We start from the raw sequence: 57,233 nt of genomic DNA, 5'->3' as shown, positions 1-57,233 counted from the left end.
CGGGCGAGGCGTGCAGCACCACGGTGCCGTAGGCGGTGCCGCTCATGCGCGCGTCGGAGATCCGCACCATGTCGGTGACGCCCCTGCGCAGCAGCTTCGGCGGCAGCGGCATGTTGCCGACCTCGGCCATGCCCGGATAGCCGCGCGGACCGCAGTTCTTCAGCACCATCACGCTGTGCTCGTCGATCTCCAGGTGTTCGTCGTCGATGCGCGCGTGCAGGTCCTCGATGTTCTCGAACACCACCGCCGGGCCGCGATGGTGCAGCAGGTGCGGCGAGGCCGCGGACGGCTTGATCACCGCGCCGTCCGGCGCCAGGTTGCCGCGCAGTACGGCGATGCCGGCTTCCGGTCGCACCGGTTCGGCCAGCGGGCGGATCACCTCGCGGTTCCAGCACGGCGCGTCGGCGATGTTGTCGCCGAGCGTGCGCCCGTTGGCGGTGAGCGCGTCGAGATCCAGGTGTGGGGCAATCTCGCGCATCAGCGCCGGCAGGCCGCCGGCATAGAAGAAGTCTTCCATCAGGTACTTCCCCGACGGCTTGAGGTCGAGCAGGCAGGGCAGCCGCGAGCCGATCGCGTCCCAATCCTCGAGCTTGAGGTCGATACCGACGCGCCCGGCCAGCGCCAGCAGATGCACCACGGCGTTGGTCGAACCGCCGATCGCGGCGTTGACGCGGATCGCGTTGTCGAACGCGGGGCGGCCGAGGATCCGCGACATGCGCAGATCCTCGTGCACCATCTGCACGATGCGGCGCCCGCTCAGCCGTGCCAGCCGGTAGCGGCGCGAGTCGACCGCGGGGATCGCCGCGTTCTCCGGCAGCGACAGGCCGAGCGCCTCGACCATGCTGGCCATGGTGGAGGCGGTCCCCATGGTCATGCAGCTGCCTTTCGAACGCTGCATGCAGGCTTCGGCCTCGATGAATTCCTCCTGCGTCAGTTCGCCGGCACGCACCTGCTCCGACATCTGGATCACGCCGGTGCCGGAGCCGACCGGACGGCCGCGCAGGTTGCCCGACAGCGACGGCCCGCCGGAGACGCCGATGGTCGGCAGGTCGACGCTGGCCGCGCCCATCAGCAGCGACGGCGTGGTCTTGTCGCAGCCCATCAGCAGCACCACCCCGTCGATCGGGTTGGCGCGGATCGATTCCTCGACGTCCATGCTGGCGAGATTGCGAAACAGCATCGCGGTCGGCCGGGTCTGGGTCTCGCCCAGCGACATCACCGGGAATTCCAGCGGGAAGCCGCCGGCCTCGTACACGCCGCGCTTGACGTGTTCCGCCAGTTCGCGGAAGTGGCCGTTGCACGGCGTCAGTTCCGACCAGGTGTTGCAGATGCCGATGACCGGGCGGCCGTCGAACATGTCGTGCGGATGGCCGGCGCTCTTCAGCCAGCTGCGGTAGTAGAACCCCTGCTTGCCTTCGCGCCCGAACCACGCGTGACTGCGCCGGACCGGTTTCTTGGGAGCACCCATGCGGGACCCTGTTTGAGTGGTGGATTGCCCCGGCATTCCGTGCGGCGGCAGACCGGGTACCGCTTTACGGCGGCGATCGTACAGGGCATATTGATATTGCAAAAATAACAACTTCAAGGATATCGATATTGTTTTTGCTATCGATATCGCATCTGAGAGAGGAAGACACATGAGCAACCCGCTCCCAGCCCCGCAGGGCGATGCCCCGACGGCGAGCGACGCGGTCTATCCGAGCCTGCGCGGGCGCCGGGTCTTCGTGACCGGGGGCGGCAGCGGCATCGGCGCCGCCGTGGTCGAGGCCTTCGCCCGGCAGCGGGCGCAGGTGGCTTTCGTCGACGTCGCCGAAGCGGACAGCGCGTCGCTGGCCGCACGGCTCGAGGCCGAAGGCCTGCCGCGGCCCTGGTGGCGGGGCTGCGACGTGGTCGACGTGGCTGCGCTGCAGGCGGCGATCGGCGATGCCGCGGCGGAGCTGGGCGACTTCCATGCGCTGGTCAACAATGTCGGCAGCGACGATCGCCATGCGCTCGACGCGGTCACCCCCGAGTACTGGGACCGGCGGGTCGCGATCAACCAGCGCTCCGCCTTCTTCGCGATCCAGGCCGCGGTGCCGGGCATGCGCCGGCTGGGCGGCGGCGCGATCGTCAATCTCGGCTCGACCGGCTGGCAGACCAAGACCGCCGGCTACCCGGTCTACGCGACCGCCAAGTCGTCGGTCAACGGCCTGACCCGCGGCCTGGCGCACGAGCTCGGCGCCGATCGCATCCGTATCAACATCGTCACGCCCGGCTGGGTGATGACGCAGCGCCAGGTCGACCTGTGGCTGGACGAGGCCGGCGAGCGCGAGCTGGCGCGCAACCAGTGCCTGCCGGACAAGGTGATGCCGGCGGACATCGCGCGCATGGTGCTGTTCCTGGCCTCCGACGACGCGCGCGCCTGCACGGCGCAGGAGTTCGTGGTCGACGCTGGCTGGAGTTGAGCAGGCGCAGACGAGCTCGAATCGCGGCCGAAGTTCTCAGGATGGAGCAGTTTACGAGTGTCGACGATTCCTTCTCCCGCTTGCGGGAGAAGGTGCCCGAAGGGCGGATGAGGGCGCTTTTGATGTCTCGCCAAGAGCGCCCTCACCCCAACCCTCTCCCGCAAGCGGGAGAGGGAGTGTCCTGCGAGCGGTGTTGTCGCGGCAGGGATCGGATTCGCGGCGTCGCGACTTCCGTCGCTCCCACAGTCAGTGAGGCCGCCCGCCTGGGTTTACACCGCTGGCACCGCAGCGTGCGGTTCGGCGTCGGGAGGCGGGCCCCCGGCCGTTGACAGGCGCACGCCGTAGACGCTCGCGGCGGTGTCCTTGAGCGCCTGCAGCACGATCCGCGCGCCCGGCGACAGCAGCCAGTCGGTGCGGGTGATCAGGCCGAACGCGTCCATCTTGCACGACAGCTGCACCGGCACGATCGCGACCATGTCGTGGTCGGCGTAGTAGCGCGCCACGTCGACCGGCACCACCGCCATGTAGTCGCTCTGCTGCAGCACCTTCGGCAGCACCACCAGCGCAGAGGTCTCGATGATCCGCCGCGGCGCCTGCAGCCCGGCGCTCTGGAACATCAGCTCGAAGCGGTGCCGCAGCACGCTGCCGGCCGGCGGCAGGATCCAGCCGGCGTCGGCCAGTTCGGCCAGGCTCGGCGTGCGCAGCGCGAGCAGTGGATGGCCGGGGCGGGCGATCGCGCAGATCTGCTCCTCGGCCAGGGCCTCGTAGTGCAGGTTGCGCTTGTCGTGGCGGGCGAACAGCCGCGCGACCAGGATGTCGAGCCGGTTGTGCGCCAGCCGCTCCAGCAGCACGTCGCTGCCGTCGACCAGCAGCGAAACGTGCAGCAGCGGATGGGTCTCGGCCAGGCGCGCCAGCGCCGCCGGCAGCAGGGTCATCGCCGGCCCGGCGATCGCGCCGACGCCGACGCTGCCGGAGTAGCCCTCCCGCAAGGCCTCGATCTCGGCGCCGGCCTGGCCCAGGCTGGACAGGGCGATGCGCGCGTGGCGGATCATGGTCTCGCCGTACCAGGTCGGGCGCATGCCGCGCGGCAGCCGCTCGAACAACTGCACGCCGATCATGTCCTCGAGGTCCTTGAGCAGCTTGGAGGCGGCCGGCTGCGACATGTTCAGGGTCTCGGCGGCGCGATGGATGTTGCCCTCCTCGTCGATCGCGATCAGCAGCATCAGTTGCCGGGTCTTGAGCCGGGCGCGGACGAACCAGGGCGTGCCGTGCAGCATCGGAACCTCGCGATATGCCAATACCGATATAGATTACGCCCATATTCTTATTTGTTGTGTATCTGTCGCTGCAAGCAGAATAGGCCACATGCGCCGACCCGACGCCCGTTGCGGCGGCAGGGCCGGCGGACCCACGGCCAGGCAGGCAGCACGCATGCGACTGATCCAGCTTGCAGACGAGACCGGTGCGCCGCGGGTGGGCGCGATCGACGATGCGGGGCGCACGGCGCGCCTGCTCGACGGCTACGCGAGCACCTATGCGCTCGCCGCCGCGGCGATCGCCGCCGGCAGGCCGCTCGACACGCTGGCCGCCGATGCACTCGGCGACGGCGCGTGCGACTACGACGCGCTGCTGCGGGAAGGCCGCGTGCTGCCGCCGCTCATGCATCCCGATCCGGCCCATTGCCTGGTTACCGGCACCGGCCTGACCCACCTCGGCAGCGCCGCGGCCCGCGACGCGATGCACCAGACCCTGCAGCGGCAGGCCGCCGACGGCGGCCTCACCGACTCGATGAAGATGTTCCAGTGGGGCGTCGAGGGCGGCATGCCGCGCGACGGCGCGCCCGGCGTGCAGCCGGAATGGTTCTACAAGGGCGACGGCGCCGTTGTGGTCGCGCCCGGCGCGCCGCTGCCGTCGCCGGACTTCGCGCTCGACGGCGGCGAGGAGCCGGAACTGGTCGGCCTGTACCTGATCGGTCCCGACGGCACCCCGCACCGGCTCGGCTACGCGCTCGGCAACGAGTTCTCCGACCATGTGACCGAGCGGCAGAACTATCTCTACCTCGCCCATTCCAAGCTGCGCGCCTGCGCGGTGGGCCCGGAGCTGCGCACCGGGCCGCTGCCTGACGACCTGCGCGGTAGCAGCCGGCTGCGCCGCGGCGACGCGGTGATCTGGGAAAAGCCCTTCCTGACCGGCGAGGCCAACATGTGCCACTCGCTGGCCAATCTCGAATACCACCATTTCAAGTACGCGGCGCACCGGCGGCCGGGCGACGTGCACCTGCACTTCTTCGGCACCGCGACCTTGAGCTTCGCCGACGGCGTCCGCGCCGAACCCGGCGACCGCTTCGAGATCGAGCTGCCCGAACTCGGCGCGCCGCTGGTCAACCCGCTGCGCCGGGTCGCCGGCGGTTTCGTGCCGGGCGGCGTACGCCCGCTGTAAGCAAGGAAACCACACGATGACGCAACGCTTCCGCAGCTACATCGACGGCCAGTGGGTCGAAGGCGCCGACAGCGCGCACGACGAGAACCCCTCCGACCTCGCCAGCCCGGTCGGCGAATATGCGGCGGTCGATGCGGCGCAGGCGCAGACCGCGATCGAGGCCGCGGCGCGCGCGCAACCGGCGTGGGGGCTGACCTCGCCGCAGCAGCGCGCCGACGCGCTCGACTTCGTCGGCAGCGAGATCCTCGCGCGCAAGGAGGAACTCGGCCGCCTGCTCGCGCGGGAAGAGGGCAAGACCCTGGCCGAGAGCATCGGCGAGGCCGCGCGCGCCGGGCAGATCTTCAAGTTCTTCGCCGGCGAGGCGCTGCGCATCCCCGGCGAGAAGCTGGCCTCCACGCGCCCCGGGGTCGACGTCGAGATCACTCGCGAGCCGGTCGGCGTGGTCGGCATCATCGCGCCGTGGAACTTCCCGCTGGCGATCCCGGCCTGGAAGATCGCGCCGGCGCTGGCCTACGGCAATGCCGCGGTGTTCAAGCCGGCCGAGATCGTGCCCGGCTGCGCCTGGGCGCTGGCCGAGATCCTCAGCCGCGCGGGCCTGCCCGCCGGCGTCTTCAACCTGGTGATCGGCAGCGGCCGCGTGGTCGGCCAGGCGCTGGTCGACGACCGCCGCGTCGACGCGCTGACCTTCACCGGTTCGGTACCCACCGGCAACGGCCTGTTGCGCCAGGCGGCGGCGCGCGGGCTGAAGATCCAGCTGGAGATGGGCGGCAAGAATCCGCTGGTGGTGCTCGCCGACGCCGACCTGGACAAGGCAGTGGAGATCGCCGTCAACGGCGCCTATTTCTCCACCGGCCAGCGCTGCACCGCCTCGAGCCGGCTGATCGTCGAGGCAGCGGTCCACGACGAGTTCGTGGCGCGGGTCGGCAGGCGGCTGGCCGCATTGAAGGTCGGCGACGCGCTGGAGTCCGGCATCGACATCGGCCCGGTCGCCAGCGCCGAGCAGATGAAGACCAACCTGTCCTACATCGGCGTCGGCCGCGACGAGGGCGCCGAGCTGCTGTACGGCGGCGAGGAGCTCGAGTTGCGCACGCGCGGGCACTACCTGGCGCCGACGCTGTTCGCGGCGCAGCCGCAGCACCGCATCGCGCGCGAGGAGATCTTCGGCCCGGTGGCGGCGGTGATCCGCGCCGACGACTACGAGCACGCGCTGCAGTTGGCCAACGACACCGAGTTCGGGCTGTGCGCCGGCGTCTGCACCACCTCGCTCAAGCACGCCACGCACTTCAAGCGCCACGCCCAGGCCGGCATGGTGATGGTCAACCTGCCGACCGCCGGCGTCGATCCGCACGTGCCGTTCGGCGGCCGCAAGGCCTCCAGCTACGGGCCGCGCGAGCAGGGGCGCTACGCGGTCGAGTTCTACACCACGGTCAAGACCGCCTACACGCTGGCGTAGGCGCCTGTTCCCGGCACCGAATGCGAAGATTTTGAGATCAGAAGACGATGAAGATCCATACGCCACCGAACCGTCGTCCCCGCGCAGGCGGGGACCCAGCGCCTTGGCGCGCTGGATGAAAGGCACTGGATCCCCCGCCTGCGCGGGGGATGACGATGTAAGGCGGGGATGACGATGTAGACGGTGAAGCGGCCGGAGAGCCGTCAACCCTGCAGGCGATGCAAAACAAGGGAGGGAGGGCATGATGAAGCGAGTGTTCGTTCTGGGCGTCGCGGTCGCGTTGCTGGCGCTCGCGGCGGGCTGCGCGCGCGATGCCGGCGGCGATGCGCCCGTCGTCGGCTTCAGCCAGGTCGGCGCCGAAAGCGAATGGCGCACCGCCAACACGCGCTCGGTGCGCTCGGCGATCGAGGAGGCCGGATTCCGGCTGCGCTTCTCCGACGCGCAGCAGAAGCAGGAGAACCAGATCAAGGCGCTGCGCTCGTTCATCGCCCAGCGGGTCGACGTGATCGCGTTCTCGCCGGTGGTCGAGTCCGGCTGGGAGACGGTGCTGCGCGAGGCCAAGGCCGCCGGCATTCCGGTGATCCTCACCGACCGTTCGGTCGACGTCTCTGACGAGTCGCTGTACGTGACCCTGATCGGCTCCGATTTCGTCGAGGAGGGCCGCAAGGCCGCGCGCTGGCTGCTGGAGGATTCGCCGCTCAGGCGCGGCGCGGACCGCGAAGGGCCGGTGCGCATCGTCGAGCTGCAGGGCACCGTCGGCTCGGCGCCGGCGATCGACCGCGGCAAGGGCTTTCGCGAGGTGCTCGGCGACGACCAGGACTACCGGATCGTGCGCACCCAGAGCGGCGACTTCACCCGCGCGCGCGGCAAGGAGGTCATGGAGGCCTTCCTGAAGTCGGAGGGCGGCGACAACATCGACGTGCTGTTCGCGCACAACGACGACATGGCGATCGGCGCGATCCAGGCGATCGAGGAATCCGGCCTGCGGCCGGGCGAAGACATCCTGGTGATCTCGATCGACGCCGTGCGCGGCGCCTTCGAGGCGATGATCGCCGGCAAGCTCAACGTCACCGTGGAATGCAATCCGCTGCTCGGCCCGCAGCTGGTCGATGCGATCCGCGCCGTGCAGGAAGGACGCGAGCTGCCGAAGCGCATCGTGGTGGAGGAGTCGGTCTTCACCCGCGAGCAGGCGGCCGAGGTCTTCCCGAGCCGGCAGTACTGACCGCCCGCGCCGGCATGCCTGCAGCCTCCCGTCCCGTCCTCGAGGCCCGCGGCATCGGCAAGCGCTTCGCCGGGGTCGCAGCGCTCGACGGCGTCGACCTGCGCCTGCGCGCCGGCGAGGTACACGCGCTGATGGGCCAGAACGGCGCCGGCAAGTCCACCCTGATCCGGGTGCTGACCGGGGTGATCCCGGCCGACGCCGGCCATGTCGTGCTCGACGGCGAGGCGATCGCGCCGGCCAGCCCGCTGGCCGCGCAGCGGCTCGGGATCAGCACGGTGTACCAGGAGGTCAACCTCTGTCCCAACCTGACCGTGGCCGAGAACATCTTCGCCGGCCGCTACCCGCGCACGCGCCGGCTGCGCGCGATCGACTGGCGCGCGGTCGATCGCGGCGCGCGCGAACTGCTGCGGCGCTTGAACCTGGACATCGATCCGGGGCGGCCGCTGTCGGCCTATCCGGTCGCCGTGCAGCAGATGGTGGCGATCGCGCGCGCGCTGGGCGTGTCGGCGCGCGTGCTGATCCTGGACGAGCCCACCTCCAGCCTCGACGAGGACGAGGTGCGCGAGCTGTTCGCGCTGCTGCGGCGGCTGCGCGACCAGGGCTTGGCGATCCTGTTCGTCAGCCACTTCCTCGACCAGGTCTACGAGATCGGCGACCGCATCACCGTGCTGCGCAACGGCTGCCTGGTCGGCGAATACGCTGCCGCGGCGCTGTCGCATGCGCAACTGGTGGCGGCGATGGTCGGACGCGAGGTCGCGCTCGGCGGCGATGCGGGGCCCAGTGCGGACGATTCGGGCGAGGCGGTCACCGTGCTCGAGGCCCGCGGGCTCGGGCGGCGCGGCCAGGTCGCCCCGACCGATCTCGACCTGCGCCGCGGCGAGGTGCTCGGCCTCGGCGGGCTGCTCGGCTCCGGCCGCACCGAGCTGGCGCGGCTGCTGTTCGGGCTCGATCGCGCCGACAGCGGCGGCATCCGCATCGACGGGCGCGAGGTGGCGTTGCGCGCGCCCGCCGACGCGGTCGCGCACGGTGTCGCACTGTGCCCGGAGGAACGCAAGACCGAGGGCATCGTCGCCGACCTCTCGGTGCGCGAGAACATCGTGCTCGCGCTGCAGGCGCGGCGCGGCCTGCGGCGTTTCCTGTCGCGGGCCCGGCAGGCGGAGCTGGCGCGGCGCTACGTCGACGCGCTCGGGATCAAAGTTCCGGACATCGAGACGCCGGTCGGACTGCTGTCCGGCGGCAACCAGCAGAAGGTGGTGCTCGCCTGCTGGCTGGCGACCGAGCCGCGCGTGCTGATTCTTGATGAACCGACGCGTGGTATCGACATCGCCGCCAAGCAGGAAATCATGGCCGAGATCCTGCGCCTGGCGCGCGCCGGCATGGCGGTGCTGTTCATCTCGGCGGAGATGGAGGAGCTGGTGCGGGTCTCGGACCGCATCGCGGTCATGCGCGACCGCCGCAAGGTCGGCGAACTGCCCGCCGGCAGCGGCCAGGACGCGGTGTTCGACATGATCGCGGGGCAGTCGTGATGGCCCCGTCCGTGCATCCTCCCGCAGCCGTCGCCTGGCACCGGCGCACGTTCGCGCACCCGCTGTTCTGGCCGCTGGCGGCGCTGGCGCTGCTGCTGCTGGGCAATGCGCTGTTCAATCCCGGCTTCCTCGGCCTGCAGTGGCGCGACGGCCATCTCTACGGGAGCCTGATCGACATCCTCAACCGCGCCGCGCCGCTCGCGCTGGTGTCGCTCGGCATGACCCTGGTGATCGCCGTGCGCGGGCTCGACATCTCGGTCGGCGCGGTGCTCGCCATCTCCGCCACGGTGGCGGCCTGGATGATCGGCGGCGAGCAGGCCGGCAGCCGCTATCCGCTGCCGCTGGTGCTGACCGCGGCGCTGGGCGCGGCGGCCCTGTGCGGCCTGTGGAACGGCATGCTGGTGGTGAAGGCTGGCATGCAGCCGATCGTCGCCACGCTGATCCTGATGGTCGCCGGGCGCGGCATCGCGCAGCTGATCGGCGACGGCCAGATCCTGACCATCTACTACCCGCCGTACTTCTTCTTCGGCAGCGGTTTCTTCCTGGGCCTGCCGGTGTCGCTGTGGATCGTCGCCGGCGTCGGCCTGCTGCTGTACCTGGCGCTCGACCGCACCGCGCTCGGCCTGTTCGTGCGCGCGATCGGCGGCAATCCGCTCGCCGCGCGGGTCGCGGGCGTGCCGGCGCGGCTGATCACGGTCTGCCTGTACGTGTTCTGCGCGCTGAGCGCGGGACTGGCCGGCATCCTGGTCAGTTCCAACGTCAAGAGCGCCGACGCCAACAATGCCGGGCAACTGCTGGAGCTCGACGCGATCCTGGCCGTGACCCTCGGCGGCACCCTGCTCAGCGGCGGCCGCTTCAGCCTCGCCGGCAGCGTGGTCGGCGCGCTGATCATCCAGACGCTGGCCGCGACCATCTACTCGATCGGCGTGCCGCCGCAGGTCAACCTGCTGGTCAAGGCGCTGCTGGTGTTCGTCGTGCTGCTGCTGCAGTCGGCGCAGTTCCGGGCCGGCGTGCGGCGCGTGGTGCTGCGGCGCGCGGCCGCGGAGGGCGGGGCATGAGCCGCGCGCGAGACGCCGCCGCCGGCAGCGGGTTCGGCGCATGGCCGCTGCACGGCATCGATCCCAAGTTCCTGCCGCTGCTGGTGACGGTGGCGTTGTTCGTGGCGATGGCGGGGGCGGGCGGCGTGCTGTATCCGGGGTTCCTGTCGCCGCAGGTATTCCTCAACCTGCTGATCGACAACGCCTTCCTGTGCATCGCCGCGGTCGGCCTGACCTTCGTGATCCTGACCGGCGGCATCGACCTGTCGGTCGGCGCGGTGATCGCCTTCACCACGGTGCTGCTGGCATCGCTGGTGGAACACGGCGGCTGGCATCCGCTGGCGGCGATCGCGCTGGCACTGGCGCTCGGCACCGCGTTCGGCGCCGGCATGGGTGCGTTGATCGAACGCTTTCGGCTGCAGCCATTCGTGGTCACGCTCGCCGGCATGTTCCTGGCACGCGGCGCCAGCACGCTGATCAGCGTGGACTCGATCGGCATCACCCATCCGCTGTACACGCAGATCGCTTATCTGCGCATCCCGCTCGGCGGCGGCAACGCGCTGTCGGCCAGCGCGGTGATCGCGCTGCTGACGGTCGCGGCCGGCATCGCGCTGGCGCATTGCTCGCGTTTCGGCCGTACCGTGTACGCGATCGGCGGCAATGCGCAGTCGGCCGCGCTGATGGGATTGCCGGTCGCCTCCACGCTGGTGCGCGTCTATGCGCTGAGCGGCTTCTGTGCCGCGCTGGCCGGCGTGGTCTGCACCTTCTACATGCTGTCGGGCTACAGCCTGCACGCGCTGGGGCTGGAACTGGACGCGATCGCCGCGGTGGTGATCGGCGGAACGCTGCTGGCGGGCGGCACCGGCTACGTCGCCGGCACCCTGGTCGGCGTGTTGATCCTCGGCCTGATCCAGACCCTGATCGCGTTCGAGGGCACGCTGAGTTCGTGGTGGACGCGCATCGCCATCGGCGTGCTGCTGTTCGTGTTCTGCCTGCTACAGCGGCTGTTCGAGCGCAGCCGCATGAAACGGGGGACCTTCCGATGACACATTCGAACGACGACCACCGGCCCGGCGCCGGCCCAGCCGTATCCCGTCGCACGTTCCTCCAGGGCAGCGCTGCGGCGGCGGCCGGCATCGCCTTGGGCGCGAACGCGACGGCGGCGGAGACCGGGCCGGCCGCGCCGCGCCCGAAACCGCGCTGGCGGGCGCAGCCGTTCGTCGCAGACCGCGTGCGGCTGCTGGACGGTCCGTTCCTGCAGGCGCGCGAGCGCGACCGCCGCTACCTGATGTCGATTCCCAACGCGCGCTTGCTGCACAGCTTCCGCCTCACCGCCGGCCTGCCGTCGTCGGCGCAACCCCTTGGTGGCTGGGAATCGCCGCACTGCGAACTGCGCGGGCATTTTTCCGGCGGGCACTACCTCAGCGCCTGCGCGCTGCTGTACGCGGCCACCGCCGATGGCGCGGTGCTCGACAAGGCCAACGCGCTGGTCGACGCGCTCGCCGAGTGCCAGCGGGACGACGGCTATCTCGGCGCGTATCCGGCGAGCTTCTACGACCGTCTCGGCCGCGGCGAGAACGTATGGGTGCCGATCTACACCTGCGACAAGATCATCGCCGGGCACCTGGCGATGGCCGTGCACTGCGGCAACCGCACGGCCCTGCGCACGGCGACGCGGATGGCCGACTGGCTCGGCGCATGGATGGACGGATTCGACGACGCGGCCTGGGAACGCATCCTCGGGGTCGAGTTCGGCGGCATCGGCGAGACCCTGCTGAACTTGCACGAGGTGACCGGCGCCGACCGCCACAGGCGCTGGGCGCTGCGCTTCGACCATGCGCGGTTGCTTGAACCGCTCGCCGAAGGCCGCGACGCGCTGGCCGGCCTGCACGCCAATACCCAGATTCCCAAGGTGATCGCCGCGGCACGGGCCTGGGAGGCCGGCGCCGGCGAGCGCTACCGGCAGGTGGCCGGCAACTTCTGGCGCATCGTCACCGATGACCATGCCTACTGCACCGGCGGCACCAGCGACTACGAGCACTGGGCCGAACCGGGGCGGTTCGCCGGCCGCCTCAGCGGCCACTCGCACGAGAGCTGCTGCAGCCACAACATGCTGCGGCTGACCCGTCACCTGTACGGCTGGGAGCCCGACGCCGCGCTGATGGACTACTACGAGCGCGTGCTGTTCAACGCACGCCTCGGCACCCAGGACGACGCCGGCATGATGATGTATTTCGTGCCGATGGATGCCGGCTACTGGAAGACCTACAACACGCCGTTCGATTCGTTCTGGTGCTGCACCGGGACCGGCGTGGAGGAGTTCGCCCGGAGCAACGACACGATCTACTTCCACGACGGCGACAGCCTCTTCGTCAATCTCTTCATCGCCTCCGAGCTGTCCTGGCCCGAACAAGGCCTGCGGTTGCGGCAGACCACGCGTTTCCCCGACGAGGAAGGCACCACGCTGGCGTTCGATCTCGAGCGTCCGCGGCAGCTCGAGATGCGCATCCGCATCCCGGACTGGGCGGCGGGCGCGACGCTGAAGATCAACGGCCAGGCGCAGGCGCTGCAGGCGGCGCCGGGCAGCTACCTGGTCCTCGACCGCCGCTTCGAGGACGGCGACCGCATCGAGCTCGGCCTGCCGATGGCGCTGCACGCCGCGCCGCTGCCGGACGAGCCGAGCCTGCAGGCGATGATGTACGGCCCGCTGGTGCTGGCGGCGCGGCTGGGCCGCGAGGGGATCGATCCCGACCGCGTGCGCGTGTCCGATCCGCGGCCATCGTTCAACCGCCTGACCGGCACGCAGCTGCCGTCGGTGTTCTTCGAACCCGACGAGTCCTGGGTTCGCCGGAGCGGGGAGGGCGGCCAGGTGTTCGAGGCGACCGGGATCGACGGCCCGCTGCAGCTGATCCCGCTGCACCGCATCCGCGACGAGCGCTACGCGGTCTACTGCCGCGCGCGCCCGGCGTGGGAACGCAAGCCGCAGTTCTGATCATGGATCACGCCGCTTCCCGGAAGATCTGCGCCATGCCGAAGCCGCGACTGCCGCTGGCTGCATCGCTCAAATCAGGGGGAGATCCCGGCTTGACCAGCCATGCGGCTGTTGAAGGCTGCCGGGATGACGGTGCGGGGGGACGAATGACGGCAACGGACAGCCAACAACGGCACAGGACCGCGCATGTCGGTTTGGTCCGCCACGCGCACTAGAGAAAGCCAATGCGAACACGAAAACTCGGGGTCCTGGAAAAAGTCGGCTTCGGCGCCGGCGACATGGCGGTCAACGTCGTCATGTCGTCGATGATGCTGATCATCACCTTTTTCTACACCGACATCTTTGGCCTGCGCCCTGCCGACCTGGCGATCATGTTCCTCGCGGTGCGCATGCTCGATGCCGTCACCGACCCGCTGATGGGCCTGGTGACCGACCGCTACACCACCCGCTGGGGCCGCTACCGTCCGTACTTCCTGGTACTGGCGGTGCCGTTCGGCGTCGCGGTGTTCCTGGCCTTCAGCACCCCGGACCTGGACTACAACCTCAAGCTGGCCTGGGCCTACGCCACCTACAGCCTGGTGATCGTGATCTTCACCGCGGTCACCATTCCCTACATCTCGCTGATCGGCGTGCTGACCGGTGATCCCAAGGAGCGCCTGTCGGCCAACGGCTACCGGCTGTTCTTCGCCAAGATCGCCGCGTTCCTGGTGACCATCGTGGTGCCGCAGCTGGCGGTCGCCTGGGGCGGCGGCAGCCTGTCGCGCGGCTACCAGCTGGCGATGGGCCTGATGGGGCTGATGGCGACGCTGCTGTTCCTGTTCTGTTTCTTCACCACCACCGAGCGCCTGCGCCACGAGGTCGAACGCAAGCCGCTGCGCGAGCAGGTGCGCCTGCTTTTGCGCAACGACCAGTGGCTGGTGCTGTGTGCGGTCTGCGTGATCGGCACCATCGGCTACGTGGTGCGCGGCTCGGTGGCCGCGTATTACGCCAAGTACTATCTCGGCGGCGACGCCGGCATGCTGTCGGCGTTCTTGTCGACCGGCGTGGGCGCCGCGATCCTGGCGATGGTCGCCTCCACCTGGATCACCAAGAAGTACTGCAAGGTCAAGCTGTTCCGGCTCAGCCAGCTGGCGGTCGGCATGCTCAGCGTGCTGATGTTCGTGCTGGTCAGGCCCGGCGACGTGGTGCTGGCATTCGTGCTGTATTTCCTGATCAGCTTCGTGGTCGACCTGCACGCGCCGGTGTTCTGGTCGGCGATCGCCGAGGCGGTCGACTACGGCCAGGCGCGCACCGGCAAGCGCGTGTCGGGGCTGGCGTTCGGCGGCATCTCGTTCTTCCAGAAGACCGGCATGGGCGTGGCCGGCGCCGTGGTCGGCAGCCTGCTGGCGTACTTCCAGTACGTGCCCGACCAGCCGCAGAGCGACTTCACCCTCACCGGCATCGCGCTGATGCTCACGGTGATCCCCGGCGCCTTCCACACGCTGATGGGCCTGCTGATGTACCGCTACCGCATCACCGACGCCTACTACCGCGAGATCCGGGCCGGGATCCTGCCGGCCGGCGGCGACGATTCCGCGCCGGAAAAACCGATGCGCCTCGAACCCGGGAACCCATGATGACCCTGCGCAATCCGCTGATCCGCAACCGTGCCGACCCGTGCATCCTCCGCCACCAGGACGGCCACTACTACTTCACCGCTTCGGTGCCCGAGTACGACCGCATCGAACTGCGCCGCGCGAAGTCGCTGTCGGGCCTGGCCGATGCGGCGCCAGTGACGATCTGGGGCGCACCGCCGGAAGGGCCGGCCAGCGCGCTGATCTGGGCGCCGGAGGTCCACCACATCGACGGTGTCTGGTACGTGTACTTCGCCGCAGCGCCCTCGCGCGAGATCCGCGACGGCCTGTTCCAGCACCGCATGTACGCGTTGCGCAACGCCAACGCCGATCCGCTGCAGGGTGGATGGGAGGAACTGGGCCGCGTCGAGACCGGTATCGACAGCTTCAGCCTCGACGCCACCAGCTTCGCCCACCGTGGCCGCCGCTACTACGTCTGGGCGCAGAAGCACCCGGACGTCCCCGGCAATTCCAACCTCTATATCGCGCCAATGGCCACGCCCTGGCAACTGGCCGGCCCGCCGGTGCTGCTGAGCCGGCCGGAGCTGGACTGGGAAGTGCAGGGCTTCCTGGTCAACGAAGGGCCGGCGGCGCTGGTGCGCCACGGCCGGGTGTTCCTCAGCTATTCGGGCAGCGCCACCGACGCGCGCTACTGCATGGGCCTGCTGCACGCCGATGCAGGCGCCGACCTGCTCGATCCCGCCAACTGGCAGAAATCGCCGCAGCCGATGTTCGCCACCGACGTGGAGCGCGAGGTGTTCGGCCCCGGCCACAACGGCTTCACCGTTAGCGAGGACGGCCGGCAGGACCTGCTGGTCTACCACGCGCGCAACTACCGCGACATCGAGGGCGACCCGCTGTGGAACCCGGACCGCCACACCTGCGTGCAGCCGCTGCACTGGGATGCGGACGGCATGCCGGTGTTCGGGCGGCCGCTGCGCGAGATCGATTTGTGAGCAGGAGATCCGTCATGGCAACGATCCACTCGACGACCCGCCGCCGTCGCTTGCACGCCATGCTGCTGTCGTGCATGGCGCTCGCACCTTGGGCCGCGGCCGCGCAGGCGCCTGAGCATCCCTCGTCGATGCTGCACGACCCGCCGGTCGCGCAGCAGCGCGAAGGCTACTGGGCCGACGTGCTCGCGCACGATCCGGTGATGATCCGCGAGGGCGACACCTGGTATCTGTTCGTCACCGGACCGGGCATCTCGGTCTACAGCTCGCCCGACATGAAGAAGTGGAAGGCCGAGCCGCCGGTGTTCCCACAGATCCCCGCCTGGGCCTACGACGTCGTGCCGGACTTCAACGGCCACGTCTGGGCGCCGGACATCTCCTATCACGACGGCGTCTACTCGCTGTACTACTCGATCTCCTCCGGCGGCAAGAACACCTCGGCGATCGGCGTGGCCACCAGCACCACGCTCGACCCTGGAGATCCCGCATTCGGGTGGGTGGACCACGGCATCCTGATCCGCTCGGTGCCGGGCCGCGACCTGTGGAACGCGATCGACGCCAATCTGGTCGAGGACGACGACGGCACGCCCTGGCTCAGCTTCGGCTCGTTCTGGAGCGGACTGAAGCTGGTGCGCCTGGGCGCCGACCGCCGCAGCATCGCCCAGCCGCAGGAATGGCACACCATTGCCCGGCGCGAGCGCCCGTTCGATGCCGACGACCGCACCGCCGCGCCCGCGGCGCTGGAAGCGCCTTTCATCTTCCGCAAGGACGGCTGGTACTACCTGTTCCTGTCCTGGGACAGCTGCTGCCGCGGCGTGGACAGCACCTACCGGATCATGGTCGGCCGCTCGCGCGATGTGCGCGGCCCGTACCTGGACAGGGAAGGCAGGCGCCTCGACCAGGGCGGCGGCACCCAGGTCCTCGCCGGCACGCCGCGCTGGCCAGGGCCCGGCCACAACAGCGCCTACACCTTCGACGGCAAGGACTACCTGGTCTTCCACGCCTATGACACCGAGGACGGCGGCCGGCCCAAGCTCAAGATCGCCGAGTTGGGCTGGGACGCGGACGGCTGGCCGATAGCGGATGCTGCGGTGCTGGAGCCTTGATTTCTCCGAAGCAAACCCCGGCTTTGCCGGGTGACTGTCAGACCCTTGCAGTGGGCCTTGGCCCACCATGCTCGTCCGCGATGACGCTTCAATCGTCGTCCTCGTCGCCCTCCAGCACCTTGCGCTGCATCGCGTCCAGGTACGCATCGGCTTCCGCCGTCGACGAGAAGATCTCGTTCATGGGCACTGCCTTCACCAGGTCGAACACCTTCTGGATCTGCGGCTGCGGATCGACCACCAGCACCTTGCCGCCGTGCGCGGCCAGGGCCTTGCGGGCCTTGAAGATGGAACGGATGCCGGCGCTGCTGATGTACTCCAGACCGGTCAGCTCCAGCACCAGCACCGACCCGCGCGGCGGAGCGGCCAGCAGCGGGGCGAGGCTGGCGTCCAGTTGGGCGTGGCTGTGAGTGTCCAGGCGGCCGGCCAGCGCGACGCGCTGGTTGCCGTTGGCCGGCGGATGGATCTGGATGTCGAGGCTCATGCTTGCTTCTCCGGCGTGGGGATGCGCAGGGTGACGCGCAACAGGTTGTGGTCGTCGCTGCGGCGGTAGTCGATTTCCTCGGCCAGTTGCTTGATCAGGTACAGGCCCAGTCCGCCGATCGGACGATCGTCCATGTCCGCGTCCAGGTCGGGCGGCGGTGCGCTCATCGGGTCGAAGGGCGCGCCGTCGTCACGGAACCGCAGGGTCAGCAGGTCGTCGCGGATGGCGATGTCCACCGACAGTTCGTGCTGCCCGACCGGCATGCCGTCGGGGCCGCCGTGCTCGATGGCGTTGCTGGCCAGTTCCTCCACGATCAGGCGCACGTCGTCGCGCACGCCGTGGACTACGCCGTGTCGGGTGAGCACCGTTTCCAGCGAGGCGTTGAGGTCTTCCACGCGGGCGTGCTCGCCCGGCACGATCAGTTTCATCAGCATGGCGTCGCTTCCGGTTCGGCAAGAAGGGTAGGGATGGGTTCGTGGCTCAGACGGATCGCCAGCACGGTGATGTCGTCGGACTGCGGCGCGCTGCCGGCGAAACCGTGCACTTCGGCGATCAGCCGCTGGCAGTTGTCCAGCGCGCTGTGGCTGGGTCGGATTACCGCCAGCAGGCGCTCGCTGCCATAGGCTTCGTTATTGAGGTTGAAGGCCTCGGTCACGCCGTCGGTATAGGCCAGCAGGCTGGCGCCGGGGTGCAGGCGGCCCCGCCACAGCGGGAAGTCCTCGCAGACCTCGAAGCCCAGCGGCGGGCCGTTGTCCAGCGCCAGCATTTCCGCGCGGCCATCGGCGTGCAGCAGCACCGGCGGGTCGTGACCGGCGCTGGCCAGCACGCAGTCGCCGCTGCGCACGTCGATGCGGCCGCACAACACGGTAGCGAACATGCAGGTGTCGTTGCCCTGGACCAGCCGCCGCGAGGCCTCGGCCAAGGCCTGCGCGGGCGAATCGGCGGCCTGACTGGCGACTTCCAGCACGGTGACGGCACGGGCCATGAACAGCGCCGCGGGTACGCCCTTGTCGGACACGTCACCGATCACGAACCACAGCTCGCCGTCGCCGCGCTCGATGAAGTTGTAGAAATCCCCGCCCACCGCCTTGGCCGGTTCCAGCACCGCCTGCGCATCGAGCTGGCTGTGGCCGCGGCCGATCACCCGGCCCAGCGGCAGCATCGCCAGCTGGATGTCGCGGGCGATCGACAGCTCGCTTTCCAGCTTCTGCCGGGCCGCGCCCATCTCCTCGATCTCTGCCAGTTGACGCCGGATCGAGTCGCGCGCGTGTTCCAACGTGCGTGCCATCAGCCCCACCTCGTCGCGGCGGCCGGTGTGGGCGATGGGCGTGCGGTAATGGCCACGGCCCATCTGCGCGGCCGAAGCCGCTAGCTGCTCCACCGGCCGGCTGACCTGCCTGGCCAGGCGTCGCACCAGCAGCGTGCTGACCAGCGCCAGCAGCACCCCGGCCGCCAGCAGCAGGTACAGCGCCCGGTTCAGTCGTGCGACGACCAGTGCGTAGGATTGCGCCACCAGCAGCGACCAGCCGCTGTCGGCGACCGGCTCGACCACGGTGTAGCGCTTCTCGCCGCTGGAATCGTCGATGTGGACGTAGTGCATGGGGCGTTGCAGACGCACCGCCTCGGCCGCCTGCCCCAGGTCGGTGCGCCCGGCATTGCGAATGTAACCGTCGAGTGTCTGGCGCAGGGCCACGTCCGGAATGGTGCTCATGGCCAGGGTGCCGGCGGGCGCGACCAAGGTCACCCGCCATCCCGGCAGGTAGGCCAGGGTCTCGATCGATTCGGTCAGCGTATCCAGCGGCAGGTCCAGACTGACCATGCCGCGGGCGCCGCCGCCGTCGCGTGCGCGCAGCGGCAGGTTGTAGGTGACCGTCCACACGCGGCCGGCGGTTTCGTTGAGATAGGGCTCGGACCACCAGCCGTCGGCGGTGGCCAGGGTGCGCCGGTACCAGGCCTGGGCGCGATAGTCGTAGCCGTCGGCGACGAAGTCGCGGTCGTTGCCGGTGGCGGCGATGTAGCGCACGAAGGCGGCCTCGTCGGGGCGTTCGGGTTCCAGCGCCAGCAGCCCGCCGCTGACGCCCGGAGTGGCCTGGACGAGGGCGCGCAAGCTGGCGCTCAGCTGCTCCGGCTGCGGCCGGGCATCAATCACCAGGTTCGCCACGCCGTGCGCGGTGATCGTCACCGTACGCAGCGTCCGTCCCAGACGCTCGGCCGCCTCGCGTGCGCTGGCGCGGGTGTCAAGTTGGGCGCCGTCGATGATCATCTGGCGCATGAACCACGCCGTGGCGACGGTGACCAGCAGCAACAGCAACAGGGTGATCAGCCCCGACCACAGCGCGATCCGCGTGCGCAGGCTGCCGCGCCAATGGACCGCGTCGGCCTGCACCTGCGGGTCGTGCTCCTCGTCGTTGCCGGGCATGCCGGTATCCCCAATGTCCCCAAGGCGATCATAGTCCCGCCCGCCCGCGCCGCTCCGGCACAGTTCTCATTTCGAGATGCCGATAGTGAAACGGACGAATACCGGTTGCCCGGGAAGCGCGGCGCGGCGTTGTGCCGCGCCGCGTCGTGTCGATCATTGCAGCTGCAGCATCACCACGGACTTGGCCGGCAGGTCGACCGTGAGCTGTCCGCCATCCACCCGGGCGCCGTCGAAGTCGGCGGGCTCGACCGTCTCGGGCTGGTCGAAGGTGTTGTGCGAATCGATCGCCGGTGCGGTCAGGATGCGGCCGGAGACGCGGGTGGCGTCGTGGCCCTGCAGCCCGACCGAAACGGCCGCGCCACGGTTCGCGTCGAGGTTGGTCAGGGCAACGTAGACGTGGCCGTCCTTGCCGCGGACGGCCGAGCCGTGCACTGCGGGCACGGAGTAGTCGGCGTGCTCGTAATTGGGCGCCTGGATCTCCAGGGGCAGGTGGGTGGCGTCCTGGAAGGGGCGGTACAGCTCGAAGGCGTGGTAGGTGGGGGTGAGCAGCATGTTGTCCTCGTCGGTGAGGATCATGGCCTGCAGCACGTTGACCATCTGCGCGATGTTGGCCATCTTCACCCGGTCGGCGTGCCGGCTGAAGATGTCGATCGTCAGCGAGGCGACCAGCGCGTCGCGCAGCGTGTTCTGCTGGTGCAGGAAGCCGGGATTCACGCCGGGCAGGCCGGCGTACCAGGTACCCCATTCGTCGACGTACATGGGGACCTTCTTCTCCGGGTCGTACTTGTCCATGATCGCGCTGTGGCGGGTGATCAATTCGTCCATGTACAGGGCGCGTGACAGGGTCTCGATCCACGCGTCCTCCTCGAACTCGAACGAGAAGCCGCGCGGCGGCCAGTCGCCGACGACGGTGTAGTAGTGCACCGACAGCGCGTCCATGTGGTCACCGGCTTCGCGCATCATCACCTCGGTCCAGTTGTACTCGTCGGAGTTGGCGCCGGCGGCGACCTTCACCAGTTCCTGGTCGTGGGGCGCCTTGACGAAGGTCTGGTAGCGGCGGTGCAGGTCGGCGGCGTACTCGGGGCGCATGTTGCCGCCGCAGCCCCACAGCTCGTTGCCGACGCCGAAGAACGGCAGCTTCCATGGCTGCTCGCGGCCGTTGGCGCGGCGTTCCTCGGCCAGCGTGGATTTGGTGTCGGAGGTGATGTACTCGACCCAGGCGGCCATCTCTTCCGGGGTGCCGTTGCCGACGTTGCCGGAGACGTAGGCGTCGGTGCCGATCAGTTCGGCGAAGTCCATGAACTCGTGGGTGCCGAAGGTGTTCGGTTCCTCGACGCCGCCCCAGTGGGTGTTGACGCGCACCGGGCGCTGGTCGCGCGGGCCGATGCCCTCGCGCCAGTGGTACTCGTCGGCGAAGCAGCCGCCGGGCCAGCGCACCACCGGCACCTCGAGCCTGCGCAGCGCCTCGACCACGTCGTTGCGGTAGCCGCGGGTGTTGGGGATGGGCGAGTCCTCGCCGACCCAGATGCCGCCGTAGATGCCGGAGCCGAGATGCTCGGCGAACTGGCCGAAGATGTGGCGGCTGACGGTGTCGCCGGGCGCGTCGGCGCGGAGGGTGGCGCGCACCTCGGCGGCATCGGCAGGCTGGGCGGCCGCGGGGAACGCGGCCAGTACGGCGGCCAGGGAGAAGGCGTGGAGCAGGCGCTTCAACGACATCGGGGGATCTCCTTGTTGCGGGTGCGGCGATGCGGTGCTGGGCAACTTCTGTAACGTTCGTCTGGTGCAGGCTGAGGTGATTTTCGACGGCGAAGCTGATCAAGCGGTTTTATAGCAGCCGGAGGTTGGTCCATCTTGGGCCTGGCGCCGGGATGACGAGCAAATGCGCATCCGGGTGCCGGATCGGGTCCCGGTGCCTGCGGTTACAGGCGAAAGCGTAGCCCGAACGAAATCGTGCGTTCCGCGGATCCGACGTCGCGCGGGTACAGGTACTCGTCGCCGAAATAGTTCCGGGTCGCCTTGCCCAGCAGGTTGGTGGCTTCCAGTGACAGCGTCATGTGCGGGTTGACGTCGTAGTTGAGTTGGAAGTCCAGGCTCTCCACCGGCGCGACGTAGATCGCCGACGGCTGCGCGCCGGTCTCGCTGAAGCTGATCGCGTAGTCGTCGCGCCAGTTGTAGGCCAGCCGCGCCGAGATCGGGTCGCGCTGGTAGATCAGGATCGCGTTCCAGGCGCGGTCGGAGACGTTGACCAGGTCCTGCATCTCGCCGGTCGGGGATTCGGTCTCGGCGGAAATGAAGGTGGTGTTCAACTGCGTGCCGAAGCCGGACAGCCAGCCCGGCAGGAAGTCGAAGAACTGGGTATAGGCCAGTTCGATGCCCTTCAGCGAACCGCTGCCGGTGTTGCGGGGGCGGGTGATCGAGTACGAAACGCCGTCGATGACCTCGTCGCTGGCATAGGTCTGGATGTAGCCCTCGATGTCGCGATGGAAGGCGGTGGCCGAGAGCAGCGATCCGGGCTTGAAGTACCACTCCAGCGACAGGTCGGTATTGGTCGATTCGACCGAGTCCAGGTCCGGGTTGCCGCCGCTGCCGCGGGCCGGCAGGGTCTCGGTCTCCTGGAACAGCGACAGCTGCGGGTTGAGCGCTTCGAAGTCGGGGCGGGTGACCGACTTGCCGAGCCCCAGGCGTAGCAGCAGGTCGTCGCGCAGCGCCAGGTTGGCGCTGAAGTTGGGCAGTACTTCGGTGTCGCTCTTGTCGATGTCGACTGGGCTCTGCACGCCGTCGACGATCTCGGTGCCCTTGAGCTCGGAGTCGAGCCGCACCACGCGCACGCCGAGCCTGCCGGTCAGCGGCATGTCGCCGATGTCCAGCGCGTAGTTCGCCTGCAGGTACGCGGCGTAGGTGTCCTCGGCGTCATCGAAGAACAGCGCCGGATTCACCTGCGGCGCGGCCGGGTCGTGGCCCATCGCGGTGCGGATGACGGACGACTGGTCGAGCAGGAAGCGGCGGTTGGGGATCATCCAGCGGCTGGTCGAGATCTCGCGCTCGCCGTCGAGCAGGCCGCCCGGAGTGACATCGGCCAGCCCCGGAATGTCGTCGACGAACACCTGGCTGCCGCTGACGTTGAAACGGCCGCCGGTGTCCGCGGCGATGTTGATCGCCTTGCGCAGGCTGGCGCGCACGCCGGCGTCGATCGCATTCACCGGTCCGGCGTCGACGAAGAAGGTCGCGTCGGTCTTCCACGACCAGTCCTTGCCCTCCTGCCGGCTCCAGGCGTCGTAGTACTGCTCGAGCCAATAGTGCGACGGGTCGGTGACGTCGAACGCGCTGCCGTCGGCGTTGCTGGCCAGGGCGTCGGAGGCGCCGCCATTGGAGAAGTCTACGCGCAGGCGCGGCGCGATGAAGGCGGTGTCGAGAATGAAGCTGCGGTTGTCGGCGGTGCTGTAGGTATAGGCCAGCTCGGTGTTCACCACCGCGTTGTCGCCGGTCCACTTCCAGCCGACGGCGCCCTGCCAGGTATCCGAGGCATCATCGAACGCCTGGTTGCTGGTCAGAGTGAACATGTCGCGCGCCACCACGCTGTCGACCACGTTGCTGTCCGGGCGCAGCGTCACCGACTCCGTGTTGTCGGGATTGGCCAGGCCGGGCAGCGGGATCCAGAAGTTGAGCTGCGAGTCGTTCTGGTAACCGACGTAGAAGCCGTCGAAATAGATTTCGCTGCGCTCGCTCGGTTGCCACTGGAACGACACGTTGGCGGCCTTGCGATCGCGGTCGCCGCGCGAGTAGATCGAGCCGACCACGAACGGCATGAACACCTGTTCCGCGGGATCGGCCGGGTTGGCGATCAGGTCGTAGGTGCCGTTGAAGGTGTTGCTCTCCAGGTAGCGCTGCGACTGGTACGAGGCGCTGGCCATGAGGCCCATCTTGCCGACGCCGCTGTCCCAGAGCCGGTTGACGGTCAGGCTGCCGATCGGATCGGTCTTGCCGGACTGCTCGCTCCGTACCGCGCGCAGACCCCCGGCGAGGGTCCAGCCGTCCTCGAAATCGAACGGCCGGCGCAGGCGCACGTCGATCAGGCCGGCGATGCCGCCCTCGATGTGCTCGGCGGCGCTGGTCTTGTAGACGTCCACGCGTTGCAGCAGGTCGGCTGGGATGTCGGCCAGGGCGATTCCGCGCCCGGTGGTGGTGAACACGTTGCGGCCGTTGAGCGTGGTGACGACGTTGGGTAGGCCGCGCACCAGCACCGTGCCGACCTCGCCGGCGCCGCGCGTGACCTGCACGCCGGTGACGCGCTGCAGGGCGGCGGCGACGCTGTTGTCGGGCAGCTTGCCGATGTCCTCGGCGACGATGGAATCGGTGATCTCGGTCGCCTGCTGCTTGAGCGCGATCGCGCTGGCGATGCTGCCGCGCACGCCGCGCACCTCAACCGTCTGCAGGTCCTGCACGCCCGCCGCGGGTAGCGGGCAGGGGGCGTCGGGATCGGCGCCCTCCGGGCAACTGGTCGGGGAATCGTCCGGCGGGTCCGGCGGCGGGTCGGCCTGCTGCGCGAACGCGGTGGTCGCGATGGTCTGGGACAACGCTAACGCCAGGGCGGCGGGCAGCGCGGATCTGATCAGGCGACGTGAGCGCCCGCCGTCGTGCACGATTTTCATCGTGGTTCACCCCTCCCGGTTTTGTTCTCAGGCGTTGAAGCCGGAAGGGACATGCCCGATGCGATCATCGACCGCGGATCCCTTCGCCTTCTTGTTCTTGTGGCGCCACACCCGCCTTGATGGTGTGGCCGCGGCCCGAGAATAGTGGAGGTGCCTGATAACCTACTAATGAATTAAACGAGCATATCGATATTTGAATTCGTATCGATTAGCCGGACGCCGGTCACGTTGCGGCGTTCCGCAGCGAATCCGCTTGCGAACGATCCGATCATCGCGGCCAGGCATGCCGGTTTTGATATCGCCGGGGATCGTGAAGTGCCTGATACCTTATCCATGAAACAGGCGAGCATGGCGTCTTCCTGCTCCCTGCGACCTGCCGCGGCCGACGGGACCGGCGTCCGTTGCCGGTGACTCGTTACGTCCGCAACCGGAGGAAAAGGTGCATGGCCGCACGACAACGCGTATTCGGCCGCCTCGACGACGACACTCCGGTCCATGCGGTCACGCTCGGCGACGACCAGGGGCTGCGTGCGGAGGTGCTGGCGTTCGGCGGAATCCTGCGCAGTCTGAGCCTGCCGACCGCCCGGGGCAGGACCGAACTGGTGCTCGGGCTTCCCGATCTGCAGGACTACCGGCGGGACAGCGCCTACCTGGGCGTGATCGCCGGCCGCTTCGCCAACCGCATCGCCGGTGCGCGCTTCGCGCATGACGGCCGTGCGTATCGGCTCGACGCGAACGCAGGCGATCATCACCTGCATGGCGGCAACTGCGGCTTCGGTCGACGCCTGTGGCGGATTCTCGACCACGACGGCAGGCGGCTGCGCCTCGGCTACCGTTCGCCGGCCGGCGAGGCGGGCTATCCCGGCACCCTCGCGGTCGAGGCCACCTACAGCATCGGCGACAGCACGCTGGAGTTGCTGCTCGAGGCGTGCGCCGATGCCCCGACGCCGGTCAACCTGACCGGCCACGCCTACTTCAACCTGGCCGGCGACCCCGCCGTGCCGGCGGACGCGCAGGTCCTGAGCGTGGCGGCCGACCGCTACCTGCCGGTCGCCGACGGCGCGTTGATCCCGACCGGCGAGATCGCGCCGGTCGCCGGTACGCCGTTCGACTTCCGCCGTGCGCGCCGGATCGCCGGCGCCGCCGTGCATCCGCAGCTCGTCCATGCCGGCGGCTACGACCATTGCCTGGTGATGGCCGAAGGGCAGCGCTGCCGAGCGCGGCTGGCCTCGCCGCACAGTGGTGTGGTGCTCGACCTCGACAGTCCGATGCCGGCGCTGCAGCTGTACGAAGGGCAGGGCCTGGACCGCCAGCATCCCGGACTCGGCCGCGGCATCTGCCTGGAGCCGCAAGGCTATCCGAACGCGCCGAACGAGCCGCGTTTTCCCGGCGCCATCCTCGAGCCTGGGCAGGTGTACTCGCACCTGATCCGTTATCGGCTATCGGCGGACGGCTGACGAGAGAGCGTGTCCGGCCGCATGGGTCCGACACGGTTCCGGGGTCACGCCCTGCCGAGCACCAGTTCCAGCACGAACTTGCTGCCGAAGAACGCCAGTACCAGCAGCGCCATCGCCGCCAGCGTCCAGCCGATCGCGCGCGCGCCGCGCCAACCGTAGCGCCAGCGGCCGACCAGCAGCGCGCCGAAGGCGAGCCATGACAGCACGCTGAGCACGGTCTTGTGGAGCAGGTGCTGGGCGAAGAAGTCGTGCACGAACAGCACGCCGGTGAGCAGGGTGGCGGTCAGGAGCACGAAGCCAACGGCGATACTGCGGAACAGCAGCGATTCGAGTTCGGTCAGCGGCGGCAGCGCGCGCAGCCAGCGATGGAACTCGCGTCGGCGCAGGGCACGCTCCTGCGCCCACAGCAGCAGCGCCAGCAGCGCCGCGATAGCGAGCGTCGCGTAAGCCAGCAGTGCCAGCCAGGCGTGCAGTTGCAGGCGCCAGTCGAGGCCTTCGGCACTGCGGTGGCCGGTGCCGGCGTAGGCCGCCAGCGAGACCGCGGCGAGCGGGAAGACGATCACGCCCAGCGCCGCCATGCGGCCGCGGGTGCCGTAGAGCAGGGTCAGGATCGCCATGCCCAGGCCGACCAGCGACAGCGCGGCGAAGAAGTGCAGGTCGGCGCCGCCGACATCACGCCAGGCCAGCAAGTGGAAGCCGGCGTGCGCCAGGACGGCCAAGGCTGCGGGAATCGCCCAGACCGTGGTGCCGGACCGTTCGTCGCGCGCGACCTCCCGCACCAGCAGGGCGGCGGCTGCGACGTAGAGCAGGGCGGCGATGAGAACGATTGTCATCGCGGGAGTGTCGCACATGCGCTGGCCGTACACACGGGTTCGGGACCTCGGATCACGCGCGGCTGATCCCGTAGGAGCGCGCCATGCGCGCGATGCCGCGGGTGTCGGAATCGCGAGACGAAGTCGATCCCCGCCCCGTTGCGGGCCATGTGTCTTGGCGAATGCCTGCAACCGGATACCCGCGGCATCGCGCGCATGGCGCGCTCCTACGGGGGCGTCGGTCGGGCGGTATAATTCGCGGCCGTCCACCCCCGCGTCTCCCCTATGTTCGAGTCCCTGACCCAGCGCCTGTCCGGCACCATGGAACGCCTGCGCGGCCGCGGCCGCCTGAGCGAGGAGAACATCCGCGAGGCGACCCGCGAGGTGCGCATCGCGCTGCTCGAGGCCGACGTGGCGCTGCCGGTGGTGCAGGCCCTGATCGAGCGGATCAAGGTGCGTGCGGTCGGCCAGGAAGTGCTCAAATCGCTCACCCCCGGCCAGGCGCTGATCAGGATCGTCCGCGACGAGCTGACCACGGTGATGGGCGCGCAGGCCAGCGAACTCGACCTCAACGTGCCGGCGCCGGCGGTGATCCTGATGGCCGGCCTGCAGGGCGCTGGCAAGACCACCACCGTCGGCAAGCTGGCCAAGCACCTGAAGGAGCGCCGCAAGAAGAAAGTGATGGTGGTCAGCGCCGACGTCTACCGCCCGGCCGCGATCGAGCAGCTGAAGACCTTGGCCGCGCAGGCCGGCGTGCAGTTCCATTCGTCCGACGCCGGGCAGAAGCCGGAAGCGATCGTGCGTGCGGCGATCGACGACGCCCGCAAGTCCTACGCCGACGTGCTGATCGTCGATACCGCCGGCCGCCTCGCCATCGACGAGGCGATGATGGCCGAGATCAAGGCGCTGCACGCCGCGGTCGATCCGGTCGAGACCCTGTTCGTGGTCGACGCCATGACCGGTCAGGACGCGGCGAACACCGCCAAGGCGTTCGCCGAGGCGCTGCCGCTGACCGGCGTGGTGCTGACCAAGACCGACGGCGACGCCCGCGGCGGCGCGGCGCTGTCGGTGCGCTACATCACCGGCCGCCCGATCAAGTTCATCGGCACCGGCGAGAAGATCGACGGCCTCGACGTGTTCCATCCCGATCGCGTCGCCAGCCGCATTCTCGACATGGGCGACGTGCTCAGCCTGGTCGAGCAGGTCGAGCAGCAGGTCGACAAGGACAAGGCGGCGAAGCTGGCGCAGAAGGTCGCCAAGGGCAAGAAGTTCGACCTCAACGACATGCGCGACCAGCTGGGCCAGATGCAGGACATGGGCGGCATCGCCGGGCTCATGGACAAGCTGCCGGGCATCGGCCAGGTGCCGGATCACCTCAAGCAGCAGGCCATCGGCAAGGAAGTGCCGCGCATGGTCGCGATCATCGATTCGATGACCAAGAAGGAGCGCCGCAACCCGACCCTGCTCAACGGCTCGCGTCGCGCCCGCATCGCCAGGGGCTCCGGCACCACGCCGGCCGACGTCAACAAGCTGATGAAGCAGTACCAGCAGATGGAAAAGATGATGGGCAAGATGGCCCGCGGCGGCATGAAGGGCATGATGCGCGGCCTGCAGGGCATGATGGGCGGCCGCGACATGCCGTTCCGCTGACGCGCCGACGGCCGGCGCGATGACCTCGGCCTGGATCGACGGACGCCCGGCGCCGGCCGAAGCGCTGCGCGCGCTGGCGCTGGCCAACTACGGGCATTTCAGCACGATGCAGGTACGCGGCGGCGCGGTGCAGGGGTTCGACCTGCACCTGCGGCGGCTTTACGACGCGACGCGGGAACTGTTCGGCTGCGAACTCGAGCCGGAGCGGGTGCGCACGGAATGCAGGCGCGCGTTGCAGGCGGCGGACACCGCCGACTGCACGCTGCGGGCGACCGTGTTCGCGCCCGGATACGACATCGCGTCGGCAGCGGCACCGGCGGAGCTGTGCGTCCTGGTCGCGATCCTGCCGCCGTCGCAACCCGCGGATGTCCCGCTCCGGGTGAAATCGTTCCGCTACCGGCGCGAGGCCCCACACATCAAGCACGTCGGCACGTTCCCGCTGTTCCACCACCGCCGGCTCGCGGTGCATGGCGGTTACGACGATGCGCTGTTCGTGGACGGGGACGATGGCGTCCTGGAAGGTTCGGTCTGGAACATCGGCTTCCACGACGGCGGCCAGGTGGTCTGGCCCGACGCACCGGCCCTCCGGGGCGTCACCGAGCGCCTGCTGCAGGCCGGGCTTGCGGACGCGGGCGTGCCGCAGGCCGTACGTCCGGTCGCATTGCGGGAACTGGGGGGCTTCGTCGCGGCCTTCGCGGCCAATTCGCGCGGCGTACAGGCGATCGCCGTGATCGATGCCGAACGCTATGCGGTCGAGCCGGCCTTCCTGCGCCTGCTCGCCGACGCGCTGTCCGGACGGCCCTGGCAGCCGATCTGAACCTCGCGGATCCGCGCCGCAACGGGCAAGGCCGTGAAGACTCGGCATGCGAACGGAGCGGCGCCGGTACGCCAGGGGCAACATTCTGGCGCGCTGAGCCGGGAAGCCGGCGTGTCAGGCAGGGTTTCCCACCGCCGTTCAATGGCTTACAATTCCCGACTTACCTCGCCGTCCTGGCGACTGGGCAACACAGGAAACTCCCGAAATGGTCAAGATCCGCCTGACCCGTGGCGGCGCCAAGAAGCGTCCGTTCTACCACATCATCGTCACCGACTCGCGCAGCGCGCGCGACGGTCGCAACATCGAGCGCGTGGGCTACTACAACCCCGTCGCCGCCGGCGCCGAGCAGCGCGTGGTACTCGATACCGCCCGCGTCGACCATTGGGTGGGGCAGGGCGCGCAGATGACCGACAAGGTCCGCAACCTGTACCGGGAAGCGGCCAAGTCGCAGCAGGACCAGGCTTCGGCCTGATCCGTACCGGCCGCGCCCCGGGCGCGGCCCTCCGGTCATGAACGATCCAGGACGCCGCATCCTGCTGGGCAGGATCCACGGGGCCTTCGGCGTGCGCGGCGAACTCAAGCTCGAGTCCTTCGCCGACCCGCCCGAACGGATCTTCCGCTATCAGCCCTGGCTGCTGCGCGATGCGCAGGGCCGCGAGCGCGCGCTTTCCGGCGCCCACGGGCGCGAGACCACGAAAGGCATCGTCGCCAGTTTCCCCGACGTCGACGATCGTGACGCCGCCGAGGCCCTGCGCGGCGCCGAGCTGTGGGTGCCGCGTTCGGTGCTGCCGCCGCCCGGCCCGGGCGAGTACTACTGGGTCGACCTGGAAGGCCTGCGCGTGGAAACCGTGGACGGCGTACCGCTCGGCCGCGTCGCCTACCTGTTCGAGACCGGCGCCAACGACGTGCTGGTGGCCCGCGACGACGCCCGTGAGCGGATGATTCCGTTCGTCACCCCGGACTACGTGCGCTCGGTCGATTTCGACGCCGGCGTGGTCGTGGTCGACTGGGACCCCGAGTTCTAGCGCCGAGTCGCCTCGTAGGAGCGCGTCATACGCGCGATGCCGCGGGTGCCGGCAGAATCCGGTGGATGCCGCGATCTGGGCCGGCCGGCGCGCCGGTCACCGGAATTTGCGGGCGGCACGATGCCCGCGGCATCGCGCGCATGGCGCGCTCCTACGGCGGTGCGGTCGTTGCCCGTACCATTCCCGATTCCCGATTCCCGATTCCCGATTCCCGATTCCCGGCCCCATGCGCATCGACATCGTCAGCCTGTTCCCGGAATTCGTCGCCGCCTGCGCGGGTTTCGGCGTGGTCGGGCGCGCGCAGGAGCGTGGACTGCTGTCGCTCCATGGCTGGAATCCGCGTGACTACGCCGAGGGCAACTACCGCCGTGTCGACGACCGTCCGTTCGGCGGCGGCCCCGGCATGGTGATGCTGATCGACCCGCTGCGTGCAGCCATTGCCGCCGCGCGCGCCGCCGATCCGGCGCCGGTGCGGGTCATCTACCTGAGCCCGCAGGGGCAGCGCCTGGACCAGGCCAGGGTGCGGGAGCTGGCCGGCCGCGAGCGCATGGTGCTGCTCTGCGGCCGCTACGAGGGCGTCGACGAGCGCCTGATCCGGGCCGAGGTCGACGAGGAGCTGTCGATCGGCGATTACGTGCTGTCCGGCGGCGAACTGGCGGCGGCGGTGGTGGTGGACGCGGTGGCTCGGCTGCAGGCCGGCGCCCTCAACGACGCCGAATCGGCGGCGCAGGACAGCTTCGAGGACGACGGGCTGCTGGACTGCCCGCACTACACCCGGCCGGTCAGCCATCCGCTGGGCGAGGTGCCGGAGGTGCTGCTGTCGGGCAATCATGCCGAGATCTCCCGCTGGCGCCGGCAGCAGGCGCTGGGCCGCACCTGGGAGCGGCGGCCGGACCTGCTCGACGAGCAGGGCCTGTCCCCGGCCGACCGCGCGCTTCTTGCGGACTACCGGCGGGACCGGGACGGCGGAAGCTGAAGCGTCAGGCGGAAAGCCCGGATTTGCCCGGCCAGGAAGCCCAGGGCCAGCTTCTCCCCTCGTTTCTCGCGCCGAGGCTAAGCCCTAGCCACACAAGGGAATTTGTCGTTACAATACGCGGCTTACTGTTCCGCCCATGCCATGAGCGTGCGTCCACGTGCACCACGCCGACAACGACACCAACAGGCCAAGACCATGACCACCAAGCCATCCCTCAGCACCCTCCTGCAGGACTTCGAGAAAGAACAGGTCCAGCGCGCACTGCCGGACTTCGGCCCGGGCGACACCGTCGTCGTCAACGTCAAGGTCAAGGAAGGCAATCGCGAGCGCGTGCAGGCCTATGAAGGCGTGGTCATCGCCAAGAAGAATGCCGGCCTGAACTCCGCGTTCACCGTGCGCAAGATCTCGCACGGCTTCGGTGTCGAGCGCGTGTTCCAGAGCCACAGCGCCGCGATCGAGTCGGTCGAGGTCAAGCGCCGCGGTGCGGTGCGCGCCGGCAAGCTGTACTACCTGCGCGATCTGCGCGGCAAGAAGGCGCGCATCAGGGAAGACCTGTCGATCCAGGCCAAGGCCAAGAACGCCAAGGCCAGCGCCGACAAGGCCGAAGCCGCTGCCGCTGCCGCCGAAGCGGCCGCCCCCGCCGCCGAGTAGGCTGGCGGCGCACGGCTTCACGCACGGCCACCGCGAGGTGGCCGTTTGCGTTTGCGGGAACGGTCCGTTCGTTGCCATCCGGCGCTGGCCGATCGGCGGGATGCGACCGGATCATGCGGATCTCCCGGCCATGACTGGAATGGACCGGTCATCCGCGAGAGGACCATGCACGCTGGCAGATCCACTCATCTCGTGACAACGCCATGACCGATGCTCCCGACAACGTACGCCTCGACCTCTGGTTGTGGGCCGCGCGTTTCTTCAAGACCCGCAGCCTGGCGAAACAGGCGGTGGGAAGCGGGAAGGTGGACGTCGGCGGGCAACAGGCCAAACCCGCGCGCGGCGTGCGCGTCGGCGACCGGTTGCGGATCGTGCGCGGCGAGGAAACGTTCGAGGTCGAGGTGCTGGGCCTGTCCACCAGCCGCGGACCGGCGAAGGTGGCGCAGGCGCTGTACCGGGAGTCCGAGGACTCGCGCAAGGCGCGCGAGACGCGGCTGGCGGAACTGCGCGCGGCGCGCGCGGGCTATCACCCGCCGGAAGGCAAGCCGGACAAGCGTGCACGCCGGCTGATCCGCGCGCTGGGCGACATCGACGCCACGTAGCGAAGCAAGCTCGGCCTACGGGGCCGGCTGTGCCCGGGACCTCCGAGTCGCAGATCCCTGGACTTGCCGTAGGAGCGCGCCATGCGCGCGATGCCGCGGTTGCCTGCAGGATCCGGTGGATGCCGCGCTTCTGGACCGGCAGGCGCGCCGGTCACCGGAATCCGCGGGCGGCCCGATGTCCGCGGCATCGCGCGCATGGCGCGCTCCTACGAAGAGCGGGCAGGCGGGGTGGCGTCCGACCGGTTGTCGAGGGTCCGCATCGGCTGGACCAGGCGATCGGCCTCGACCCAGTCCGGGACGCCGGTACCAGGTCGAGGCTGTCGGCCGGATCTCCGGGGCCGATTCTCAGGGATCACGCCAGGTCGAAGCGATCCAGGTTCATCACCTTGTTCCAGGCCGCCACGAAGTCGTGGACGAACTTCTCCTGCGCGTCCGAGCTTGCATAGACTTCGGCCACCGCGCGGAGCTGGGAATTCGAACCGAAGACGAGATCGACGCGGGTGCCGGTCCACTTGAGCTCGCCGGTCCTGCGGTCGCGCCCTTCGAACACCTCCGCCTCGTCCGACACCGGCGTCCACTCGGTGCCCATGTCGAGCAGGTGGGTGAAGAAGTCGTTGCTCAGGGTGCCCGGCCTGTCGGTGAACACGCCGTGCCGGGCCTGGCCGACGTTGGCGCCGAGCACGCGCATGCCGCCGACGAGGACCGTCAACTCGGGCGCGGTCAGCGTCAGCAGCTGCGCCTTGTCGATCAGCAGCGCCTCGGCCGGTACGCTGAACCTGCCCTTGAGGTAGTTGCGGAAGCCGTCGGCGACCGGTTCCAGCACGGCAAAGGCGTCCACGTCGGTCTGTTCCGGCGTGGCGTCCGTTCGGCCCGGCGAGAACGGCACCGTGACCTCGCCGCCGGCATTCTTCGCCGCCTGCTCGACGCCGGCGCAACCGGCCAGCACGATCAGGTCGGCGAGCGAGACCTGCTTGCCACCGGACGCGCTCGCGTTGAACTCGGCCTGGATCCCTTCGAGGGCGGTCAGCACCTCGGCCAACTGCTCGGGCTGGTTGACCGCCCAGTCCTTCTGCGGGGCCAGGCGGATGCGCGCACCGTTGGCGCCGCCGCGCTTGTCGCTGCCGCGGAAAGTGGAGGCCGAGGCCCAAGCGGTCGACACCAGCTCGGACACCGACAGGTTCGACGCCAGGACCTTGGCCTTGAGCGCGGCGATGTCGTCGCCGTCGATCAGCGGATGATCGACCGCGGGGACCGGATCCTGCCAGAGGAACTCCTCGGCCGGTACTTCCGGGCCGAGGTAGCGGGCGCGCGGTCCCATGTCGCGATGGGTCAGCTTGAACCACGCCTTGGCGAAGGCCTCGGCGAACTGGTCCGGGTTCTCCAGGAAACGCCGGGAGATCTTCTCGTAGACCGGGTCGAAGCGCAGCGACAGGTCGGTGGTCAGCATGGTCGGCCGGCGCTTCTTCGACGGATCGTGCGCGTCGGGGATGATGGCGTCCGCGCCTTTGGCGACCCACTGGTGCGCGCCGGCGGGGCTCTTCTCCAGCTCCCATTCGAACCCGAACAGGTTCTCGAAGAAGTTGTTGCTCCACTGCGTGGGGGTGGTGGTCCAGGTGACCTCCAGGCCGCTGGTGATGGTGTCGGCGCCCCTGCCGCGGCCGAAGTCGTTGCGCCAGCCGAAGCCCTGGGCCTCAAGGCCGGCCGCTTCCGGCTCGACCGCCACGTGCGAGGCCGAGGCGGCGCCGTGGGTCTTGCCGAAGCTGTGGCCGCCGGCGATCAGGGCGACGGTCTCCTCGTCGTTCATCGCCATGCGGCCGAAGGTGTCGCGGATGTCGTGGGCCGCGGCGATCGGATCGGGATTGCCGTCGGGACCTTCCGGGTTGACGTAGATCAGGCCCATCTGCACGGCGGCGAGCGGGTTCTCCAGCTTGCGGGTGTGTACGTCGCCATCGGCATCGTCCTCCGACACCAGCACGCCGCCCGCCTTCTCCACGCCCTCCGAGCCGTGCGCGTAACGCTCGTCGCCTCCCAGCCAGGTGGTCTCGCGGCCCCAGTACACGTCCTGGTCCGGCTCCCAGGTGTCCGGGCGGCCGCCGGCGAAACCGAGGGTCCTGAAGCCCATCGACTCCAGGGCGACGTTGCCGGCGAGGATCATCAGGTCGGCCCAGGAGATCTGGCGGCCGTACTTCTGCTTGATCGGCCACAGCAGGCGGCGCGCCTTGTCCAGGCTGACGTTGTCCGGCCAGCTGTTGAGCGGCGCGAAACGCTGCTGGCCGCGGCCGCCGCCGCCGCGGCCGTCGCCGATGCGGTAGGTGCCGGCGCTGTGCCAGGCCATCCGGATCATCAGGCCGCCGTAGTGGCCGAAGTCCGCCGGCCACCACTCCTGCGAATCGGTCATCAGCGCGTGGAGATCCCGCTTCAGGGCGCCGTAGTCCAGGCGCTCGAACGCCTCGGCATAGTCGAAGCCCCCGCCCATCGGATCGGACTTGGAGGAGTGCTGGTGCAGCAGATCGATCGGCAACCGGTTCGGCCACCAGTCCCGGTTCGACGTACCGCCGCCGGCCGTGTGCTTGAAGGGGCATTTGCCGGGGATGCTGGCCTGCGCCGGATCGGTCTGCTTCGGGAGATCTTTGATCACGGTGCTCATGGCGGCTCCAGGGAGAAATGAACGGTCAGCCAACGCTACTGCCGGCGCATGAAAATATGAATTCGATTGATGCGAATGCATCGATAGCTAAAAGCTATCCGCGCTCGATGCCAACAGGAGGTCGTCATCCCGGCCCGCGCCGGGATGACACGGGCGCGATGTCGACGAACCACTTCAGGCCCGTCTCCTCGATTTTCAGGTCTTGCTGCCCAGCAGCCCGCCGCCGATCTTGAGCAGGTCGCCGAGCCCGAGTTCACCGTCGCCGTCCTGGTCGAGTACCGCCCCGAGCAGGCCCGCGGCACCGCCCTGGCGGGCGACCTGCTGTTGCTCCTGGCCCAGGACCGCGCCGAGCCCTTGCGGGGTCGCCGGACTACCGCCGCCGCCCTGGCCCTGGAACGTCTGTTTGGCCAGGAACGCCAGCACGATCGGCGCGAGGATCTTCAACAGCTGCCCGGCGCGTTCGCCGCCGAGGCCCGTGGCCTGGCCGAGCCCGGCTTCGGCGCGCTGCTGCCTGCCACCGAAGACATGGCCGAGGATGCCGGCGCCATCGGCCTGCGGCGAGGAGGCGCCGCCGAGCACCGCGCCGAGCACGCTGCCGATGTCGCCGCCGGCGTGGTTCTTCTGCAGCGCGCCGAACAGCGCTTCCGCGCCCTGCGACTGGCTGGCGTTGCGGCCCAGCGCCCCCATCAGCAGCGGCAGGGCGGTGCCGACCGCGCCCGCCGCCTGCGCCTGGCCGACGCCGAGTTGCTGCGCGATCTGCTGCAGCGGCGCGCCGTCGAGCTGGCTGAGGAGTTGATCGGTCAGGGAGTCGGTCATGACGGCGGGTCCTTATGCAATGGAGCGCGTGGTTGCGCAGGGCTACTGTAGCGCCTCGCCGCGCCATCCGTTCGCGACCTATTGCCCTTACCCGTACCACGGCGCTTGCCCCGCGGCGCCCGCCGGGAACCCGTGCAGCCGAGCAAGCTCGGCGCTACGACGTCGGTATCGGAAACGGATCGTGGAGCAAGCGCCGCACTGGGGGCACGGTGGACGGCCGGTCGTTCGCCGCGTCAGGTCAGCGATTTCAGGCGGTACAGCGCTTCCAGCGCCTGCTTCGGCGTCAGCTCGTCGGGATCCAGCGCGGCCAGGGCTTCCAGCGCCGCAGACGACGGTGCGAACAGGCCGATCTGCTGTGGGCCGTCCAGCGCCTGCGGCCGCATCGTGGCGGCCTGGGTTTCGTGGCCGCGCTGTTCCAGTTCGGCCAGGCGGCCGCGGGCGTCGCCGACGACCGATTTCGGCAGTCCCGCCAGCGCGGCGACCTGCAGGCCGAAGCTGCGGTCGGCCGGTCCTTCCTTGACCGCATGCATGAACACCAGCGAGTCCCCGTGCTCGACCGCGTCGAGATGCACGTTGGCCACGCCGCTGCCCGGCGCGGCGAGCGCGGTGAGTTCGAAGTAGTGGGTGGCGAACAGGGTGTAGCTGCGGTTCGCGCTCGCCAGGTGCCGCGCGCACGCTTCGGCCAGCGCCAGGCCGTCGTAGGTGGAGGTGCCACGGCCGATCTCGTCCATCAGCACCAGCGACTGGTCGGTGGCATGGTGCAGGATGTAGCTGGTCTCGCTCATCTCGACCATGAAGGTCGACTGGCCACGGGCGAGGTCGTCGCCGGCGCCGATGCGAGTGAGGATGCGGTCGATCGGACCGATCACCGCGCGCGCCGCCGGCACGAAGCTGCCGATGTGCGCCAGCAGTACGATCAGCGCGTTCTGCCGCATGTAGGTGCTCTTGCCGCCCATGTTGGGGCCGGTGATCACCAGCATGCGGCGGTCGTCGTCGAGGATCAGGTCGTTGGGTTCGAACGGCTCCTCGCGCACCGCCTCCACCACCGGGTGGCGGCCGCGTTCGATGCGCAGGCCGGGCTCGGCGGTCAGCTGCGGCCGCGACCAGTCCAGCGCCTGCGCGCGTTCGGCGAAGGCGGCCAGCACGTCGAGTTCGCTCAGCGCCGCGGCGCACTGCTTCAGCGCGTCGAGCCGTGCGTTGAGGGCGTCGAGCAGTTGTTCGTACAGCAGCCGTTCGCGCGCCAGTGCGCGCTCGCGCGCCGACAGTACCTTGTCCTCGAATTGCTTCAGTTCCTCGGTGATGTAGCGTTCGGCATTGGTCAGCGTCTGCCGGCGGGTGTAGTGCGTCGGCGCCTTGCCGGCCTGCGCCTTGCTTATCTCGATGTAGTAGCCGTGGACGCGGTTGTAGCCGAGCTTCAGGGTCGGGATGCCGCTGGCCGCGCGCTCGCGCGCCTCCAGGTCGACCAGGAACTGGTCGGCGTTGCCGCTGAGCGCGCGCAGCTCGTCCAGCTCGACGTCATGGCCGGCGGTGAAGACGCCGCCGTCGCGGGCCAGCACCGGCGGCTGCTCCACCAGCGCCGTCGCCAGCAGGTGCGCCTCGGCGGCGTGCTCGCCCAGGCTCTCGGCCAGGACCTGCAGGCGCGGCGAATCCAGCGGCGCCAGCAGTGCGCGCAGTTCCGGCAGCATCGCCAGGCCGTCGCGCAGGGTGGACAGGTCGCGCGGCCGCGCCGAGCGCAGGGCGATGCGCGAGAGGATGCGCTCGAGATCGCCCAGGGCGCGGAAACGCTCGCGCAGATCCGTGTCGGCACGGTTGTCGATCAGCGTGGCGACGGCATGGTGGCGCTCGCCGAGTACGCCGCGGTCGCGCAGCGGCCGGTGCAGCCAGCGCCGCAGCAGGCGCCCGGCCATCGGCGTGACCGTGCTGTCGAGCACGCCGAGCAGGGTATGGCGGTGCTCGCCGTCGACGCGGGTGTCGAGCTCGAGATGGCGGCGGGTGGCGGCGTTCATCGCGATCGCGCCGTCGCCGGTTTCCACCGCGATCGCGGTCAGGTGCGGCAGGCGCTGTTTCTGCGTCTCTTCGACGTAGCCGAGCAGGGCGCCGGCGGCGGCGATGGCGCGCGGGCGGTCCTCCAGGCCGAAGCCGGTCAGGTCGTGCAGCCCGAAGAACTGCAGCAGCTGGCGGCGGCCGCTGTCGGCGTCGAACAGCCACGGCGCGCGCCGGCGCATGCCCTTGCGCGCGGCCAGGAATGCCGGCCAGCCTTCCTCGTCGGGCAGCAGCAGTTCGGCCGGATCCAGGCGCGAGAGTTCGGCTTCGAGCTGGTCGTCGTTGGCGACCTCGTTGACCAGGAAACGGCCGCCGGCCAGGTCGGCCCAGGCCAGGCCGTAACCCTGCTTCGATCGCGCCAGCGCCAGCAGCAGGGTGTCGCGGCGTTCGTCCAGCAAGGCCTCGTCGGTCACCGTGCCGGGGGTGACGATGCGCACCACCTTGCGCTCGACCAGGCCCTTGCTGGCGGCGGGATCGCCGATCTGCTCGCAGATCGCCACCGACTCGCCCAGCGCCACCAGCCGCGCCAGGTAGCCCTCGGCCGCGTGGTGCGGCACGCCGGCCATCGGGATCGGCTGTCCGCCCGAGGCGCCGCGCTGGGTCAGGGTGATGTCGAGCAGCCGCGCCGCCTTGCGCGCATCGTCGTAGAACAACTCGTAGAAGTCGCCCATGCGAAAGAACAGCAGCACGTCCGGGTGCTCCGCCTTGGCGGCGAAGAACTGGCGCATCAGTGGCGTGTGTTCGGGCGTCTGTACGGCGCTCTTGGGCATCTGCAGGGGGCGTCTCGGGGCGGTGGACATTGTAGCGGGGGCTCCCGGCGGGGGATCGGGTGCCCGCGCCGCGGCTTTTATCTGCGACGCCAGCACGACCGCACCGCGGCACCCGGCCGTGGACGGCATTGCAGGTGCGCACCGCGTATCCTGCGTAGTCGAGATGGCGGACTCCTGCTGCGGCAAGACGATCGAGGTCCGGGCCCTGGAGGCGCGGCAGAAGCGGGTGCTGGTCACCGTGCTCGCGATCAACGCGGCGACCTTCCTGATGATGGTGACGGCGGCAATCCTGGCGCGCTCGTCGTCGTTGCTGTCGGGCGGACTGGACAACCTCGGTGATGCGCTGACCTACGGGCTGAGCCTGGCGGTGGTCGGCGCGAGCGTGCCGGCGAAGGCACGGGTGGCCGTGTTCAAGGGGCTGCTGATCCTGGGCGCGGCAATCGCGGTCGGCGGCCAGATCGCCTGGCGGCTGATGCATCCAGCGGTGCCGCTGTTCGAGACCATGGGCGTGGCCGCACTGCTCAATCTTGCCGCCAACGCCGTGTGCCTGTGGCTGCTGTCGCCGTACCGGCATGGCGACGTCAACATGGCCTCGGTGTGGGAGTGCTCGCGCAACGACGTCTGGGAAGGCGTCGCCGTGCTGGCCGCCGCGGCGGGCGTCTGGCTGTTCGGCAGCGGATGGCCGGACCTGGTGGTCGCCGGCGCGCTGCTGTTGCTGTTCCTGCGCTCGGCGCTGCGCGTGCTGGCGAGCGCCCGGCGCGAGTTGGTGGCGGCGCGCGGGTAGGGCGGGGGCGGCAGCCGATCCCGCCTCCGACCGACTGCGGCCGCAAGGCATCCGGATCATAAGGACCACATCGCTTGTGGCTCCATTACGGTGCGAGGCTGGCGCTCGTGTCAGGGCTCGGACGCTAAACAGACAGGCTGCGGCCCGACCTCGCGCCTGCGGTGTTCTTCATCTCGATAATTCCAGTATCATCGAAGTATGGAAACCAACGCCGCCCTCGATGCCCTGTCCGCGCTGGCGCAGAAGTCACGGCTGGCGGTGTTCCGCCGCCTGGTCGAACTCGGCCCGGCGGGGGCCACGCCCGGCGAGCTCGCCGAGGCGGTCGGCATCGCCGCGACCACGCTGTCGTTCCATCTCAGAACACTGGCGCAGGCCGGCCTGATCGCGGCCGAGCAGAACGGCCGCAGCATCACCTATCGCGCCGACTTCGCGGCGATGCAGGACCTGGTCGGCTATCTCACCGAGAACTGCTGCGGCGGCGACCCGGAGTTGTGCGCGCCCGTGCCGGCGCGCCGGCGATGACGGGCATGGATGCAGCTTCTCCGCGCTCTTCGCCGTTCCCCCCTTTGAAAAAGGGGGCTGGGGGGATTTGCCGGGCGCCCTGCGAAGGTGACAGCCAGAGCAAATCGCTGCGCGATTCCCGGCCCCCGCGCAGCGCGCGGGGGCGCTCAAGCCGCCGCAAGCCTGCGGCTTGCAAACGGCGGCTTTCGCCCCCCTCAATCCCCCTTTTTCAAAGGGGGAAGATTCTCTCCCCCCTTCCCAAAAGGGGAGGAAGCCCATTCCAACCGCTGCAGGATCGGCGGATCTGATTCCCCCCCCGAGACGATTGCATCCATGACCCTCAAGATCGGCATCAACGGATTCGGCCGCATGGGCCGGCTGACCTTGCGCGCGGCGCTGCAGCGCGACGACCTCGCGCAGGCGTTCGAATTCGTCCGCATCAACGACCCGGCTGCCGACGCGGCACAGTTTGCGCACCTGCTGGCGTTCGATTCGGTGCACGGCCGCTGGCAGCGCGATGTGCGCCACGACGGCGACGCCCTGGTGATCGACGGCCGCCGCATTCCCGTCGGCCGCAACCGCGAGATCGCCGACAGCGACTGGTCCGGCTGCGACGTGGTGATCGAAGCCTCGGGCAAGTTCCGGAAGAAGGCGGCGCTGCAGCCGTATCTCGACCAGGGCGTGCCGCGCGTGGTCGTGACCGCACCAGTCAAGGAACCCGGCGTGCTCGACACGGTGGTCGGGGTCAACGACCACCTGTTCGATCCGGCCGTGCACCGCATCGTCACCGCCGCCTCGTGCACCACCAACTGCCTGGCGCCGGTGGTCAAGGTGCTGCATGAAGGCCTCGGCATCCGCCACGGCAGCATCACCACCATCCACTCGCTGACCAATACCCAGACGATCGTCGATGCCGCGCACAAGGACCCGCGCCGCGCGCGCGCCTGCGGCAGCAGCCTGATCCCGACCTCGACCGGTTCGGCCACAGCGATCGCCGAGATCTTCCCGGAGCTGCGCGGGCGCCTGGACGGCATCGCCGTGCGGGTGCCGCTGACCAATGCCTCGCTGACCGACTGCGTATTCGAGATGGTGCGCGCCACCACGGTGGAGGAGGTCAACGCGCTGTTCCGCGATGCCGCGGCGTCGGCGCCGCTGGCCGGCATCCTCGGCTACGAGGAGCGCCCGCTGGTGTCGATCGACTACCGCACCGATCCGCGCTCGTCGATCGTCGATGCGCTGTCGACGCGGGTGATCGGCGGCACCCAGGTCAAGGTCTACGCCTGGTACGACAACGAATGGGGCTACGTGAACCGGACCGCCGAGCTGGCGCTCAAGGTGGGGCGGGCGGCGATGTCCTGACCGTGGTGCCCACCCTCTCTACCCCCAACCTCCGCCAGTACGCGCTGGTCACCGGCAACTACTGGGCCTTCACCCTGACCGACGGCGCGCTGCGCATGCTGGTGGTGCTGCATTTCCACCAGCTCGGCTATGGGCCGCTGCAGATCGCGCTGCTGTTCCTGTTCTACGAGATCTTCGGCGTGGTGACGAACCTGGTCGGCGGCTGGCTGGGCGCGCGCATCGGCCTGAACCGCACGATGAACATCGGCCTCGCCCTGCAGATCGTCGCACTGGCGATGCTGGCGGTGCCGACCGCGTGGCTGACGGTGCCGCTGGTCATGGCCGCGCAGGCACTGTCGGGCATCGCCAAGGACCTCAACAAGATGAGCGCCAAGAGCAGCGTCAAGCTGCTGGTCGCCGACGGCGCGCAGGGCACTCTGTACCGCTGGGTGGCGGCGCTGACCGGCTCCAAAAACGCGCTCAAGGGCGTCGGCTTCTTCCTCGGCGGCGGGCTGCTGACCTGGCTCGGCTTCCGCGGTTCGGTGCTGGCGATGGCGGCCGCGCTGGCGCTGGTGTGGATCGCCAGCCTTGCGTTGCTGCGGCGCGACCTGGGCCGGGCGAAGGCGGCGCCGAAGTTCCGGCAGGTGTTCTCCAAGAGCCGCGCGATCAACGTGCTGTCGGCGGCGCGGCTGTTCCTGTTCGGCGCGCGCGACGTCTGGTTCGTGGTGGCGCTGCCGGTGTTTTTGGCCAGCGTGCTGGGCTGGGACCACTGGCAGGTTGGTGCGTTCCTCGCGGTCTGGGTGGTCGGCTACGGCATCGTGCAGGCGTCGGCGCCGCGCTTCACCGGGCGCGATCCGCTGCAGCCGCCGGGCCGCGGCGCCGCGTTCGGCTGGGCGGCGGCGCTGGCGGTGGTACCGGCCGGGATCGCGCTGCTGCTGTCCGGCTGGCCGCCGCAGACGGTGCTGGTCGCGGGCCTGGCGCTGTTCGGCGTGCTGTTCGCGGTCAACTCGGCGCTGCACAGCTACCTGATCGTCAGCTACGCGCGCGAGGACGGGGTGTCGCTGGACGTCGGTTTCTACTACATGGCCAATGCCATGGGGCGGCTGCTCGGCACGGTGCTGTCGGGCTGGGTGTACCAGGCGGCCGGGCTGGTCGCCTGCCTGTGGATCTCGGCGTCGTTCGTGGCCGCGGCAGCACTGATCGCTCTGGCGCTGCCGCCGCATGTGCGTACGACGGGGCGCGGCGCATGAGCATCGTCGCCGCCGCCTCGGCCCGCTGACCGGGCCGCCAGTCCTTCCATTGTCCCGGGCGACAGGCCCGTGCCGATGGACGCACAGGTGCCGCCGATGCGGGATTTTCGGCGCATTCATCCGGGCCGTTCGCCACATCCGCGGGCGTCCGGAATTATGTTAGTTTTCCGTCAACGCAAGGAATGGCGGCAAGTTGGACCAGGTCCCCCACACCGGTTCCCGCCGCCTCCGGACGATCGGTTCGCCCGGTACCTGCGTGCAGTGCTTCAGCGGGTCACGACGCCTTCGTGGTTCAACGATCATCTACGGTTAGGGGGACGCCATGAGTTCACAGCATCCGCAATACAAGCTCCTCGCCGCCGCGGTCCTGGCGGCTCTGGTGTCGATGTCGCAGGTCCAAGTCGCGCAGGCGCAGGACGCGCCGCCGGCCAACGACGGACGTGACGACGAGCCGGCCACCCTGGCCACGCTGGTCGTCACCGCGCAGAAGCGCGAGGAAGCGCTGCAGGACGTGCCGATCTCGGTCACGGTGATGGACGAGCAGCTGATCCGCGACAGCGGCGTGCGCGACATCAAGGACATGCAGGTGCTGGTGCCCGGCCTGACCGTGACCAGCACCCAGAACGAGGCCATCACCACCGCCCGCATCCGCGGCATCGGCACCGTCGGCGACAACGTCGGCCTGGAGTCGTCGGTGGGGGTGGTGATCGACGGTGTGTACCGGCCGCGCAACAGCATCGGCTTCGGCGACCTGGGCGAGATCGAGCGCATCGAGGTGCTCAAGGGCCCGCAGGGCACGGTGTTCGGCAAGAACACCTCGGCCGGCGTCATCAACGTGATGACCCGGCGCCCGAGCTATACGCAGAGCGCCGAAGGCGAGGTCACGGCCGGCAACTACGGCGCACTCGGTGTATCGGGTTCCTACAACGATGCCCTCAGCGACAACGCCGCCTTCAGCGTCTATGCGGCCAAGCGCAAGCGCGACGGCTGGATGGACGTGCGCACCGGCGCCGGCCCGCGCACCGACACCGAGGACTACGACCAGAACTACCACACCCTGCGCGGCAAGCTGCTGTTCGAGCCGACCGAGACGCTCAACCTTCAGTTCTCGGCCGACTACACCAGCCGCGAAGAGAACTGCTGCACCGCCGTGCAGCTGGTGACCGGCGGCACCGCGCCGATCATCAATGCGCTCGGCGGCGGCAATGCGATCGCGATGCCGGCGGATCCGTATGCGCGGATCGCCTACAGCAACCGCTCGACCTCGCAGGACATCAAGGACAAGGGCGTCTCGGCCCAGGTCGATTGGGAGACGCCGTGGTTCGGCGGCGCCACCTTGACCTCGATCACCGCGCAACGCGAGTGGCAGGCGATCAACGGTCTGGACTACGACTTCACCACCGCCGACATCCTGTACCGCAACGCGGATGCCGACGAGTCGTTCACCGGTTTCGATACCTTCAGCCAGGAGCTGCGGCTCACCGGCGCGACCGACCGCTTCGACTGGATGGTCGGCTTCTTCTATTCGGACGAGGACCTGGATCGCACCGAAACCTACCGGATCGGCGCCGCCTACGAGCCGTACCTGTCCACGCTGGTCGGCCAGCAGGTGCTGGGCGGCCTGGCGGCGCAGCTGGCGCCGCTGGGCATCGTGGTGGATACCGCGAATCCCGCGACCTTCATGTCGCAGGTGAGCGGACAACCGTTCGGCACGAATTTCACCGGGCTCGGCGCGCTCGACCGCCACGACCAGAGCGCGAAGAGCCAGGCGATCTTCACCAACAACACCTGGCACGCCACCGACGCGCTCGATCTCACCCTCGGCCTGCGCTACACACGCGAAAAGAAGGAGCTGACCTCGGTCTACAGCAACCCCAACGGCAGCGTCGGCTGCGGTAGCGTGCTGGCGAACCCGGCCGGCCGCGTGGCGGCGGCGCTGACTGCGCGCGGCGTGCCGCTCGCTGCGCTGCCGCCGGAGGTGCAGGCGCAGATCCTGGGCAGCGTGGCGCCGCAGGTGGCGGGCTTCATGTGCCTGCCCTGGGCGAACGCCCTGCACCATGGCCGCATGACCCGGCAGGAGCGCGAGGAGAAGGAGTGGTCCGGCACGCTCAAGGCGGCGTATCGCTGGAACGAAACGGTGATGACCTATCTTTCGGCCGCGCGCGGCTACAAGGGTGGCGGCTTCAATCTCGACCGCGTGCAGTCTTCCAACGGCCTGTCCAGCGGCGGCTCCGGGATCACCCCGGTTGACGACACCTCGTTCCCGGGCGAGTTCGTCGACAGCTACGAACTCGGCGTCCGCACCACCTGGGCCGGCGGCAACCTGCTGCTCAACGCCACGCTGTTCCACCAGACCTACGACGACTTCCAGCTCAACAGCTTTCTCGGCACCAGTTTCGTGGTGCGCTCGATCCCGAAGGTGGTGTCGCAGGGCATCGACACCGAGGTCCTGTGGCAGTCGGCGACAGTGCGTGGGCTGACGCTGCAGGGCGGGCTGATGTACGCCGACACGCGCTTCGGCGACGACATCCCAGGCGCCGACTTCCAGGCACCGGGCGGCGCGCTGTACAAGCTGCCGGGCGCACGCATGCCGTTCGCGCCGTACTGGTCGGGCTCGGGCTCGGCGACCTACGAATGGGACCTCGGCGACCGGCTGCTGGCGCGCTTCAACATCGGCGCCAAGTACATGTCCGAGTTCAACACCGGCTCCGACCTCGATGCCGAGAAGCACCAGGATGGGTTCACCGTGGTCAACGCACGCCTGGGCTTCGGCGCCCGCGACCGGCGCTGGATGGTCGAGCTGTGGGGGCAGAACATCTTCGACGAGGACTATGTGCAGGTCGGCTTCGACGGCCCGCTGCAGGCGGTCGGCTCGCCGCAGCCGGGCGATCCGCTCAACACCTACAACGGCTTCCTCGGTGCGCCGGCGACCTACGGGGTGACCTTCCGGCTGCGCTACTGAAGTCGTTGCGATTGGCGCGGCTGAACGCCCGTGCCGTCAGCTCCAGTCCACGGACCCTTCCAGGCGCCAAGCGCGTCTGGAAGGGATCTTGGGGACCTTCTCGGCGGCGGCCCACCGGGTGCATACCGAGGTGCCGTCGCCTCAGCACGGTAGCTAACCGACTGGCGCATCGAGCCGATCACAAGCGCGGTTTGATCAGCGTTTGGTGAGGCCGCCGTCGACGACGTATTCGCTTCCGGTCACGAAGGAAGCATCGTCCGACAGGAGGAAGAGCGCCACCGCAGCCGCCTCGTCCGCGGCGCCGATTCTTCCGAGCGGCAAGCGGGAGAGAACATCGCTTTCAAATTGCTTCCGAAGATCGGCCGGCATGAAGTCGCGAAAATGGGTGTCCATGGGTCCAGGCACCAACGCGTTCACGCGGATTCGTCTCGCTGCGAGTGCCGAGGCCCAGCATCGGACCAGGGAGACGACGGCGCCCTTGGTCGCGGAGTAGACGCTCGCCATCGCTGCGCCTTCATAGGCCGCGGTCGAGGACGTCACCACGACGGAGGCTTTCTCGTTCAGGAGCCCTGCGAGCCTCGCCAGTTGCAGAACCGGTCCCCGGACGTTCACGTTCATCATGCGGTCGAAGAAGGCAGCATCGATCTCCTCATCCGGGGCGATATCGGCAAAGCCGGCGTTCAACCACAGGCCATCCAGGCCCGGCAGCTTGTTGCCGATCTCCCGCGCCAACATGTCACCTGAAGCCGCATCTGCGGCATCGTTCCGGATGATTACGGCCGATGGGATCAGTCTCCGAGTTTTTTCCAGGCGCTCTGGATTGGTCCCTGTCAGGGCGACCTCGCCTCCTTCTCCAGCCACACGCATGGCGCCCGCGAGCCCGATTCCGCTCGTACCTCCAGTGATCAGGATTCGCTTGCCCTCGAATCTGCTCATCGTGGATCTCCTGGGTTCGGCCTCATTTCTGGTCAGCTGCGGCTCACGTTGATTGTCCGCGGACAGCAGTGGTCGCTCTCCTGCCTCCGCACGGCCTTGCTTCATACATGGCATTTATATGCGTTCTCTTGTAAAGCACATGGCGAAATTCCGTTCCGGTGCCGTGCATTGCGCCCCGGATGCGCGGGTTTTCCTTGTGGACACGCCGACGTCGAAATCGGCTACAAAGGCCTTCCCCCCGATCTTGAAGCCGCACGATGCACGTACCCCACGAAGACGCGCTGCGCGCGCAGGCGCAGGCACTCGGCGAGCAGCTGCTCGCCGGCCACCACACGCTGGTCACCGCCGAGAGCTGCACCGGCGGCTGGATCGCCAAGGTGATGACCGACATCGCCGGCTCTTCGGAGTGGTTCGATTGCGGCATGGTCGCCTACAGCTACGAGGCCAAGCAGGCGCTGCTCGGCGTGCGCCCGCAGACCCTGGACGAGCACGGCGCGGTCAGCCGCGAGACCGCGGTCGAAATGGTCTCCGGCGCGCTGGTGAACTCGGGCGCCAGCCTCGCGGTGGCGGTGACCGGGATCGCCGGTCCCGGCGGCGGTTCCGAGGACAAGCCGGTCGGCACGGTATGGATCGCCTGGAAGCGCCGCGGGCGCTATCCGAAGGCCGAAGTGTTCCATTTCGACGGCGACCGCGACCAGGTGCGCCGGCAGACCGTGGCGGCCGCGCTGCACGAGTTGGAGGGCTTGCTCGGCTGAGCGATTAGTAGTATTACTACTAACCATGCAGCTGACCGACACCCAACGCGACATCCTGGCCCTGATCGCCGAGCGCATCGAGGCCGAGGGCGTGCCGCCGTCGCAGACCGAGATCGCCCGCGCCTTCGGCTTCGCCGGCGTGCGCGCGGCGCAGTATCACTTGGAGGCGCTGGAGGCCGCGGGCGCCATCGAGCGCGTACCGGGCCGCGCCCGGGGGATCCGGTTGCGGGTGACCCCGGAAGCGCCGCAGCGGAAGCTCCCGTTCGATTCGGCCGGTGCGGCCGACGGCGATGCGCTGCGGTTGCCGGTGCTGGGCCGGGTCGCCGCGGGCGCGCCGATCGGGGCCGACATCGGCTCCGACGACTACGTGGTGCTCGACCGCGTGCTGTTCTCGCCGTCACCGGATTACCTGTTGAAGGTGAAGGGCGACTCGATGCGCGACGAGGGCATCTTCGACGGCGACCTGATCGGCGTGCATCGCACGCCCGATGCCCGCTCCGGGCAGATCGTCGTCGCCCGCATCGACGAGGAGATCACCGTCAAGCTGCTCAAGCTCGGCCGCGACCGCATCCGCCTGCTGCCTCGCAACCCCGACTACGCGCCGATCGAGGTGCTGCCGGACCAGGACTTCGCCATCGAGGGCCTGTACTGCGGCCTGGTGCGGCCGAACCGATGAGTCGTCGTGACGCGTTCCCGCGCCATCGTTTTCCGTCATCGCGGCGCGGTGTTTTCCGACAGGGCTGGATGGCGTTCGCGGCTGGAAGCGCGGCTGCCGATCCCGATAATCGTTCATGAGGGCAAGGTCGTCGCAGCCCGTGCGACCTGCCACCGCTAGATTGCCCGTCAACCCGAATCAATCACTGCAGAGGATCATCAAGATGGACGAGAACAAGAAGCGCGCGCTGTCCGCCGCCCTGACCCAGATCGAGAAGCAGTTCGGCAAGGGCTCGGTGATGCGCATGGGCGACGGCACCGCGCAGGCGGTGGAGTCGATCCCCACCGGCTCGCTGCAGCTCGACATCGCGCTCGGCATCGGCGGCCTGCCCAAGGGCCGCGTGGTCGAGATCTACGGTCCCGAGTCGTCCGGCAAGACCACGCTGACCCTGCAGACCATTGCGCAGTGCCAGAAGCTCGGCGGCACCGCCGCCTTCATCGACGCCGAGCACGCGCTCGATCCCGGCTACGCCACCAAGCTGGGCGTCAACATCGACGACCTGCTGGTCTCGCAGCCGGACACCGGCGAGCAGGCGCTGGAGATCGCCGACATGCTGGTGCGCTCCAACGCGGTCGACATGGTGGTCATCGACTCGGTCGCCGCGCTGACGCCCAGGGCCGAGATCGAGGGCGAGATGGGCGACCAGTTGCCCGGCCTGCAGGCCCGCCTGATGAGCCAGGCGCTGCGCAAGTTAACCGGCAACATCAAGCGCAGCAACTGCATGGTGTTCTTCATCAACCAGCTGCGCCACAAGATCGGCATCATGATGCCGGGGCAGAGCCCGGAAACCACCACCGGCGGCAACGCGCTCAAGTTCTACGCCTCGGTGCGCCTGGACATCCGCCGCATCGGCGCGATCAAGAAGGGCGAGGAGATCATCGGCAACCAGACCAAGATCAAGGTGGTCAAGAACAAGATGGCGCCGCCGTTCAAGCAGGTCATCACCGAGATCCTGTACGGCGAGGGCATCAGCCGCGAGGGCGAGCTGATCGACATGGGCGTGGAAGCCAAGCTGGTCGACAAGGCCGGCGCCTGGTACAGCTACGGCAAGGAACGCATCGGCCAGGGCAAGGAGAACGCACGCCAGTACCTGAAGGAGAATCCCGAGGTCGCCGCCAAGCTGGAGGCGGCATTGCGCGCCCAGTTCGTACCGGCCGATGTGAAGCCGGAAGAAAGGAAGGAAGACGTCGAGAAGGAAGACGTCGAGGCCTGAGGCGGCGTCCCGCGTGCCCTGCGTGCCTGCGGACCGCTCCGCAGGCATCACCAGGTAGGGCGGGCGCCGCGGCCCGGCTGACGGGAGAACGATGCGGGATTCAGGCTCCAACGGCCGGCGCAAGTCCCGGCCCGAACCTACCCCGGCGCAGCGCGCATTGGGGCTGCTGGTCCGGCGCGAGCATTCGCGCCGCGAGCTCGAGCGCAAGCTGGCCGCGCGCGGCGTCGAGGTGGAGGAGGCGGCCCGCGCGGTCGAGCGCATGGCCGCCGAGGGCTGGCAGGACGACACCCGGTTTGCGGTCAGCCTGGCGCGCTCGCGCGTGGCTGGCGGCTACGGACCGCAACGGATCCGGGTCGAACTCGAGTCCCACGGACTCGACGCCGCCGTGATCGAGGCAGCCTTCGCGGCGCTGGCCGAGGACGGCGAAGACGACTGGCGCGAGCGTGCCCAGGCACAGGTGGAGCGCCGTTTTGGCGATCTGAGTGCCGCTGACCAGGATCGCCGACGCAAGGCCGCCGAGTACCTGATCCGGCGGGGCTTCGATATCGGCATCGTGCGGCGCGCGACCGGATTCGCCCCCGACGACTGAGCGCGGGACAGGTGCGGTCCGCTGCTCGCGGGCCGGGCGCAGCCAGGCGCGTCGCGTCCTGTTAACCTTCCCCCTATCGGGTTGTCAGCTCCACGTCGTGGCCGCATTGCGGTCGGGCGCCGGACCGGCGCCCTTCACGTATTGCCATGCCCACGATGAAGACCACTTCCGATATCCGTCGCGAATTCCTCGAGTTTTTCCGCGGCAAATCCCATACCGTCGTCCCTTCGGCATCGCTGGTGCCGGGCAATGACCCGACCCTGTTGTTCACCAACTCCGGCATGGTGCAGTTCAAGGACGTGTTCCTGGGCGCCGAGAAGCGCAGCTATGTGCGCGCGACCGACGTCCAGCGCTGCCTGCGCGCCGGCGGCAAGCACAACGACCTCGATTCAGTCGGCTACACCGCGCGCCACCACACCTTCTTCGAGATGCTGGGCAACTGGTCGTTCGGCGACTATTTCAAGAAGGAAGCCATCGCCTGGTCGTGGGAGCTGTTGACCGAAGTCTGGAAACTGCCCGCCGAGCGCCTGCTGGTCACCATCTATCACACCGACGAGGAGGCCTACCGCATCTGGCGCGACGACATCGGCCTGCCGCCGGAGCGGATCATCCGGATCGGCGACAACAAGGGTGCGCCGTACGCGTCGGACAATTTCTGGCAGATGGCCGATACCGGCCCCTGTGGCCCCTGCACCGAGATCTTCTACGATCACGGCGCCGACGTTCCGGGCGGCCCGCCGGGCTCTCCGGACGAGGACGGCGACCGTTTCATCGAGATCTGGAACCTGGTCTTCATGCAGTTCGACCGCCAGCCCGACGGCGCCCTGTTGCCGCTGCCCGCGCCGTGCGTGGACACCGGCATGGGCCTGGAGCGACTGGCGGCGGTGCTGCAGGGCAAGCACAGTAACTACGAGATCGACCTGTTCCAGACGTTGATCCAGCGCGCCGCCGAGCTCACCGGCACCCAGGACCTCGGCAACAAGTCGCTGCGCGTGATCGCCGACCATATCCGCGCCTGCAGCTTCCTGATCGTCGACGGCGTGCTGCCGTCGAACGAGGGCCGCGGCTACGTGCTGCGCCGGATCATCCGCCGCGCGCTGCGCCACGGCTGGATGCTGGGCGTGCGCGACCCGTTCTTCCACCGCATGGTCGAGACCGTCGATGCGCTGATGGGCGAGGCCTATCCGGAACTGCGCGCCAAGCGTGAGCTGGTCGAGCGCGCGCTGCGGGCCGAGGAGGAGCGCTTCGCCGAGACGCTCGACGCCGGCATGCGCATCTTCGACGAGATCGCCGACCGCAGCGGCGGCATCATCCCCGGGGCGGAGGCGTTCCGTCTCTACGACACCTACGGTTTCCCCCTCGACCTCACCGCCGATATCGCCCGCGAGCGCGGCCTGGACGTCGACGTCGCCGGTTTCGATGCGGCCATGACCCGGCAGCGCGAGACCGCGCGCGCTGCCGGCAAGTTCGCATCCGGTGTCGGCTTGCCCGCGGACTTGGTGGCGCAGCTGCGGCCGACCGAATTCCTCGGCTACGACCGGTTGCAGGCCGGTGGGCTGGAAGTCATCGCGCTGCTGCGCGACGGTCGTCCGGTGGAATCGGTGGCGGCCGGCGAGGAGGCCATCGTGATCCTCGACCGGACTCCGTTCTACGCCGAATCCGGTGGCCAGGTCGGCGATATCGGCGAGCTGGACGGGCAGGGCGTACGTTTCCGGGTGCAGGACACGCGGAAATTCGCCGGCCAGTTCCATGGCCATGTCGGACGACTGGAAGCCGGTACGCTCGCGCGCGGCGATCACCTGCTCGGTTCGGTCGACGCCGCCCGCCGTGCCGATATCGTGCTCAACCACAGCGCCACGCACCTGCTGCACGGCGCACTGCGCGGACTGCTGGGCACCCATGTCGCGCAGAAGGGCTCGCTGGTCGCGCCGGACCGGCTGCGCTTCGATTTCTCGCACTTTCAGCCGTTGGCGGCCGAGGAGGTTGCTGAAATTGAACGCCGGGTTAACGCCGAGGTGCGCGCCGATCATGCCGTTGGGATCCGCGAGATGGACATGCAGGAGGCCCTGGACGCCGGCGCCATCGCGTTGTTCGGCGAGAAATACGGCGAGCGCGTGCGGGTGGTGACGATGGGCGAATCGGTCGAGCTGTGCGGCGGCACCCACGTCGGCCGCACCGGCGAGATCGGCCTGTTCAAGCTGGTGTCGGAGGGCGGCGTGTCGGCCGGCGTGCGCCGGGTCGAGGCGCTGACCGGACAGGCGGCGCTCCAACAAGTCGCGGCCGAGGAGCGGCAACTGCGGCAGGCGGCCGACCTGCTCGGCGGCACCACCGCCGAGGTCGGCGACAAGCTACGCGCCCTGCTGGAGCGGCAGAAGCGGCTGGAGCGCGAGCTCGAGGCGCTGAAGACCAAGGCGGCCAGCGGCGCCACCAGCCATCTCGCCGAATCGGCGGCCGAGGTGCGGGGCATCCGGGTCCTGGCGGCGCGGCTGGAAGGCTTCGACGCCAAGGCGTTGCGCGAGACCGTCGATCGCCTGAAGCAGCAACTGGGCGACGCGGTGGTGATCCTCGCCGGCGCCAGCGACGGCAAGGCAGCGCTGGTTGCCGGGGTCAGCGGCGCTGCTTCGGGGCGCGTCCGCGCCGGGGAACTCCTGTCGCACGTCGCCGGTCAGATCGGCGGCAAAGGCGGGGGGCGACCCGATCTGGCCCAGGGCGGCGGCAACGACGGCCCGGCCCTGGCGCAGGCACTGAAAGGCGTCGAGCAGTGGGTATCGGAACGCCTCACATGACTGCAGCGTGACTTTACACCTATCCGAATGTGACCGACGGCCGGTATCATGGACGTTTGTCGTTACTGATTCCAAGAGCGGAGCTGCGGCCGGAGTGCCGGGTGGCCGCCGCTGGCGGATAAGCTGCCAGTCCATGGAGAGTTCTCAATGTTGATTTTGACTCGACGCGTCGGAGAGACCCTGATGATCGGCGACTCCGTGACGGTGACCGTCCTCGGCGTCAAGGGAAACCAGGTCCGTATAGGAATCACCGCCCCGAAAGACGTCGCGGTTCACCGCGAAGAGATCTATCAGCGCATTCATCGCGGGGAGGGCAACGATACCCACGGAGGCAACGAAACCGAAACCTAGGGTTTGCCGCCTTCGAAGCGAGCCGGTATCCTGCGCGGGCGTTCGCACCCTGCAGGCGCAGGATCGATGCAAACGGAGAGTTGCCCGAGTGGCTGAAGGGGCTCCCCTGCTAAGGGAGTATGGGGCTAAACACTCCATCGAGGGTTCGAATCCCTCACTCTCCGCCATCCCTTCGGGATGGCTCCGAGTTCGCGATTTCCGGCCTTCGCGCAGAGCGCTCAGGCGCTCAAGCGGACGCGAGCCGGTGGCTCGCGAGCGGTCCGCTTTCGCCCCTCACTCTCCGCCATCCCTTCGGGATGGCTCCGAGTTCGCGATTTCCGGCCTTCGCGCAGAGCGCTCAGGCGCTCAAGCGGACGCGAGCCGGTGGCTCGCGAGCGGTCCGCTTTCGCCCCTCACTCTCCGCCATCCCTTCGGGATGGCTCCGAGTTCGCGATTTCCGGCCTTCGCGCAGAGCGCTCAGGCGCTCAAGCGGACGCGAGCCGGTGGCTCGCGAGCGGTCCGCTTTCGCCCCTCACTCTCCGCCATTCCTCGCGGGATGGCTCTGAGTTCGCGATTTCCGGCTCGGCGCAGCGCGCCGGGCGTTTGCATGGGCGCACGCCGATGGTGCGCGCGCGACCACGGCTCATGCTTATGCCTCACTCTTCGCCATCCCTACAGCCATGGTTCCGAGTTCGTGATGTCTGGGACGGTACGGCGCGCTGGCGGCGTTTCGCCAGGGCGTCTCGGCGTGGTTTAGGTGCCGTCGTCGATGCTGGATGGATTGACGAACCGGCGGCTCGCGCTTCATAATTTCGCTCCTGCGCGCCCGTAGCTCAGTTGGATAGAGCACCAGGCTACGAACTTGGGGGTCGGAGGTTCGAATCCTTCCGGGCGCGCCATTCATGACGAGGGCCGATGGGCAACCATCGGCCCTTTGTTTTGGTTCCGGCTTTATTCGCGTCGTCTGGTGGTCGGCGGTCGCCGCGAGTACCGCCCTTCGGCTCGTCGCGCGCAGCGTACCGGAGCGCGGCAACGGCCGGGAATCCAGGACGCGCTGCTGCGGCAAGGTTCGGCATCGCGCGCATGGTGCGCTCCAACGGACGTGCCGATCACGACAGGCGTCCGGTTGCCGGGTCGAGCCCGCTTTTTTCGTAGGAGCAGGCCACGCCCGCGATACCGCGGGTGTCGGACGTAGATTCATGGCGGCCGCAACGCCGGGCCATCGCGCATGGCGCGCTCCTATGGGCGCGTGACTCCGGCAATCTCGGCCGCGTCGGGATCGACCCGCACGTATGGCCGCGATGACAAGCGCATGCAGACGCATTCCGCTGAAACGCACCATGCGCGTGATGCCCGCACCCAGTGACGAACCGTGGGTAGGATGGCGGGTCGGTCGCAATCCACGCGGAGTATCGTAGGCATATGAACCAGCTCGTCCCGTCGCTGTCGACCCATGAACTCGAGGACCTTCGTCGCGCCCGCGAGATGCTGGAAAGTCCCGGCCTTGCCGCGCAACTGGCCAATGCGATTGGTGCGCCGATGGAGTACGTATTTGCCCGGCGACTGCCAGCGCCGGTCACGCGGCTGATCCAGTCGTCCACCCGTAAGGCACTGGAGCAGTCGCTGCGCATGGCGACCGCCACCCTGGATGCGCGTGCGCGCAGCAAGCCGGCACGCAACGGCGCGCACACCGCCGCGGTCGCCACCACCGGTGCGGTCGGCGGCGCGTTCGGCCTGTTCGGGCTGGCGCTGGAACTGCCGCTGACCACCACCGTCATCCTGCGGTCGATCGCCGACATCGCGCGTAGCGAGGGCGAACCCCTCGACGACCCGGGCGCCACGCTCGCCTGTTTCGAGGTGCTGACGATGGGCGGCAGGAGCGCCCGTGACGACGGCGCCGAATCGGGCTATTTCGCCGCGCGTGCGGTGCTGGCGCAGCAGGTCGCGGCGGCGGCGGAATACATCGCCGCGCACGGGGTGATGAGCAAGGGCGCGCCGGCGATCGTGCAGCTGCTGGCGGCGATCGCGTCGCGCTTCTCGATCAACATCAGCCAGAAGATCGCGGTGCAGAGCGTGCCGGTGGTCGGCGCGGTCACCGGCGCCACGCTCAACATGCTGTTCATGCGGCATTTTCAGCGCATGGCGCGCGGACACTTCATCGTGCGGCGGCTGGAGCGGCGTTACGGCGCCGAGGCCGTGCGCGAAGCCTATGCAGCGTCGAAGGCGGCTGCCGGTATCTAGCGCGCCGGGCGATCGGCTGGCCTCACCCGCATCATGCCTCCAGGCCGATCCTACGGTGGGAAGGCCGATGACGTATGTGGTGGTGCGTATGGCGTCGGCACTGCGGACTACCGGATCGGGCATCGCCCTTTCGTAGGAGCGCGCCATGCGCGCGATGCCGCGGACATTTCGCCCCCCCCCCCGCAGATTGCGGTGACCGGCGCGCCTGCCGGTCCAGAACCTAGCATCCACCGGATGCTGCCGGCATCGCCGATATCGCGCGCATGGCGCGCTCCTACGAGGGGTAGAACGATCGTTGCGGCGGCTCAACCACGCGCGATCGACAGATCCTCGACCAGCGTCCGGGCGATCGCGTCGGGATGCTGCAGCCAGGTGAAGTGATCCGCGCGCGCCTGCAGGTCATCGGCGTCCATCCGTACGATCCGGCTCCGTACCGGGCGCAGCTTCGACAGCAGGAAGCGCAATGACGATTCCGGACACAGCCAGTCATCGCGCAGGACGACCGCCTGCACCGGAATGGTGACCCGCGGCAGCGCCGCCTCGAGATCGGTGTCCAGTCCGGCCGCGGCATAGCGCCCGCTGAGCGCAGTGCGCGCCCAGTCGCCGATCACGCCGCGTGCCTCGTTGCCGCCGAAGCCGATCGTCCGTCCCGGCAGGGAGCCGCGGCGTGCGGCCAGCCACGGCAGGAAGCGATAGGCCAGCGGCAGCCACAGCCGGTGCGGCAGCGGAAATGCGCGCCAGTACGGCGCACCGCTGGCGGCCAGCCAGAGCCGCCGTGCCGCCTGCGGCTGCAGCGTCAGCCGGCAGCAGGCGAGCTGGCCGCCGAGGCTGTGACCGCCGATCAGGCGCTCGAGCCCCGGCAGTGCCTGTGCGATCGCCGCTTCGCTGGCCGGCAGGTCGCGTGTCAGCAGCGCGTGGTAGCCCCAGTCGCATTCGCGCGAGGCACGCAGGCTGCTGCTGCCGAAGCCGCGCCATTCGTGCAGGAACACCGCGATGCCCCGCGCGGCCAGGGCGTCGGCGAACGGCAGGTAGTTCCTGGCGGACACGCCCAGCGCCGGTAGCCACAGCAGTGAGGCACGCGGCTGCGCAGGCAGTCGCGCCAGCAGCGACCACCGATGCCCGTCGTCCGCCTGCAGCGGCAGTTCACGCGCATCGGTCGTCATGCCGCGGCACCGATGTGATCGAGCACCAGCACGTCTCCGCGTCCAGGCCGATAGCCGCCGAGCAGGGCGCGGTGCACGTAGTCGGTCGCGGCGGCGCAGGCGGCGTGCAGCGGCAGCCCGCGGCACAGGTTGGCGGCCACCGCCGAGGCCAGCGTGCAGCCGGTGCCGTGCGCCGAATGCGGCAGGCGCGCGTGCACCAGTTCGCGCACGCCGTCCGCATCGGCGAACAGGTCGATGACCGTGTCGGCGTCTTCGTCGAGATGGCCACCCTTGAGCAGCACTGCGCCGGGGCCGATGGCCAGCAGGTCGCGGCAGGCCGCGCGCATCGCGGCCCGGTCGCCGATGCGCCGACCCAGGAGCAACTCGGCTTCGGGCAGGTTCGGCGTGACCAGGGTGGCCAGCGGCAGCAGGTCGCGCTTCAGCGTCGCCAGCGCCGCGTCCTCGAGCAGCTTGGCGCCCGAGGTGGCCACCATCACCGGGTCGAGCACCACCTGCGGCGGCGCGTACACGCGCAGCGCTTCGGCGACGGTCGCGATGATGCCGGCGTTGGCAAGCATGCCGAGCTTGACCGCTGCGATCCGGAAATCATCGAAGCAGGCGTCGATCTGCGCGCGCAGGAAATCAACCGGTGGGGCATGGACCGCGCTCACGCCGCGGGTGTGCTGCGCGGTCAGCACCGCGATCGCCGACAGACCGTGCACCCGATGCGCGGCGAAGGTCTTCAGGTCGGCCTGTATGCCCGCGCCACCGCCGGAGTCGGAGCCGGCGATGGTCAATGCGGACGCGATGCGATCGGACATGGCGGCCATTGTGCATGGATCGCGCCGGGACGTCCGCCGCCGTGCACGGCTGCCGTGGGCGCGACGGAAGTCGCGACGCTCGCAAGTTGTGAAGCGTCGCGACTTCCCGGCGGCGGCATACCGCCGCCACTCCCACAATCGGGGCGCCGGCCGCCCCGTGCCGCGATGCGTTCCGGCCCGCGCCGGGACGATGGGCAGACCGCTACGCTCTTCGAATCACGAATCACGAATCACGAATCACGAATCACGAATCACGAATCACGAATCACG

The 57,233-nt window shown here is 69.2% G+C and carries 45 protein-coding genes and 2 tRNA genes (1 of these 47 running past the window's edge); 33 read left to right on the top strand and 14 right to left on the bottom strand.

The features are described from left to right. Positions 1-1,468, bottom strand: partial view of an IlvD/Edd family dehydratase gene (locus FXO19_RS16270; RefSeq protein ID WP_149196173.1) — the 5' portion only. The gene continues 257 nt to the left of window position 1, outside the view; only the first 1,468 of its 1,725 coding nucleotides appear in the window; the start codon lies at positions 1,466-1,468; its stop codon lies beyond the left edge, outside the window. Positions 1,469-1,637: 169 nt separating this feature from the next. Here FXO19_RS16270 and FXO19_RS16265 point away from each other — a divergent pair, with 169 nt between their 5' ends. Beyond that, entirely contained in the window at positions 1,638-2,444 is an 807-nt protein-coding gene (locus FXO19_RS16265; protein ID WP_149196172.1) for an SDR family NAD(P)-dependent oxidoreductase, read from the top strand. A 269-nt stretch (positions 2,445-2,713) separates the two neighbouring features. Here FXO19_RS16265 and FXO19_RS16260 read toward each other — a convergent pair whose 3' ends face one another. After that, the gene (locus FXO19_RS16260; protein ID WP_149196171.1) at positions 2,714-3,721 is read right to left on the bottom strand and encodes a LysR family transcriptional regulator; all 1,008 of its coding nucleotides are present in this window, start codon (positions 3,719-3,721) and stop codon (positions 2,714-2,716) included. 154 nt (positions 3,722-3,875) lie between these two features. On the opposite strand from FXO19_RS16260, the gene araD1 reads away from it, so the two are divergent. The 10 genes from araD1 (at position 3,876) to FXO19_RS16210 (ending at position 16,785) form a co-directional block, all read left to right on the top strand. Beyond that, a complete protein-coding gene (araD1, locus tag FXO19_RS16255) occupies positions 3,876-4,883 on the top strand; it encodes an AraD1 family protein (RefSeq protein ID WP_149196170.1) in 1,008 nt (335 codons plus the stop codon). Positions 4,884-4,899: 16 nt separating this feature from the next. Further along, positions 4,900-6,336: an aldehyde dehydrogenase family protein gene (locus FXO19_RS16250; protein ID WP_149196169.1), complete on the top strand. Its 1,437-nt coding sequence runs from the start codon at positions 4,900-4,902 to the stop codon at positions 6,334-6,336. A 244-nt stretch (positions 6,337-6,580) separates the two neighbouring features. Continuing rightward, on the top strand, positions 6,581-7,558 hold the full coding sequence (locus FXO19_RS16245; RefSeq protein ID WP_255516469.1) for an ABC transporter substrate-binding protein: 978 nt from the start codon (positions 6,581-6,583) through the stop codon (positions 7,556-7,558). Positions 7,559-7,572: 14 nt separating this feature from the next. Continuing rightward, positions 7,573-9,084 (top strand): sugar ABC transporter ATP-binding protein, encoded by a 1,512-nt coding sequence (locus FXO19_RS16240; RefSeq protein ID WP_149196167.1) that lies wholly within the window; start codon positions 7,573-7,575, stop codon positions 9,082-9,084. Further along, positions 9,084-10,142: an ABC transporter permease gene (locus FXO19_RS16235; RefSeq protein WP_149196166.1), complete on the top strand. Its 1,059-nt coding sequence runs from the start codon at positions 9,084-9,086 to the stop codon at positions 10,140-10,142. Before FXO19_RS16240 ends, FXO19_RS16235 begins: the two co-directional genes overlap by 1 nt. Further along, positions 10,139-11,167 (top strand): galactofuranose ABC transporter, permease protein YjfF, encoded by a 1,029-nt coding sequence (gene yjfF, locus FXO19_RS16230; RefSeq protein WP_149196165.1) that lies wholly within the window; start codon positions 10,139-10,141, stop codon positions 11,165-11,167. The genes FXO19_RS16235 and yjfF overlap by 4 nt, the downstream gene beginning before the upstream one ends. Next, positions 11,164-13,113: a glycoside hydrolase family 127 protein gene (locus FXO19_RS16225; protein WP_149196164.1), complete on the top strand. Its 1,950-nt coding sequence runs from the start codon at positions 11,164-11,166 to the stop codon at positions 13,111-13,113. The genes yjfF and FXO19_RS16225 overlap by 4 nt, the downstream gene beginning before the upstream one ends. 224 nt (positions 13,114-13,337) lie before the next feature. After that, on the top strand, positions 13,338-14,729 hold the full coding sequence (locus FXO19_RS16220) for an MFS transporter (protein WP_149196163.1): 1,392 nt from the start codon (positions 13,338-13,340) through the stop codon (positions 14,727-14,729). Further along, positions 14,729-15,682: a glycoside hydrolase family 43 protein gene (locus tag FXO19_RS16215; protein ID WP_223115529.1), complete on the top strand. Its 954-nt coding sequence runs from the start codon at positions 14,729-14,731 to the stop codon at positions 15,680-15,682. The genes FXO19_RS16220 and FXO19_RS16215 overlap by 1 nt, the downstream gene beginning before the upstream one ends. 14 nt (positions 15,683-15,696) lie before the next feature. Beyond that, positions 15,697-16,785 (top strand): arabinan endo-1,5-alpha-L-arabinosidase, encoded by a 1,089-nt coding sequence (locus FXO19_RS16210; RefSeq protein ID WP_223115528.1) that lies wholly within the window; start codon positions 15,697-15,699, stop codon positions 16,783-16,785. Between the two features lie 88 nt (positions 16,786-16,873). On the opposite strand, the gene FXO19_RS16205 is transcribed toward FXO19_RS16210, so the two are convergent. The 5 genes from FXO19_RS16205 to FXO19_RS16185 all read right to left on the bottom strand — a co-directional run bounded on the left by FXO19_RS16205 (position 16,874) and on the right by FXO19_RS16185 (position 24,334). Then, a complete protein-coding gene (locus tag FXO19_RS16205) occupies positions 16,874-17,266 on the bottom strand; it encodes an STAS domain-containing protein (protein WP_149196161.1) in 393 nt (130 codons plus the stop codon). After that, positions 17,263-17,700, bottom strand: a complete 438-nt coding sequence (locus tag FXO19_RS16200; RefSeq protein WP_149196160.1) for an ATP-binding protein — start codon at positions 17,698-17,700, stop codon at positions 17,263-17,265. Before FXO19_RS16200 ends, FXO19_RS16205 begins: the two co-directional genes overlap by 4 nt. Next, complete coding sequence (locus tag FXO19_RS16195; protein WP_149196159.1) at positions 17,694-19,685, bottom strand: SpoIIE family protein phosphatase; 1,992 nt, start codon at positions 19,683-19,685, stop codon at positions 17,694-17,696. The genes FXO19_RS16200 and FXO19_RS16195 overlap by 7 nt, the downstream gene beginning before the upstream one ends. A 153-nt stretch (positions 19,686-19,838) precedes the next feature. Next, the gene (locus tag FXO19_RS16190) at positions 19,839-21,401 is read right to left on the bottom strand and encodes an alpha-N-arabinofuranosidase (protein ID WP_149196158.1); all 1,563 of its coding nucleotides are present in this window, start codon (positions 21,399-21,401) and stop codon (positions 19,839-19,841) included. Between the two features lie 203 nt (positions 21,402-21,604). Then, the gene (locus FXO19_RS16185; protein WP_149196157.1) at positions 21,605-24,334 is read right to left on the bottom strand and encodes a TonB-dependent receptor; all 2,730 of its coding nucleotides are present in this window, start codon (positions 24,332-24,334) and stop codon (positions 21,605-21,607) included. Between the two features lie 443 nt (positions 24,335-24,777). Between FXO19_RS16185 and FXO19_RS16180 the strand changes: the two genes are divergently transcribed. Continuing rightward, entirely contained in the window at positions 24,778-25,791 is a 1,014-nt protein-coding gene (locus FXO19_RS16180; RefSeq protein ID WP_149196156.1) for an aldose epimerase family protein, read from the top strand. 44 nt (positions 25,792-25,835) lie between these two features. Here FXO19_RS16180 and FXO19_RS16175 read toward each other — a convergent pair whose 3' ends face one another. Then, positions 25,836-26,624, bottom strand: coding sequence for a cytochrome C assembly family protein (locus FXO19_RS16175; protein WP_149196155.1), 789 nt, complete (start codon positions 26,622-26,624; stop codon positions 25,836-25,838). Positions 26,625-26,888: 264 nt separating this feature from the next. On the opposite strand from FXO19_RS16175, the gene ffh reads away from it, so the two are divergent. The 7 genes from ffh to FXO19_RS16140 all read left to right on the top strand — a co-directional run bounded on the left by ffh (position 26,889) and on the right by FXO19_RS16140 (position 32,324). Then, positions 26,889-28,253 (top strand): signal recognition particle protein, encoded by a 1,365-nt coding sequence (gene ffh / locus FXO19_RS16170; protein ID WP_149196154.1) that lies wholly within the window; start codon positions 26,889-26,891, stop codon positions 28,251-28,253. A 19-nt stretch (positions 28,254-28,272) separates the two neighbouring features. After that, positions 28,273-29,070 carry an aminotransferase class IV family protein gene (locus FXO19_RS16165; protein ID WP_149196153.1) on the top strand — a complete coding sequence of 266 codons (798 nt, stop codon included), beginning with the start codon at positions 28,273-28,275 and terminating at the stop codon, positions 29,068-29,070. Positions 29,071-29,275: 205 nt separating this feature from the next. Beyond that, positions 29,276-29,542 carry a 30S ribosomal protein S16 gene (gene rpsP / locus FXO19_RS16160; protein ID WP_149196152.1) on the top strand — a complete coding sequence of 89 codons (267 nt, stop codon included), beginning with the start codon at positions 29,276-29,278 and terminating at the stop codon, positions 29,540-29,542. 37 nt (positions 29,543-29,579) lie between these two features. Continuing rightward, a complete protein-coding gene (rimM, locus tag FXO19_RS16155; protein ID WP_149196151.1) occupies positions 29,580-30,095 on the top strand; it encodes a ribosome maturation factor RimM in 516 nt (171 codons plus the stop codon). Positions 30,096-30,321: 226 nt separating this feature from the next. Continuing rightward, entirely contained in the window at positions 30,322-31,071 is a 750-nt protein-coding gene (trmD, locus tag FXO19_RS16150) for a tRNA (guanosine(37)-N1)-methyltransferase TrmD (RefSeq protein ID WP_149196150.1), read from the top strand. 195 nt (positions 31,072-31,266) lie between these two features. Further along, positions 31,267-31,722: a 50S ribosomal protein L19 gene (gene rplS, locus FXO19_RS16145; protein ID WP_149196149.1), complete on the top strand. Its 456-nt coding sequence runs from the start codon at positions 31,267-31,269 to the stop codon at positions 31,720-31,722. A gap of 203 nt (positions 31,723-31,925) precedes the next feature. Then, complete coding sequence (locus tag FXO19_RS16140) at positions 31,926-32,324, top strand: RNA-binding S4 domain-containing protein (RefSeq protein ID WP_149196148.1); 399 nt, start codon at positions 31,926-31,928, stop codon at positions 32,322-32,324. 352 nt (positions 32,325-32,676) lie between these two features. On the opposite strand, the gene katG is transcribed toward FXO19_RS16140, so the two are convergent. From katG to mutS, 3 genes are all read right to left on the bottom strand, one after another. Further along, entirely contained in the window at positions 32,677-34,971 is a 2,295-nt protein-coding gene (gene katG / locus FXO19_RS16135) for a catalase/peroxidase HPI (RefSeq protein WP_149196147.1), read from the bottom strand. A 195-nt stretch (positions 34,972-35,166) separates the two neighbouring features. Next, positions 35,167-35,787, bottom strand: a complete 621-nt coding sequence (locus tag FXO19_RS16130; protein WP_149196146.1) for a DUF937 domain-containing protein — start codon at positions 35,785-35,787, stop codon at positions 35,167-35,169. Between the two features lie 233 nt (positions 35,788-36,020). Continuing rightward, the gene (gene mutS / locus FXO19_RS16125) at positions 36,021-38,600 is read right to left on the bottom strand and encodes a DNA mismatch repair protein MutS (protein WP_187775818.1); all 2,580 of its coding nucleotides are present in this window, start codon (positions 38,598-38,600) and stop codon (positions 36,021-36,023) included. Positions 38,601-38,763: 163 nt separating this feature from the next. On the opposite strand from mutS, the gene FXO19_RS16120 reads away from it, so the two are divergent. The 5 genes from FXO19_RS16120 to FXO19_RS16100 all read left to right on the top strand — a co-directional run bounded on the left by FXO19_RS16120 (position 38,764) and on the right by FXO19_RS16100 (position 45,435). Next, complete coding sequence (locus tag FXO19_RS16120) at positions 38,764-39,384, top strand: cation efflux transmembrane domain-containing protein (RefSeq protein WP_149196144.1); 621 nt, start codon at positions 38,764-38,766, stop codon at positions 39,382-39,384. Between the two features lie 198 nt (positions 39,385-39,582). Continuing rightward, positions 39,583-39,906: an ArsR/SmtB family transcription factor gene (locus tag FXO19_RS16115; RefSeq protein WP_149196143.1), complete on the top strand. Its 324-nt coding sequence runs from the start codon at positions 39,583-39,585 to the stop codon at positions 39,904-39,906. 312 nt (positions 39,907-40,218) lie between these two features. Next, positions 40,219-41,244 carry an ArsJ-associated glyceraldehyde-3-phosphate dehydrogenase gene (locus tag FXO19_RS16110; protein ID WP_149196142.1) on the top strand — a complete coding sequence of 342 codons (1,026 nt, stop codon included), beginning with the start codon at positions 40,219-40,221 and terminating at the stop codon, positions 41,242-41,244. A 5-nt stretch (positions 41,245-41,249) separates the two neighbouring features. After that, on the top strand, positions 41,250-42,473 hold the full coding sequence (gene arsJ / locus FXO19_RS16105; RefSeq protein WP_255516467.1) for an organoarsenical effux MFS transporter ArsJ: 1,224 nt from the start codon (positions 41,250-41,252) through the stop codon (positions 42,471-42,473). Positions 42,474-42,795: 322 nt separating this feature from the next. After that, positions 42,796-45,435, top strand: coding sequence for a TonB-dependent receptor (locus FXO19_RS16100; protein ID WP_149196140.1), 2,640 nt, complete (start codon positions 42,796-42,798; stop codon positions 45,433-45,435). Between the two features lie 195 nt (positions 45,436-45,630). On the opposite strand, the gene FXO19_RS16095 is transcribed toward FXO19_RS16100, so the two are convergent. Beyond that, the gene (locus tag FXO19_RS16095) at positions 45,631-46,371 is read right to left on the bottom strand and encodes an SDR family oxidoreductase (protein WP_149196139.1); all 741 of its coding nucleotides are present in this window, start codon (positions 46,369-46,371) and stop codon (positions 45,631-45,633) included. Positions 46,372-46,628: 257 nt separating this feature from the next. Between FXO19_RS16095 and FXO19_RS16090 the strand changes: the two genes are divergently transcribed. From FXO19_RS16090 to FXO19_RS16050, 9 genes are all read left to right on the top strand, one after another. After that, entirely contained in the window at positions 46,629-47,126 is a 498-nt protein-coding gene (locus FXO19_RS16090) for a CinA family protein (RefSeq protein WP_149196138.1), read from the top strand. A gap of 25 nt (positions 47,127-47,151) precedes the next feature. Further along, positions 47,152-47,802 (top strand): transcriptional repressor LexA, encoded by a 651-nt coding sequence (gene lexA / locus FXO19_RS16085; RefSeq protein ID WP_149196137.1) that lies wholly within the window; start codon positions 47,152-47,154, stop codon positions 47,800-47,802. Positions 47,803-48,004: 202 nt separating this feature from the next. Beyond that, on the top strand, positions 48,005-49,054 hold the full coding sequence (gene recA / locus FXO19_RS16080; protein ID WP_149196136.1) for a recombinase RecA: 1,050 nt from the start codon (positions 48,005-48,007) through the stop codon (positions 49,052-49,054). A gap of 91 nt (positions 49,055-49,145) precedes the next feature. Further along, complete coding sequence (locus tag FXO19_RS16075; RefSeq protein ID WP_149196135.1) at positions 49,146-49,643, top strand: regulatory protein RecX; 498 nt, start codon at positions 49,146-49,148, stop codon at positions 49,641-49,643. 146 nt (positions 49,644-49,789) lie between these two features. Further along, complete coding sequence (gene alaS / locus FXO19_RS16070; RefSeq protein ID WP_149196134.1) at positions 49,790-52,429, top strand: alanine--tRNA ligase; 2,640 nt, start codon at positions 49,790-49,792, stop codon at positions 52,427-52,429. Positions 52,430-52,576: 147 nt separating this feature from the next. Next, on the top strand, positions 52,577-52,780 hold the full coding sequence (gene csrA, locus FXO19_RS16065; protein ID WP_149196133.1) for a carbon storage regulator CsrA: 204 nt from the start codon (positions 52,577-52,579) through the stop codon (positions 52,778-52,780). A 74-nt stretch (positions 52,781-52,854) separates the two neighbouring features. Further along, positions 52,855-52,947 (top strand) — tRNA-Ser (locus tag FXO19_RS16060). 634 nt (positions 52,948-53,581) lie between these two features. Next, a tRNA-Arg gene (locus FXO19_RS16055) sits at positions 53,582-53,658 on the top strand. A 523-nt stretch (positions 53,659-54,181) separates the two neighbouring features. Then, positions 54,182-55,000 carry an EcsC family protein gene (locus tag FXO19_RS16050; protein WP_149196132.1) on the top strand — a complete coding sequence of 273 codons (819 nt, stop codon included), beginning with the start codon at positions 54,182-54,184 and terminating at the stop codon, positions 54,998-55,000. A gap of 305 nt (positions 55,001-55,305) precedes the next feature. Here the strand turns inward: FXO19_RS16050 and FXO19_RS16045 are convergent, their stop codons facing one another. Both FXO19_RS16045 and thiD read right to left on the bottom strand, forming a co-directional pair. After that, on the bottom strand, positions 55,306-56,163 hold the full coding sequence (locus FXO19_RS16045) for an alpha/beta hydrolase family protein (protein ID WP_149196131.1): 858 nt from the start codon (positions 56,161-56,163) through the stop codon (positions 55,306-55,308). After that, entirely contained in the window at positions 56,160-56,963 is an 804-nt protein-coding gene (gene thiD / locus FXO19_RS16040) for a bifunctional hydroxymethylpyrimidine kinase/phosphomethylpyrimidine kinase (protein WP_149196130.1), read from the bottom strand. Before thiD ends, FXO19_RS16045 begins: the two co-directional genes overlap by 4 nt. Positions 56,964-57,233: the final 270 nt, after the last annotated feature.

The sequence above is a fragment of the Luteimonas suaedae genome (assembly GCF_008312895.1).
GTDB classification, from domain to species: domain Bacteria; phylum Pseudomonadota; class Gammaproteobacteria; order Xanthomonadales; family Xanthomonadaceae; genus Luteimonas; species Luteimonas suaedae.
This window is presented reverse-complemented; position numbering and strand designations above follow the sequence as displayed.

What these genes read in the sequence shown, in the direction of transcription:
- FXO19_RS16265 (WP_149196172.1), top strand. Translation starts at nt 1,638, where the DNA reads ATGAGCAACCCGCTCCCAGCCCCGCAGGGCGATGCCCCGACGGCGAGC.
- FXO19_RS16260 (WP_149196171.1), bottom strand. Translation starts at nt 3,721, where the DNA reads ATGCTGCACGGCACGCCCTGGTTCGTCCGCGCCCGGCTCAAGACCCGG.
- araD1 (WP_149196170.1), top strand. Translation starts at nt 3,876, where the DNA reads ATGCGACTGATCCAGCTTGCAGACGAGACCGGTGCGCCGCGGGTGGGC.
- FXO19_RS16250 (WP_149196169.1), top strand. Translation starts at nt 4,900, where the DNA reads ATGACGCAACGCTTCCGCAGCTACATCGACGGCCAGTGGGTCGAAGGC.
- FXO19_RS16245 (WP_255516469.1), top strand. Translation starts at nt 6,581, where the DNA reads ATGAAGCGAGTGTTCGTTCTGGGCGTCGCGGTCGCGTTGCTGGCGCTC.
- FXO19_RS16240 (WP_149196167.1), top strand. Translation starts at nt 7,573, where the DNA reads ATGCCTGCAGCCTCCCGTCCCGTCCTCGAGGCCCGCGGCATCGGCAAG.
- FXO19_RS16235 (WP_149196166.1), top strand. Translation starts at nt 9,084, where the DNA reads ATGGCCCCGTCCGTGCATCCTCCCGCAGCCGTCGCCTGGCACCGGCGC.
- yjfF (WP_149196165.1), top strand. Translation starts at nt 10,139, where the DNA reads ATGAGCCGCGCGCGAGACGCCGCCGCCGGCAGCGGGTTCGGCGCATGG.
- FXO19_RS16225 (WP_149196164.1), top strand. Translation starts at nt 11,164, where the DNA reads ATGACACATTCGAACGACGACCACCGGCCCGGCGCCGGCCCAGCCGTA.
- FXO19_RS16220 (WP_149196163.1), top strand. Translation starts at nt 13,338, where the DNA reads ATGCGAACACGAAAACTCGGGGTCCTGGAAAAAGTCGGCTTCGGCGCC.
- FXO19_RS16215 (WP_223115529.1), top strand. Translation starts at nt 14,729, where the DNA reads ATGACCCTGCGCAATCCGCTGATCCGCAACCGTGCCGACCCGTGCATC.
- FXO19_RS16210 (WP_223115528.1), top strand. Translation starts at nt 15,697, where the DNA reads ATGGCAACGATCCACTCGACGACCCGCCGCCGTCGCTTGCACGCCATG.
- FXO19_RS16205 (WP_149196161.1), bottom strand. Translation starts at nt 17,266, where the DNA reads ATGAGCCTCGACATCCAGATCCATCCGCCGGCCAACGGCAACCAGCGC.
- FXO19_RS16200 (WP_149196160.1), bottom strand. Translation starts at nt 17,700, where the DNA reads ATGCTGATGAAACTGATCGTGCCGGGCGAGCACGCCCGCGTGGAAGAC.
- FXO19_RS16195 (WP_149196159.1), bottom strand. Translation starts at nt 19,685, where the DNA reads ATGCCCGGCAACGACGAGGAGCACGACCCGCAGGTGCAGGCCGACGCG.
- FXO19_RS16190 (WP_149196158.1), bottom strand. Translation starts at nt 21,401, where the DNA reads ATGTCGTTGAAGCGCCTGCTCCACGCCTTCTCCCTGGCCGCCGTACTG.
- FXO19_RS16185 (WP_149196157.1), bottom strand. Translation starts at nt 24,334, where the DNA reads ATGAAAATCGTGCACGACGGCGGGCGCTCACGTCGCCTGATCAGATCC.
- FXO19_RS16180 (WP_149196156.1), top strand. Translation starts at nt 24,778, where the DNA reads ATGGCCGCACGACAACGCGTATTCGGCCGCCTCGACGACGACACTCCG.
- FXO19_RS16175 (WP_149196155.1), bottom strand. Translation starts at nt 26,624, where the DNA reads ATGACAATCGTTCTCATCGCCGCCCTGCTCTACGTCGCAGCCGCCGCC.
- ffh (WP_149196154.1), top strand. Translation starts at nt 26,889, where the DNA reads ATGTTCGAGTCCCTGACCCAGCGCCTGTCCGGCACCATGGAACGCCTG.
- FXO19_RS16165 (WP_149196153.1), top strand. Translation starts at nt 28,273, where the DNA reads ATGACCTCGGCCTGGATCGACGGACGCCCGGCGCCGGCCGAAGCGCTG.
- rpsP (WP_149196152.1), top strand. Translation starts at nt 29,276, where the DNA reads ATGGTCAAGATCCGCCTGACCCGTGGCGGCGCCAAGAAGCGTCCGTTC.
- rimM (WP_149196151.1), top strand. Translation starts at nt 29,580, where the DNA reads ATGAACGATCCAGGACGCCGCATCCTGCTGGGCAGGATCCACGGGGCC.
- trmD (WP_149196150.1), top strand. Translation starts at nt 30,322, where the DNA reads ATGCGCATCGACATCGTCAGCCTGTTCCCGGAATTCGTCGCCGCCTGC.
- rplS (WP_149196149.1), top strand. Translation starts at nt 31,267, where the DNA reads ATGACCACCAAGCCATCCCTCAGCACCCTCCTGCAGGACTTCGAGAAA.
- FXO19_RS16140 (WP_149196148.1), top strand. Translation starts at nt 31,926, where the DNA reads ATGACCGATGCTCCCGACAACGTACGCCTCGACCTCTGGTTGTGGGCC.
- katG (WP_149196147.1), bottom strand. Translation starts at nt 34,971, where the DNA reads ATGAGCACCGTGATCAAAGATCTCCCGAAGCAGACCGATCCGGCGCAG.
- FXO19_RS16130 (WP_149196146.1), bottom strand. Translation starts at nt 35,787, where the DNA reads ATGACCGACTCCCTGACCGATCAACTCCTCAGCCAGCTCGACGGCGCG.
- mutS (WP_187775818.1), bottom strand. Translation starts at nt 38,600, where the DNA reads ATGCCCAAGAGCGCCGTACAGACGCCCGAACACACGCCACTGATGCGC.
- FXO19_RS16120 (WP_149196144.1), top strand. Translation starts at nt 38,764, where the DNA reads ATGGCGGACTCCTGCTGCGGCAAGACGATCGAGGTCCGGGCCCTGGAG.
- FXO19_RS16115 (WP_149196143.1), top strand. Translation starts at nt 39,583, where the DNA reads ATGGAAACCAACGCCGCCCTCGATGCCCTGTCCGCGCTGGCGCAGAAG.
- FXO19_RS16110 (WP_149196142.1), top strand. Translation starts at nt 40,219, where the DNA reads ATGACCCTCAAGATCGGCATCAACGGATTCGGCCGCATGGGCCGGCTG.
- FXO19_RS16100 (WP_149196140.1), top strand. Translation starts at nt 42,796, where the DNA reads ATGAGTTCACAGCATCCGCAATACAAGCTCCTCGCCGCCGCGGTCCTG.
- FXO19_RS16095 (WP_149196139.1), bottom strand. Translation starts at nt 46,371, where the DNA reads ATGAGCAGATTCGAGGGCAAGCGAATCCTGATCACTGGAGGTACGAGC.
- FXO19_RS16090 (WP_149196138.1), top strand. Translation starts at nt 46,629, where the DNA reads ATGCACGTACCCCACGAAGACGCGCTGCGCGCGCAGGCGCAGGCACTC.
- lexA (WP_149196137.1), top strand. Translation starts at nt 47,152, where the DNA reads ATGCAGCTGACCGACACCCAACGCGACATCCTGGCCCTGATCGCCGAG.
- recA (WP_149196136.1), top strand. Translation starts at nt 48,005, where the DNA reads ATGGACGAGAACAAGAAGCGCGCGCTGTCCGCCGCCCTGACCCAGATC.
- FXO19_RS16075 (WP_149196135.1), top strand. Translation starts at nt 49,146, where the DNA reads ATGCGGGATTCAGGCTCCAACGGCCGGCGCAAGTCCCGGCCCGAACCT.
- alaS (WP_149196134.1), top strand. Translation starts at nt 49,790, where the DNA reads ATGCCCACGATGAAGACCACTTCCGATATCCGTCGCGAATTCCTCGAG.
- csrA (WP_149196133.1), top strand. Translation starts at nt 52,577, where the DNA reads ATGTTGATTTTGACTCGACGCGTCGGAGAGACCCTGATGATCGGCGAC.
- FXO19_RS16050 (WP_149196132.1), top strand. Translation starts at nt 54,182, where the DNA reads ATGAACCAGCTCGTCCCGTCGCTGTCGACCCATGAACTCGAGGACCTT.
- FXO19_RS16045 (WP_149196131.1), bottom strand. Translation starts at nt 56,163, where the DNA reads ATGACGACCGATGCGCGTGAACTGCCGCTGCAGGCGGACGACGGGCAT.
- thiD (WP_149196130.1), bottom strand. Translation starts at nt 56,963, where the DNA reads ATGTCCGATCGCATCGCGTCCGCATTGACCATCGCCGGCTCCGACTCC.